Consider the following 57671-nt stretch of genomic DNA (forward strand, 5'->3'; position numbering starts at 1 on the left):
AGGATGATATAGAATAATTTCATTCGTTTTACGTTTATGCAAAAATACGTCAAATTTATCTTTTTTAAACGTTTGGCAGAGAACGCCAATAGTTTTATATTTGTACCATGTCAGAAATCATTATTCTCTTCCTCGGAGCTATTTCAGCCGGACTGTTGGGTTCGCTTACGGGTTTAGGAGGAGGGGTTATCATCATTCCTTTATTAACACTTGGTTTTGGCGTTCCCATGCATTATGCGATCGGAGCGTCTCTAATTTCTGTAATCGGTACTTCTTCCGGGGCCGCGGTAGCTTTCGTAAAGGAAGGTTTTACCAATATGAGGATCGGGATGTTTCTGGAAATCGGAACTACTGCCGGTGCTATCATAGGAGCTTTAGTTTCAGGAATGCTTAATCCCAATACCATCGGGATTATCTTCGCAAGCATCTTACTTCTTACCGTTGTTTTAAATCTTAAAGGAAAACCTGATCATCAGGAACCTCTGATAAAAGGCAGTCTGGAAGAAAAACTAAAACTGTACGGAACTTTTCCTGATAAAGGAGTGCTGAAGAGCTATTCTGCAAGAAATACAGTTCCGGGATTTATGATGATGATGTTTGCAGGGGCCATGTCCGGATTGCTAGGAATCGGTTCTGGTGCCCTGAAAGTATTGGCCATGGATAATATGATGAAACTGCCATTCAAAGTTTCCACTACTACCAGTAACTTTATGATCGGTGTAACCGCAGTGGCAAGTGCCCTGATCTATTTCCAGAGAGGTGAGATTATTCCTGTGATTGTGGCTCCGGTATTGATTGGAGTTGTCGTAGGAAGCTTCATTGGATCAAAAACGTTAATGGTATCTAAAACAAAAAAACTGAAAGTATTTTTTGCCATTGTGATCACTATTCTGTCTATCTACATGATGTATAACGGTATAAATAAAAGTTTCCGATGAGAAAGAACTTCACCGATTTGGACCTGAACCGCTCTGTAGGAAATCTTCTGAGACTGGGAGTTATTTTATCTGTTATTACTTCACTGATAGGGTTTGTAAAGCTTTTTTTAGAAGGTTTTAAAATGCCTAAAAAATACACCAGCCTTGATATTGGGACCTCTTCCGAAAAAATATGGGCACATTTCTGGACCTCTTTATGCAAGGGTGAAGGAATGGCTATTATTCAGCTGGGGATTTTATTATTGATCTTCACACCTTTAATGAGGATTGTCTTTGCTCTGATAGGCTATTTAAAAGAAAAAGACTACGTATATGTAGTCATTTCTTCCATTGTTTTGGTGATTATGGCGATCAGCTTTTTCACTGGGTACGCCCATTAATATTATATTTCGTAGAACTCTAACGGCAACTGATCCGGATCCTGGGTAAAGAAAAATTCTTTTCCGGTGAATTCGTCTATTCGTATGTCTTCACATGCTAATCCTTTTTCCACTAATTCCTGTCTTTTTTCACTGACATTTTCTACAGAAAAAGCAAGATGCCTTAATCCACAGGATTCAGGTCGTGAAGGTCTTTGGGGTGGATCCGGGAATGAGAATAATTCAATCACATAATGATCTCCTATCGCTAAATCCAGTTTATAAGACTGTCTTTCTTCACGATATACTTCACGAATGATGTTCAGTCCCATCACTTCGGTATAGAACTTTTTAGAAACGGCATAATCTGAACAGATAATGGCAATATGATGGATCTTCATTTTTTAATAACTTTTAATTTTTTCTGATTTTTTTTGTCCCTTGACAAGGATAACAAGTATCCTATTGTTCATGGCAGTTTTCCTTTCTTCTTGTATCAATTATATATTGAATTTTCCAAATTTTATTCTGTTGTACCAATTGAAAACTGTTTGCTCCACAATGAGAAAATTTTCCTTTGTAATAAAACTGATAAGGGGTAAAAACACTCGCCAGATTACCATCTACTTTGATGGATTCTATGGTTATCCTCTCGTCCAGGTCACCTTTCCCAGCCTTGGAAATGGAAGAAATAAAATCTTTTATATCTTCATTTTTAACGGTTCCTTCCTTGGTGATGGTCTGCAACACAGCGGTTTCAGTCAATGAGGATTTCAACAATTCGGAATCTGCATTCTTCATCGCAAGAAAAAGATCCCGGATTGGTTTTTCAATGTCTTCGTGTGCTGACTGTCCAAAAGAAAGGACACTGAGCAGCAGAGTTACTATAACAATTTTATTCATATTCAATTACACTTCATCTGATGGAATAAAAATAGTAAAAAATAAATTTTAAACCCTCAAATTAATTAACAGCTTTTAAATTGCAATTCATTTGAATTTAATAAAAAAATAAATTACTTTTATTCGCTTATTCTAAAAAATATGTGGAGTACTTATTTGTTTTTGACTATGTTGCTGGTACTGTTGACGGTGCTTCCTAAAATTCAAAATCCTCACTGGATATTTCGGGTTCCGGAGTTTGGTAAAATCCAGATCACGTATACTATTGTCATCACTTTTCTGATTGGCTTTGTGGTCGACAGTCATCAAAATTTCTGGTATTCACAAGCTCTTTTAGGCGTATTATTTATACACCACGGAGTTACGCTGGTAAAATACACACCGCTTTATCCGGTCAAGAAATTCCATCGGCGGAACCGTTCTTCAAAAAAACTGCACTTTATTTCAGCGAATGTATATCAGTTTAATAAAGAATATGACCGGTTTATCAAGTTGGTTGAAACCTGCAAGCCAGATGTTTTTCTGACTATGGAAAGCAACGGAGACTGGGAACAAGCAATGCGTCCTCTTGAAAAAAATTATATGTATCAACATAAGGTTACTTTAGAGAATACGTATGGAATGCACTTTTATTCCAAGATTAAAATCAAAGAAGCACAAACCCATTATTTTGTAGCAGATGATATTCCGAGCATTGAAATCCATCTGCAAACCGAGGACGGTTTTAGCTTTGTATTCTTTGGTGTTCATCCACCGCCGCCAAGTCCTACGGAAGAGGAAACTTCCAAAGAAAGAGATGGCGATCTTTTAAGTACTGCCAAACGGGTGAAAGACATCAAACAGCCTGTTATCGTGGTGGGAGATTTTAATAATGTCGCATGGTCAAAATCATCGATATTATTCAGAAAAACCAGTCATCTAATCGATCCCAGGATCGGACGTTCTTTTGTTTCTACTTTTCACGCCAAATACCGTCTGTTGAGATTTCCTATCGACCTCATGTTCCATAGTGAAGATATCTTTATTGAAGAACTTAAAACACTGGAAAACTTCGGTTCAGATCATCTTCCCGTGTATTGTGAATTTTTTATAGATCATCACAATGAGGAGCAGGAAGAGCTTGTGGAAGAAGCCAGCCAGGAAGAGATACAGGAAGCAGAAGAAATGATCCGTGAGGGAAAAGAAGAAGACGGCGAACGTGATACTGTGGTTACCGAGTGATACTGTGGTTACCGAGGATTGATCCAACATATGATTTCATAAAAAAGGAACGGGCAAAAAACCTGTTCCTTTTTTATTATTAATTTTGAACGGGTTGAAACCCATTCCTATTGAATATTGCAATCAATTGTTATTAAAATTTCATGATGTCTTTTACTACGCCATTTTTCTGAGTGTGCTGCAGCAATTCCGTTTCAATAAATGTTTTTATGTCTTGTTCAGAACCATTATTCGGAAATAAGACATGAACGTTGGCCCCGGCATCCAAAGTAAAGAATAACGGTAGACCTGTTTCTTTTCTAAAATCCCAGATTTTGTTAATCACTTCCAGCGTTCCGGTTTTCATCAGGATAAAGGCTGGGTCGCTCATCATCATCATGGCGTGCAGTGTAAGAGCTTCATGTTCAACCAGCGTGATGAAACGTTCCATATCACCACTTTTAAGAATCTCTTTCATCGGAACAAAATTCTCACGGGCTTCCTGAAATCTTCTTTCCGCATACACATTCGTTTTCATCAGTCCATGTCCTACCGTTGAAGAAACGCTTTTCTGCCCTTCATGAATCAATAGCACCCAATCGTTAAAATCTTTAAAGATCTCATGAATTTCATTATTTGGATACTGCACAGCAAATAAGTCTGAGCTTCCGGAAACCTCATCAGTCTCACCCCAAACCACCAATCCGTTGTACAGACTGCGACATGCACTTCCGCTTCCCAATCGAGCCAGAAAAGAGGCTTTTCTTAAAGATTCTTCTTTTGAAATATTTTTTGAAAAGGCTTCATCTAATTTCATAAGACACTTGGCAATAGCTCCAAATCCTGAAGCGGAGCTTGCAATTCCTGAGCTATGAGGAAACGTATTTTCTGTTTGGATGATATATTTCCCTTTCAATATCCAGGGAAGATATTGTTCTATACTTTTAAAATATTTTTCAATTTTTTCTGCAAATTTCACTTCTTCATTTCCTGATAAGTATGTCTGTACGGAAAATGGTTCTTCTGCAAGAAATTCCATCGTGGTATTGGTCTTACAGTGATTTAAAGTATAGCTGATACTTGGATTGGCCGGCATCTGCTGATCATATTTTCCCCAATATTTAATTAAGGCAATATTGGATGGACAGCTTTCTGAAACGGCCTGTGAGTGTATTGTAAAATTTTGATTTCCTAAAAATTCCTGTGTTGTCATAATTTAATTTAAACTGATAAAACTTCCCTTTTTAAACTTCAAAAGTTCCATAAAATCTTTTTGAAATGCATCTCTTCTTATGGTCTGTTTAATACATTTTATCAATGAGATCTGCATATTTTTTGAGCACTACATTACGCTTTACTTTCAGCGTTGGAGTGATTTCACCGGTATTGATTTCAAATTCAGCTGGCATGAGGGTAAACTTTTTCACCTTTTCATAGTCTGAAAGATCATGCTGCAACTCGTTGATTTTATCTTTGTATAAGTGGATAATTTCTTCTTTTTTCACAAACTCTTCCCAATTGGTAAAAGGAACGTTGTTTTTCTTACGGTAATCTTCCAGAAACTCAAAGTTAGGGACGATCAACGCAGAAACAAACTGCCTTCCTTCTGCAATTAATACAATCTGCTGAATATAATTATTATTGGTTAATAGATTTTCTATCTGCTGCGGAGCGATGTATTTTCCGTTGGATGTTTTCATAAGGTCTTTGATCCTGTCTGTAATGATCAGGTTTCCTTTCTCATCGATTTTCCCTGCATCCCCGGTTTTGAACCAGCCGTCTTCTGTAAATACTTTCTGTGTTTCTTCCGGTTTGTTGTAATACCCTTTCATGATGCCATTTCCTCTGGCCTGAATTTCATCACTTTCTCCAATCCGCAATTCTACTCCCGGCAGCGGTTTTCCACTGGTTCCGTGTTCGAAATGGGTTAAAGGGAAAAGCGTTAAAGTGGCAGTCGTTTCTGTAAGTCCGTATCCTACAGTCACATGGATTCCGACAGATTCAAAAAAACGGGTTACTTCGGGAGATAAAGAAGCTCCGCCACAAGGAAGGAACCATAGTCTGCCACCCATTCTTTCTTTTATTTTACTGAAAACCAACCGGTCTGCAATGGATTCTTTGAATTTCAATCCAAAAGGAATCGGTTTCTCGTTTCTTCTCAGTTCTGCGGTTTCCCATCCTGTTCGTAAGGCCCAGTCAAATATTTTTTTCTTTACTGATGAACCTTCCTGGGCTTTATCCAATACTCCGGCATAGACTTTCTGGAAAAACCGCGGTACAGCACACATCGTGGTTGGTTTTACTTCTTCCAATGCTTTTGCGATGTTCTTGGGATCTTCCAGAAAATAGACTCTGGCACCGCCGTAGAGGCAGAGCAGGCTCCAGCTTCTTTCGAAAACGTGGCTTAACGGCAAAAACGCCAGTGACAGCTCTTCTTCAAAGTTTTTAAATGTAAAAAATTCAAAATGGGCATCGAACGCTTTGATGAAATTCCCGTGGGTAAGCATGACTCCTTTCGGTGTTCCTGTAGTTCCGGAAGTGTAGATTAATGTTGCTGTATCTTCGTATTCTTTTTTACAGATCTCTAATTCCGAAGAAGCTTTTGCGATAAAATCTTCAAGATAAAAACTGCTGAATTCTTTTTTGATCCAAACTGCTTTTTTTGAAATGATGATCGTCTGAAGGCTGTTTTCTTCTTTATTTAAAAGCTCAAAGCAGGCATCATACTGAGCCTGATTTCCTACCAGTACAGCTTTGGCTTTAGAATCATTGATAATGTATTCTGCCTGTTCTGCGTTATTGGTGGAATAAATAGGAACAGTAACTGCCCCGATTGCCATCGCTGCCAAATCAAAAATCATCCATTCTGAAGAGTTATCGGAATAGATGGCAACATTATCATGCTCCTGAATTCCTGAATCTCTCAGCGCATTGGCTGTTTTGAAAATCATATCACCGAATTTTTTCCAGCTCAGTTCTTTCCAGCCTTCTTTCTTTTTAAATCCGATTGCTGATTTTAAAGGATGTTTTTCTATATTTTTATGGATGATTGCCTCTGCAAGATTCATTTCTTCAGCTTTTTGTCGTTAATATAATTTTCGAGATGAAAATCAATACTATCCTTTACGGGAATAAATTGATAATTAAGTCTTTCTTTTACCTTTTGATTGGAAATGGTGTTGAATGAGGTGATGGATTCGATATTGTTTTTGGTAACGATCCTCAGTTTCGGAATAAGCCATCCTAAAAACATATTGGCTATTCTGCCGGCGTTAAGTTCCGTGTTAGATAAAATTCTGGCATTTTTTAACCCTAATCTTTTTCTGACCTGCTCTCCTACGGCTGCATATCTTTTGTTATCGGCCACCAGAATAAAACGTTCTCCGAAGGTATTTTTTTCCATCAGCTCTATGGCAATTGCTGCTACATCTCTTACATCTACATAACTCGAACCACCGGAAAATGTAAAATTATTGTCTTCAAACGTACTGAAAAGCTCTCCACTGCTCTGGTTCCAGTTTCCGCTTCCAATGATGATTCCAGGATTGATAATTACTGTATTTAATCCCTCAGCAGAAGCCCTCCAAACTTCCATTTCTGATAAATGCTTGGAAATAGCATAGGCAGGATGTTCTATTTTAGGATTAAAATCAGACTCTTCATCTAATTCTCCTTTTTCATTAAAACCGTCTAAAACCGCTACAGAACTTACGTGCAGAAATTTTTTGACTCCGGATCCTTCACAAGCAAATAAAAGATTTTCGGTCCCTTTGATGTTCGTATGGTACATTTCTTTTTCATCTTTCGGATGAAAGCTTACTTTTGCCGCACAGTGATACACTTCTTCTACTCCATTCAAAGCGTGTTGTAAAGAATCGATATCTTCAAAATCGATGTCTACCCATTCAATTTTATTAAAAAAATCGTCTGGATTTCCCGTATAAAACCGGAATGAATCTTTTACCTCGTTTAAATTGCTTGCAGGTCTCTTGGAAGCGCGGACGTTTTTGCCTTTTTTAAGAAGCTCTAAAACGATTACTCTGCCCAAAATTCCGGTTGCACCCGTTACAAAAACCATCAATATATATTTCTACCTGATTGTTGACTAAATTATGACAATATTTTTTATTCGGCAATTCTACATTTTCAGTACAATATACCTGCAAAAACCCTCTGCAAATTTGCGATTTTTAAAGGAGAATCTGGTTCAATTTTCTACAAAAGTTTTCAACCATCACTTTTACATTTCTCCTTTACACGAATATTTTTCGGTGAAAGTTATTTACAGTTATCAAACAAAAAACGGGCTAAAGCCCGTTCGTGATTGAATGATGTACAGTTATGCTTTTTAAGCTAAAACCATATTATTTCTTCTCGGTGCTTTATCACATAAAACATCGGCAATACTTTTAGAGATCAGGTTGTCTTCGGTAAGATTATCCAGCCAGAAAAACTCTCCGGCAGCATTAATTTCAATGAAATAATAATCATCTTCTGGAGAAACAATCATGTCTATAGCTCCGTAATCCACATTATAAACGTTCAGCAGCTCTAATATTTTTGTTTCAACGTCTGCAGGAAGCTCAGTTCTCACCCATTTATCGATAAGGTTTACTCCATCTTTTCTCCAATCTACTTTTGCATCTTCAAACTGTTGGGAATCGATTTCGAATGCATATACATCCTGTCCAACGACTGTAATCCGAAGCTCTTTTTTCTTTTCAATTTTTTTCTGAAACTGCATCGGGCAATAGAGTAAAGAATCTAATTCTTCCAGTTTATCTTCCCCGATTACATTCGTGAACACCACACTTTCTACCCCGTCTTCGTAAATGGCAAAACCGGTCTGCATTTTGGCCACGACATTTTTATGCTTAATGATAAACTGTCTGGCATCTTCAGGATTATTGGTAAGACAGGTTTCAGGAATTTTAAGTCCTATTTTATCTGCAATTTTAAGCTGTTCCTCTTTACTGTCCAGTCTTCTGTAAACGCCAGGTTTTCCAAGGGAATAAGCATCAATAGATTCTAAAAACCCAAAAAGTGTATTACGGATTTCTCCCATGGCAGCTCCATAGAATTTAGCATCCAGTTCTTCTTTCAGCCCCCGGCCGATATTGTATGCTCTTCTGTACCATACTGCAGCGATATCATCAAGACGGTATTTGGTTTCAGGGGTTTCCAGAATGCTTACCCAGCTTCCGTTTTCAAAAATAGTGGACAGCTTGTTTTGCAGCGGATAGAGATCTACGTCAAAACGGATGACTTCAAAGCCATTTTTTTCAATATATTCCGTTACTTTTTCAATGGAAAAATTATCTTCAGTATGGGTAATTATTAAAATTTTATTGTTCATGGATAGGTATTCTTTTTATAAGGTTGTCGGCAATTCTTTGTGCAATCGGAAAGTTCAGTTCTTTCTGCAGCATTCCCCATTCTCCCTGTGGGTTTACTTCAAGAAAATAATAAGTTCCGTCGCGCCCTTTTATCATGTCTATGGCTCCGATATAGAGTCCCATTTCTTTCATCATCGAAGTTAAACCTGTTTTGATATCTTCCGGCAGTTCATACGCTGACCAGAAATATCCACCCTGGGCTACCCGCCAATCTGTATTTTCGCTGTTATTGATTTTTCCTGTAAAAAATTCTCCATCTATGTAGACAATTCTCAGTTCATATTCTTTATCAATATACGGCTGAAAAATCATGGGACAGTAAGCAATATCCGAAAGATGTTCAAGGCTGCTTTCTTCAATAAGCGTAGTGGAAAGCATATTTTCTCCATCCATTGATTTGGCAATCACTCCGTGAAGCTTGGCCACAGCTCTTCCGTTGCAGTGCTCATGAAAAAATGCGGTAATGGCTTCCTGATCATTGGAAAAAATTGTTTTGGGAATAGCCAGGTTATGCTTCCGTGCTATTTTTAACTGGTATAATTTATTTCCGTCGGTTTTCATTTCGTTCTCGAATGGATTGATCCATGGAACGTTTTCCAACACGGTAAAAAGGTTATACCGGAGGCTGCCATATTCTTTCAAGAAAATCTTTTCATAGTCTTCGTCCAGTTCTTCGGGAATGTCTATTTTCCAGGCTTTCCTGTGCCATACACCTTTTACATCTTTTGAATGCAGGGTATTGCCCAATTCATCGGTTAGCTGAAATGAGTCTTCATTCACACTGATCTTCTGAAGGTGGTTGAGACGATCCGAATTCAGCCGGAAATAAGGAATATTCTTGGCGGTAAGATATTCAAAAAAGATATCGATGTTGTAAAAATCCTTGGAATGGGTAATACAAAGAATCATTTGCCTGTTTTTATTAAAAAAGGAAACTTAGAGATTAAGTTTCCTTTCGATATGATTTTGTTAATATGTTTCTAAATGATAAAAACAACTCATTTCTACACTGTTGGAGAATCATCATCTCCGTCAGATGGATATTTCATGGTATGAGCCAGATCATCTTTTGGAGATGTTACTGAATCGATCTGAGGTTTTGTAACAGCGTCTCGTTCAGGAATTGTAATAATATCTGTTCCTCCTTTTACCTTTTGAGGATCTTTAAGTTGTTTTTCCAGAAATGAAGCAAAAAACGGTTTCTTTTGTGAATTCTTGTCTTTCATAATAATTTTATTTTGGTTGAATTAGTATGGTGTTGCGTGTTAGCTTAGTTCTCCAGCTTCATCACTATCAGAAGGATATTTCATCGTTACCTGATCGTTGCTTTGAGTGGTAGCACTATCTCTAAGAATGGATGTGGTAGGCGAATCAACAAGAACTGAAGTGATAGCTCCTCCTGTTACTGCCTGACCATCTTTAACTTGCTTTTCAAGAAATGATGCGAAGAAAGGTTTTTTTTGAGATTTTTTGTTTTTCATAACGTTTATAGTTTGTTTGGTTTTACTTAATGATTACTTATACTTCGTATCCAGCTTCATCGCTGTCAGACGGGTATTTCATCGTTACCTGATCTCCACCCGGGCCGGTAACATCATCCTTAAGTACAGATGTTGTAGGAGCATCTAACGTAACTGCAGTCATTACTCCTCCTTTTACACTCTGTCCATCTTTAAGTTGCTTTTCTAGAAACGATGCGAAAAATGGTTTTTTTTGAGATTTTTTGTTGTTCATTTTGTCTTATTAGTTTGAATTGATTTTATATCTGATTTGTTGATTAGTCTAAATCTAATGCCTCATCATTATCAGAAGGGTATTTTAAAGTCACCAAATTATCTTTTGTAGGCAAAGTTGCATTATCAAATGTGGGAGAAGTCGTTACAGTATCTTTTGTAAGTGATGTAACGATATCTGTCGTAGGTGTTGTAATTCCACCTCCCTGAATTTTCTCTGGATCCTGAATTTGTTTCTCTAAAAATGATGCAAAGAAAGGTTTTTTTGAATTTTTCTTTTCCATATGTTACTATTTTTAATTTTTTGGCAAAACTAAAATACAAAATTTTCAACATGTGGAGAAATAAATATCCTTTTTAATAAAATTTTAACAAAAACATGAAAATCAAAGAATCAATTTAATTCAAACCTAAGAATTCTTTAACAACAGCCGCAAAATCCACCGGATTATCCGCCTGAACCCAATGCGCTGCATTTTTTACCGTTACAATCTTTGCCTTTGGAAATTGCTGCTTAATGGCATATTCATCCTGTGGCAGAATATAGTTGGATTTCTCTCCTGAGATGAACAAGGTATCACCTTCAAAAACACCAAATTTTATAGCATTAGAAACGAATTCATTGTATTTTCCAGATAAGGTTGCAAGGTTGAACCTCCAATTCAGTTTTTTCTGATCGTCCCAGTATAAGTTTTTAGTTAAAAACTGGATCGTCGATTTTTCAGGAATATATTGACCCAAAACGGCCTCTACTTCATTTCTTGAACTTACCGTATTAAAATCTACGCTTTCCAGTGCTTTAATAATCCCCTGATGATGCGGAGGATACGCTTTCGGAGAGATATCTACGACAATCAGTTTTTCTACTTTTTCAGGATATTGTATTGCGAACTGCATTACAGCCTTTCCGCCTAAAGAATGCCCTAAAACATAGGCTTTCTGCATTCCGTAATACTCCATGTAATTTGCGATATCATTGGCGAGGTCATCATGTGACATACTTTCGGAATGAAAGCTTCTTCCATGGTTTCTAAGGTCAATAAGGTGAACGGGAAGATATTCTCCCATGTCTTTTCCAAAACTTCCCCAGTTATCCAGCATTCCAAATAATCCGTGAAATACCAAAAGCGGTGTTGACGATACATTTTCGCCAAATATTTTTGAATTTAAAATTTCCATAATTTTCTTTTTTAGTTGATGAGATTTCAGATGCTAGATGTTAGAATTCAGATAACCCATGTAACGAGTACTAGTCAAATATCAATATTTCAATCTGATGTCTGATGTCTGATGTCTGATGTCTGATGTCTGAAATCTAACAGTCTATCTTACCATTTCGCCAATCTCTTCAAATACGCCTGAACGGTATTTTCCAGTCCCATATATAATGCTTCAGAAACCAAAGCGTGACCAATAGAAACTTCCAACAGATTTGGAATATGTTGCGCAAAATATTGTAAGTTTTCAAGGCTTAAATCATGTCCTGCATTGATGCCCAATCCAAATTCTGATGCCACTACTGCTGTATCGTAATAGGGCTGTATGGCCTGTTCTTTATTGATAAGATAATCTTTCGCATAGGCTTCTGTGTACAACTCAATTCTGTCGGCACCAGTCTTGGCAGCATATTCCACTAATTCCGGGTTTGGATCAAGGAAAATTGAGGTACGGATGCCTGCATTTTTAAATTCAGCAATCACATCTACAAGAAAATCATACTGTTTTTTAGTATCCCAGCCTGCATTGGAGGTAATGGCATCATCCGCATCCGGAACCAGTGTTACCTGCTCAGGTTTTACTTCCAATACCATATCGATAAACTGACGGTGCGGATTCCCTTCAATATTAAATTCTGTTGTCACCAACGGCTTCAGATCATAAACATCTTTTCTTGTGATATGCCTTTCATCGGGTCTTGGGTGGATGGTAATTCCCTGCCCTCCAAATTCCTGAATTTTTACGGCTGCCTCTGTTACGCTTGGCGTTTCGCCTCCTCTCGCATTACGTATTGTCGCAATTTTATTGATGTTTACGCTTAGTTTTGTCATTGTTATTTAAGATGATATTAATTAAGATGGAAGATTGAAGCAGGCAGTTTCATTACAGACTTCAAATTTCAATCTACTCTTTTATTTTAACTATTTTATTATTGAAAACGCTCATCAGTATGCAGGAATCTTCCTACTACTAATATCCAGTTTCCTACATTTTATACTTTTACACTGATCTGCATTACCTGCAGATCAAATTCTTTAGAAGCTACCAGTAAATGGTCGAAAATATCTGCCTGAATCTGTTCAAAACGTTCCCATTTGGAATCATTGGCAAAACAATAAATTTCCAACGGCAATCCTTGAGGTGTAATATCCAGCTGACGTACCATGATAACTCCTTTTTTTTCTACATCAGGATCATTTTCTATATATTTCTGGGCATAATATCTGAAAACTCCAATATTGGTAAGCTGTCTTCCATTCACAATCTTATCTTTATGGGCCAGTTTTTCTTTTTCTTTTTTGATCTCCATACTCTTTCCTTCCAGGTATTCGGAGATCAGGTTAATATCCTTCAACCTTTCAATTTCTTCATCATTTAAAAATTTAAAGGAATTGATATTAAAATAAATGGATTTTTTAATTCTCCGGGTATTGGATTCAGACATGATCTGAAGGTTTTTTATTTCAGTAGTCAGCAAATCATAAGTAGGAATCGTGGAAACCGTTTTATCGAAATTGGTGATTTTTGTGGTTAAAAGACTTATATCAGAAATATTTCCTTCTATATTATATTTAGGAATACCAATCCAATCCCCTACTTTCATGCTTTTGGAAGTGGCAACATGGAGACCGGTAACAAACCCCAGGATAGTATCTCTGAAAACAAGGACTAAAACAGCCGTTATAGCTCCCAAACTTCCTAAAATTGTTCCGCCTTTGATACCGAAAATGACACAAATCCCTACTACGGTAAGAATGAAAATCCCAAAAATCTTAACGGATTCTGAAATGGCATTCAACGCCATTATTTTATAGTAGTCCTGCTTAATGACAAAATAGTTCCTCAACGCGGTTAATGCTCTGAATAACATGCCTGCGATTACAAAAATAATAGCTACGCTTACGATTACCCCTAAAAATTCAAAACTTTTAGGATGCCTCCAGAAAACAGATCTTAATGCAGTTTCTGCGAAGCTTAATGCTCCCAGATGAACAATGGAATTCGTTATTCTTGATTGATAGATTGATTTTAAAACCGGAAATTTTTCTTTATCAAAAAAGTATTTAAATACGGTATTAACCAGAATTTTGAACAGAAAGTCCAACAGATAAACAAGCCCTGCCAAAAATACGAACTTAAGGATAATCTGACAGGTCAACGCCAAATCACTTGGTACATTATCTCTGACGAAATAATGGATCTTGTCACTTATATCCTGCAAAAAATCTTTGGTATCTTGTAGTTCGTCTTTCATGTACAGCAAATTTAGGAATTAAGGTTGGTTTTAATTAAAACTTTTCCATCAATTTTCAGCCCAAAATGATTTCTTTTTTTACTATTTAATAAAAATTATTAAATCCTCTCAAACTTTGATTAATAAATGAAAAATCAATCAAAATATACTATAAAAATTAAATAATATTAAAAATTTACCCCATTTTATGATTTTATATTTGATTATTTATTAAATTTGGTTAAAACTAACCAAACCAAAATCAATTAGATATGAGAAAACACTACTTCTTTATTTTGTTGTGTGTATTCACACTTTTAACGAATTGTACAGGAGGAGAAGATCCTGCAATAGTTTCCGAAAACATTGGTCCTGCGGTTGTAAAAACCGGAAAACTTACCGGAACAGTAATGTCACAAAACGGAACTAAACCTATTGGAGGTGCTTCAGTTTTTACTTTTGATGACAAGTATAAAATCTACTACACCACTTCAGACGCAGATGGTAACTTTACTTTGGAAGCCCCGGTTGGAAATCGCACCATTCATATTCAAACAGGGAATGGCAGTAACTTCCGCTCGGAAATTTCCGCAACGGTAAAAGATAAGGAAACAGTAGGTCTAACAACTACTCAAACCAAACTGAATCAGGTTGCAAAAATTGCTTATGTAAAAGGATCGTATGATAAAATCGAAGATATCATTCAGACTTTGGGGTATACTGCTACAGCAATTACCAATAACGATCTTGCGAATTTAACGACGATCTCACAGTATGATATTATTTTTCTTAATTGCGGCTCAAGAAATTATTATGTAAATCAATCACTTTATCCTGCAATTGATGCCAATTTAGCCACTTTTGTTGCTAACGGCGGAAGTATTTATGCTTCAGACTGGGATGTTGCTTATTTAGTAGGTGGTACAGACAATACTTCCAACTGTTCACCTGCAGGTGGATTTGTTCCGGACACAAAACTCTGCTCTATGAATCAGGGAAGCCAGGGGATTGTTCCGGCAGTAGTAACCAATACAGCGCTTTCTTCAGCATTAGGATTTACTTCATTTAACATCGATTTTGATCTGGGAGCGTGGCAGAGAATTACAAACTATGATCCCAATTATTGGGAAGTATTAGTTAAAGATACTTCAAACAGTGCTTTGATGATCAGAACCAATCATTTTACAACAACTGGTGCTACGACTACTCCGATAGGAAATGCTCCAACCTCAACATTTGTAACGGTTTGTATTACGCTCCCGGGAAATATCCAGGTCAGTATTTCAGTTCCTCAGGTATTGGTTCCTTATCTGGTTGCACTGGGAGCAACAGTAGGGCCTTGCTCGGGATCTTCAAACAGCGGATATATTTATTATACTTCTTTCCATAATCATGCTTCAGGAAACATTGGAAACGCCGGCGTAATTTTACAATATGTAATCTTAAACTTATAATAAAGTTTTTAACTTAAACTGAAAGGTGGCTTTTTTAAGGTCACTTTTTTTTATCTTGCATGTATATATTTTAAGAATGGATACTGCACTTATCAATCTTCTCTGCCTTATTTTACTGTTTTTGGGAATGCTTGGAACATTTCTGCCCGTTTTACCGGGCTTATTATTAAGTATCTGTGGATTGTTGATTTATAAATTCGGGACGGATGCCGATCTGCCGATGATCTATATCTGGGCATTTGGGATTCTTACGGCAACTTCCATTGTTTTAAGTTATGTAATCCCTGCCAAAACCAATCAAAAATATGGCGGAACGCGTTGGGGAAGTATCGGTTCTATTATCGGAACCATTGTTGGGATGTTTCTTCCTATTCCGCTAGGGTTTTTAATCGGAATGTTTGCCGGAGTTTTCATAGGGGAACTTCTTCACGACAGCAAGGATATGAATAAAGCCCTGAAATCCACCAAAGGAGCTTTCATTGGTTTTATTTATGGGACAGGATTCAGCCTTGTGGTTGGAGTGGCAATGTTTTTGGTAGTAGTACTCAATATGATTGATCTCATTTAAAAAAGAAAATTATGTTACATAAAACCTTATTATTCAGCCTCGGATTATTAACTTTAGCCAACTGTAATGCTCAAAAGGAAACTAAAAAGACTTCCGGAACACCCATTACCCATAATAATTCCCATCCAACAAAAACTGCTCAGAACAAAATAAATGTGATTTACTTTAACGAAGGGGAAAACAAATTCCTCAAAGAATATGACATGAATGTCACCTTTAAAGGGATATCTGAGGACAGCCGCTGCCCTCAAGGAGTCAACTGTATATGGATAGGTGCTGCGGTAGCCCAGGTAGAGGTAATGGGCACTACAACAAGGCCTATGACATTATCCCTCTCCACTATAGAAAAAGCTGACCGAAATTATCATCAATCAGAATACTTTAACGGATACACCATTTCATTGGCAGAAGTAACTCCCTATCCTACTTCCGAAAAAGATTCAAAAGCTCTTCAGGGAAAGTACAGGATCGGAATCATCATCAGCAAGGAAGATCTGAAAAACGGATCTACCACGAAATAGGTTTCTTTCCTTTCGAAATCAGATATTCATTAATTTTTGAAAACGGTTTGCTTCCGAAAAATCCTCTGTATACAGAAAATGGTGAAGGGTGCGCCGATTTAATAATAAAATGCTTAGCCGGATCAATGAATTCGGCTTTTTTCTGTGCAAAAGCTCCCCACAACACGAAAACCACATTTTCTTTTTTATCGGAAATTTCTTTAATGATAAAATTGGTGAATGTTTCCCAACCGAGATCTTTATGGGAATTGGGAGTATGGGCACGTACCGTTAACGTAGCATTCAATAACAAAACACCCTGTTTTCCCCAATCATCCAGTTCTTTGGAGGTTCTTACCACTCCGACGTCATCTTTCAGCTCAATAAAAATATTTTTAAGGGAAGGCGGTGCAGTTACCTGCTCGGAAACAGAAAAACACAACCCATTGGCCTGAAAATCATTATGATAAGGGTCCTGACCAATGATCACAACTTCAATATCATCAAAAGGAGTAATCTCCAGTGCTCTGAAAATCTGATTTTTAGGCGGGAAAACTTTTGTGGCTGTATATTCATGTTTTACTTTTTCCCACAGGGAGGTAAAATATTCGGTGCTTTTTATGGGGGCTAAAATTTCTGTCCAGGTCATGTGTATTGATTTGATAATTTGAAAAATTGTTTAATTAATGGGTATCAATTCTAAATATTGATCTTTTCCAAATGTGATATAAAATAATGCCAAAAATGGATTTCTACCACTTAAATTAAACCTTAAAGTTTCATCAGAATTTATTTTTAAATGAATCGGATTTGAACGACACCAATCAATTTTAGCTCTCAATCTATATTCTCCTTCATCAATTTCAAATTCTTTGGATTCACCATCTGCAATATCTCCTATTTTTTTATCATCCAAATAAATGCCTATTGATCTCAATTTGTTTGAATATTCTGATGAGCGATTGATAATTATTTTTGCCATTTTACAGTAATAGATTTAATAAACTCACTTTACGAATGACAAAATTATACGTTTTTCTTCAAACTAAAAACCAAATTATCAGGAAAACCTTCATCTTTCCTTCCCTCTTCCAACACAAATTGATGTTTTAAAAGAAGTCCTTTCGAGTTTTCATTGAACTTATTCGTCATTGCTACTATTTCCTGCAACTGTAAATCATTAAAGCCAAAATCTATAACTCCGGCCAATGCTTCCGACATAATTCCTTTTCTATGATACTCGGGTAATAATTCATATCCTACTTCTGCTTGTTTTCTGTCTTCGGTAAATTTCCAAAGACAAATAGTTCCGATAAGATTCGGCTGGTCTTTTAAAGAAATTCCCCAATAAAAAGTCTCCTTATTTTTGGTTCTTTCTTTAATGGTCAAAATAAATTGCAGGGCATCGTAATTATTTTTCGGAGAATTTCTCTGAACGAATTGATTGATCACCTCATTGCTTCGAATCCGTAAAATATCTTCAACATAGCTTTCGTTAATTTCTTTTAAAACCAAACGGTCTGTTTCTAATTTCATATTTCAAATGTACTAAAACCACCGCATTCAAAGATTATCTCAATTTCAAATTATTGCATTCATAATTTTCTCACTAAATTTGCACTGTGTATATAAATAAAGAAGATTTAAACGAATTAGAGTTTCCGCAATTGCTCGCGGAAATTTCTCCTTTGGCCTATTCTCCGAAAACGAGAGAAAAAATTCTTCAACTTCGTCCCATGGAAATTGACGAGGCAGAACTTTCATTGAAAAAAACGTCCGAATATCTGTCGAGTTTTGAAAGTTCAAATGCGATTCCGTTTGATGAATATGAAGATATTGAAAGTGAGCTGAAGCTAATGCTGATCGAGAATTACCGTCTTGAAAATAATGCTTTCATCAGAATAAAAACCATCACGGAACAAATAGGAAAACTGAAGAAGTTTTTCCCAACCATGCCGGACACCTTCCCTAATTTAATGGAAGATGCAGCGGTACTGGAATTCAGAAAAGAAATCATTGATAAAGTTGATAAGGTCTTTAACCGTTTTGGTGAGGTAAAAAGTGAAGCTTCCCCCATATTAAAAACATTGAGAGCGGAAATCCAGCAGGCTAAAAAAGCCATTCAGGAAAATTTCAACCGTGTTCTGTTTAATTATGGACAAAGTGATTTTCTGGATGATATCCGGGAAAGTATTATTGAAGACCAAAGAGTTTTAGCAGTAAAATCTGCCTACAAAAAAAGAGTTCCTGGAAGAGTGCTCGGACTTTCTAAAACAGGTTCTATCACGTATATCCAACCGGACAGCGTGGTAAAACACTATTTCAAACTTCGTGAAGATCAAGAGGAGGAAAAGAAAGAAATTGATAAAATCCTAAGAAATCTTACAGCAGAATTAGCGGAATTCCAACCTCAGCTATGGAAATATCAGAAATATATTTTTGATCTTGACCTTACGAGAGCCAAAGCCAAATTTGCCGAAATGATTAATGGGATCCTACCAAAGATCAACCATCATAAAACGCTACGGTTAAAAGATGCCTATCATCCTTTGTTATGGCTGAGAAATAAAGTGGAAAACAAAACAATTTTCCCTCAGAGCCTTACATTGACCGATCATAACAGGATTATCTGTATTTCCGGGCCGAATGCCGGTGGAAAATCGATCACGCTAAAAACTGTCGGATTGCTGCAGCTGATGATCCAGAGTGGTCTTTTAGTTCCTGTCCATCCAAAATCTGAAATGTTTTTCTTTAAGAAGATCATGACGGATATCGGGGACAACCAATCGATCGAAAACCATCTTTCCACTTATTCTTCAAGATTGAAGAAAATGGCAGGAATCATCCGTGAATCGGATGCTGATACGCTGTTGCTGATTGATGAATTCGGAACAGGTTCTGATCCTGAATTGGGTGGTGCCCTGGCGGAAAGTTTCCTTGAATTTTTCTACGACAAGAAAAGTTTCTCCATCATTACCACGCATTATACCAATATCAAACTCGTAATAGAACAACTTCCCAATGCTGAAAATGCAGCAATGCTGTTTAATGAGGAAACATTGGAACCGTTGTATAAACTTGAAGTGGGACAGGCCGGAAGTTCATTTACGTTTGAGGTTGCTGAGAAGAATAAAATCCCAAGGTTTATTATCCATTCTGCAAAGAAAAAAGTAGAACACGACATTGTGAATCTGGATAAAACGATTGTAAAGCTTCAGCAGGAAAAATATGAGGTTGAAAAACTGAAAACTGATCTTGCGGAACGAAAAGAATCTGTGGAAGACAAACGTGATAATCTACAAAAGCTTAATGAGCAGCTTCAGCAAAAATTGTTCAGCTTTCAAAAGCTGTATGAGGATGAACACCGCAAACTTCAGTTCGGAAATAAGATCGAAACTTTTATTGACAGCTATGTAAAAGGGAAATCACGAAAAGACGTGGTGAAGGATTTTGTAAAACTGCTGGAACAGGAAAAGTTCCGTAAAGTAGGCGCCGATAAAGATGAAACGAAACGTATGCAGGTGGTAAAAAGAAAAATTACCCAGCAGCTGAAGAAAGAAGACGTCATTGAAAAGATTGCTGAAACGAACGAAAAAATTGAAGAAAAACGCAAAAGCGACCGTGAAGTCTGGATGAAAATCGGCCAGCGGGTACGTATTACCGGAAGCACCAGTGTGGGAACCATAGAAAAGATCTCAAAGAATAAAGTTATTGTGAACTATGGAACATTCAAAACCACGATTAATGCTGATGAACTGGAAAGAATTTAATGGTTTACAACCTATTATATAAACAAAAAGCGCTGATGAATCAGCGCTTTTTTTATTGTTATTTTTTGATCCACTTTAATCGGGTAGAGTTGATAGACTAATACGATTAATAATAAAATATCCTATTTACAAGTTAAGAATATCAATTATTATCAGAAATTTTATTATTCTTCTAGATTTCAGATCAGCTTTTCAGATATGGCATTATAATTATGATTTAGATACTTACCGAAAAGCATTTAATTTATATATTTGAAGAGTCAAAAATTTTTCATGATGATTTCTGTAAACAAAGTATTCTGCCTATCTATTTTCAGTGTTTTTTCTTTGGCTTCTGTCAAAGGTCAGCAAAAAGTTCCTTTTGGAGTAGTAAAAGCTGAAGAAGGATATGCCAACGTACGTGTTCATAAAGATAACTACAGAAAGATTGTAGACAAGATCCGTATGCGTAAAGGGGATGTTTTTGTATATGTAAAACCGGCCCCGGGAGAAACGGAATGGATATGGATCAAATATCCTGAAAAACAGGATGCCGACAAACCTTTTGTACGGTATGAAGATCTTGACAAAGAAGGTATGGTGAATAAAGAACGTATTGCTTTTATAGACCAGCTGCCTCAATACACTCCTTCCAAATCCAAAAACGGAAGATCACTCATTTTTGTAGATAACAGCAATCCGAAAATACCGGCCGCCCAAAGAAGTAAAGTGGTTATCGATGTCTATCCTTCGAATGCCGGCTACCGTAAACAGGAGAAAGATGCCAACGGAAATATTCTTACGATCGATAAAATAAAGCCATGGGGAATCAGTAATGAACTGCCTGAAGGAATGACTGAGATCAAATCAATCAGAGTTCAGCAGCCGGGCAGAGGTTCTGTTTTTGTAAGGGAAGCGATCAAAAATATGTTTATGCCAACCATGGATTTCAATAATGTCGGAGTAACTGCACTGGACAACGACCATATCTTCCTATACATGATTAATGGAACCGGAGAAAACAGGTATACTTCACTTTGGACCATCAAAGAAGGAAGGGTCATCAGCCAGATTATTTATAAAAGTCCGGAATAATACTTCGTTATATTCTTATTATTCTTATTTTTGCCACTGAAAAGCATCATGCTTATTCATCATAGAAATGGGTTCTGCTTAACCGCTGATTAAAAGGGAACTGTGTGAAAATCACGGACTGTCGCGCAACTGTAAGTAACTAAAGTCTTGATCAAAAAATCCACTGTGCAAGCCATGGGAAGGAGATCAGGATGTTACAAGTCAGGAGACCTGCCTCTTTCGTTATACAAGAAACTTTCGCGGTTTGAAGTTTATTGGTCTGATGGATGGTTCAGGGATTTTATTATTCCTGTCTATATTCTGTTTGTCCCAATACTGCTCATTCCGCATTAATTAATAATGAATATGACTACAGAAGAAAGAATTGAAGCATCCGAAACCAGAATTTTTAAAGCGGTTTTCCCTAACACTACGAATCATTACGATACCCTTTTTGGAGGTACTGCCATGCAGCTGATGGATGAAGTAGCTTTCATCACCGCAACCCGTTTCGCAAGAAAAAGAGTGGTAACGGTAAGCAGCGATAAAATAGATTTTAAAAAACCTATTCCTGCAGGAACTATTGTGGAACTGATCGGAAAGGTTTCCCACGTAGGAAAAACGAGTATGAAAGTAAATGTTGAAATCTACACCGAACAGATGTACTCTTATGAAAGAGAAAAGGCCATTGTAGGAGATTTTACTTTTGTGGCAATTGATGAATTTAAAAAACCTATTCAAATCTTGTAAGGATTTATTTAACAATACTTTACAATCCTTTAGTCACTGTAAAATACTATATAAACCTGTATGAAAGTGCACTCTAAAAAAATTCTAAGTATTGAATCAGTTTCGGCGGCCTTTGGCCGCCGAAACTGATTCATAGAATAAAAAATTCGTATAATTATTTCAATACCTTTTCAGTATCCAAGCTTTTGATCAACAATAACTGAAAAGCCTCTCCCATTTCATCAGAAGCTCTGGTAATGGCATTTTCAAGCATATTTCGGATCTGATTTTCGGTTACTTTAGCTTCGGTCCAGCTTTTCCCGGAAGTATGGGAATTCAGGATAAAAGGCATAATTCGGTCTATGGCACAGGCAAAAATAGCATCCGGAGTTTCCTCTTCTTCAAATTCAAGCCATAAATTAAAAAACTCTGAACGTAAAGGTTCATCCAGAATCCCGAAAATATTTTGTGCTGATTGTTTCTCTCTTTCAAACTTACCAATCATCGCTTTTTCATCAAAAAGGAAGGTATCTCCTGCTTCGATCTCCACAAGATCATGAATGGAAAGCATACGTATCACTCTCAACAAATCAATATCCGCCCTGTTTTTCGCATAAGGAAAAAGGATCTGCGCCAGGATAATAATCTGCCATGAATGTTCAGCCGTATTTTCCCTTCTTGAATCATCGGCATTGTAATTTCTTCTTTGTACATTTTTTAAAGCATCGACTGCTAAAATAAAATCAATCTCTTTCTGTATCTTCATTGTTACTCTTTATAATATTCTTTTATTGGATATTTTGTGGATTTGGCAACCCATTTATTATTTTTCAATTCCCTTTTTGTCACTTTTACGGTTTCATCGCCTCCCATTGCATCTTCTTCTAATTCATACACTTTTACCAATCCTTTTTTAGGAACAACAGCATATTCTGTGGTGAGATGCCAGCAGCAGCCGGATTTTGCATAAGTAACAATGCGTTTTCGTTCAGAATCCGTTTGAAACATTCCAAGATTTTCATAGGCAAGGCTTGTAAGCTCTTCACTCATTACAAATCGTTTCTTAGTAGAATTAAATACATATACATCATAGGAAGGACCGCCATAGCTGCTTTCATTTCCATTTCTGATCGCAATATCTTCCGTTCCATCAAAATTAAAGTCATTAAAAATCAATGGACTTTGTTCATCATACAGCTGAATAATATTAACCGTGGGCTTTTGATCTTCTTTCAGATAAAAATTCAGATCTTCAGAAGTCAAAGTCTGAAATATATTGGAAGTTTTTTTATCCCGTAAATCAATAACTGCCTTACCGCTGCATTCATCCTTTTCACAGTTTTGAACATCTATGGAAACATCATAATTTCTTGAAGCATCTTTCAGTTCAAAATGATTCTGACCCCAAACAATGGTTCCCAAAAGCATAAATGGTAATAAAAATCTGTAATTCATCATAGGTGTATTTTTAATCGATATTCGTTTAATCGGGTTCTCTAACTCAATATTATTACAAAAATAAGGGTTTTGATTTCAAAATAATTTATATAAAAGATTAATTGTATTTTTAATAGAAATATACAAGATGAATTCAAAATTTAATTATCCCCCAGAAATTAGAGGGAAAAGGAAGTTATACTCCTTATTTAAAGGACTCAATCACCCGCTAGAAGTAATCAGTGGAAACCATCAATCTTTGGGTGATAACTATCACATCAAAGCAAGTTTTACCAACAAAAATTTTATTTTTTCCCAGGATAAAGAATTTGTTGAATATATCTTAAAACAGAATCACAAAAATTATTATAAATCTGAAATACAGTCCATCACTTTAAGAAAATACTTAGGAAATGGCTTATTAACGAACAATGGAAAAGACTGGCTGCAACAAAGAAGACTGATTCAGCCTGGATTCAGTAAGGTAAAAATCGCCAATCTTGTTTCTATTATGGAAGAAGAGATTGATACTTCTCTAGAATTATTCAAAACTGAATCGGATATAGATCTGTACCATTTTTTTCATGCTCTTGCCTTTAACATTGTTGCTAAAACCCTTTTCAGTTCCGATGTTGACGAAAATACCGTGGTCCAATTAAGTAAAATCATCACAGAAATTCAGGAAGTTTTCACCAAAGAAGTTCGTTTACCTTTTTACACGAGTATATTAAACACTTTTGGTGTAATTGATAAAAACATTGAAAAAAGTAAAACAGCAAAAGCAATTATTCAACGTATTTTAGATAAAAGAAGGACTTCGAAGGAGGAAAAAAATGATTTGCTGGATATGCTTATTCAAACGAGATACGAAGACACGCAGCTTCCCATGTCTGATGAACAGCTCGTTGATGAAATGCTCATTCTTTTTATTGCCGGTCATGAAACAACGGCTAATGCTTTGAGCTTTATTTTCTTTGAAATCAGTCAAAATCCAAAAGCTGAGGAAAAATTAAAAAAGGAAATAGAAAATGAAGGAGAAATGGTTTTTACTTCAGAAAGTTTAATGAAGAAATCATTTACCGTCAATGTAATCAAAGAAGGCATGCGCCTCCACTCTCCGGCCTGGGCAATCGATCGGGAAGCGTTAGAAGATGATCGTTTTAAAGAATATTCGTGGCCAAAGGGTACGTTGGTCATCCTTTATATCAGCGGTCTTCATAGAAATCCAAAATATTGGGAACATCCGGACTCATTCATTCCTGAACGTTTTGATGATGAGAATGCTAAAAACTTTGCCTATTATCCTTTTGGAGCCGGCCCCCGGCTTTGCATCGGTGAGCATTTTGCAATAATGGAAATGGCACTTATCATTCGCAAATTCTATCAAAAATTTACATTTATATCGGATCAGAAAGAAGTAAAAGAAAAAGCTCTTGTTACATTAAGACCTATCAGTTTAAAAGGTAAAATTATTAGCATTTTGCCTTAATTCTTTAAAATATTCCCTTGTAAAAAATTAACATTAAAAAAAATATAACTGGTTTTCAATGAGTTATATTTTTTATTTATAAATTTACACTACTTTGTATTGCATAATACCATTTTAATTACATATCTTTGTAATGTAAAATAAGAAAAGGCTCAACTAGCTAGGGGCATAATTCTTAAAAATACACTAATCAACAAAACTTATAAAAGATGAATACTGAAAATACCAAAGCGCAAATGCGAAAAGGAATTCTGGAATTCTGTATTTTAAGTCTCATAAATAACCGTGAAATGTATGTTTCCGATTTAATAGATGAACTGAAAAAAGGAAAACTGGATGTAGTGGAAGGAACCCTCTACCCTCTTTTAACCAGATTAAAAAACGGGGAGTTTCTTTCTTACAGATGGGAAGAATCTACAGGAGGACCACCCAGAAAATATTACCAAATAACAGAAAAAGGCAAGTTGTTTTTGGACGAACTTCAAAATACCTGGAAAGAATTAACAGATTCTGTCAACCAAATCACTCAAAAAATTTAAAAACAAAGCTATGAACAAGACACTCTCAATAGGACTCGCAGGTTTTTCTTTTACCATAGAAGAACACGCATATATAAAGCTCAGCGATTATCTGAATGCACTGAGAAGCTCTCTAGATGCTTCTGAAGCAGATGAGGTAATGCATGACATAGAAATAAGAATGGTTGAAATCTTCAGAGATTCTTTAGGAAAACGTGAGGTAGTGAATGATTCAGACGTAGAAAGAGTTATTGCACAAATCGGAACTCCTGAAAAAATTGAAGAACAGGAAGAAGCATATTACTCTGAAAAGAATACCAAAAGCAATACTAACAGCCAGGGAACGGCATACAGCGATAAAAAGCAGTTATTCCGTGATCCTGAAAGACAGAAAATTGCAGGGGTTTGTGCAGGTTTAGCCCATTATGTAGGAATGGATATTACCGCTATGAGAGCCATCTGGCTAGGGGTTTTCGTATTAGGAATCTTTACAGCGGCTATCTCCTCTTCATTAATTGCTTTACTTTACGTTATTCTCTGGATCGTATTGCCAAAAGCAGAAACGGCTGCAGATTACCTGAAAATGAAGGGAAAGCCTATGAACTTCGATAATTTGAAAGATGAGTCTAATAAACTGGTTCAGTTTGCCAACGAATCTACTCAGAGAGTCGGAGAAATTTATAACGAAAATAAGCCTTACATCAACAATGCAGGAAGCGGCATCTGGAATATCATTAAATATGTCGTAGGAGGATTATTTGCCTTAATGGCTTTAGGAAGTATTGTAGGAACGTTTTTCATCGTTGGACTTTTCGGAATGGACAATGATTTTCCGGGAGCTAATCAGATTCGTTTTTATTTCGACGACAATGGAATGGATAAAGTGTTAACAGCTATGATGATTATTGGAAGTTTAATTCCTGTTATTCTATTCAGTTTGTTGAGCATCAAAATATTCTCACCAAAAACTAAACTTAGAAATATTGGCTGGGTATTGGGAGCATTATTACTTGCTTTAATTGCCTTAGGTTCTTTCTTCGGATTAAATATGGCAAAAAAGGAAATGTTCCTGAAAGGCCACAAGGAAGATACCGAAGAGATTGCAATCAACACTACTTCCGACAGTTTATATGTTGATGTAAAACAGATCGCTATACCACAAAACTTTGTAGGCTATGAAGACGATTTGTATTCAGATAAACAATCTGTTTTTGAAAGAGATTACATCTATATGGAAGTTACCAGAAAGGCTAATATTAAAACACCTTACCTGGTTATTAAAAAGGATGCAAAAGGATATAACATGCCTCTTCAAATTAATGTACCGGTAGAAATCTCAGGGAATAAAATCATACTGCCTAATTATGTAAAATATCCTTACGCTCACAGATTCAGAGATTACAGTGTAAATTATGAGCTTGTAGTTCCTCAAAACACAGTAGTAGTTCCAATGAAAAGAGATGCTATCAGTTTTGACGGAGACCTGAACGGAGACGGTCTGGATGATGATGATCAGGAAAAAGATGATCAGGGGAACATCAGAATCGAAAAGAATAAAATTTCTGTTAACGGTTCTACTATTGAATACAATAATGATGATAAAGACAGCATCATCATCAATGGAAAAAAAGTTCCTAGCTCACAAGCTGATCAGGTAATTGATTCTATGAAATCCAATATCAAGAAATTGAAAAAGGACGTAGACATCAAAATCAAAGAAGGAAAAAACGAAATTTCCATAAAAACTAAATAACGAACTGCAGAGAGTGGCAGAAGGTGTGGATGGAGGACAACCGTTTGAAATTCACACTCTTCTTCTCTCAGAACAGAACAAAAACATGAATATTTTGTTTAGTATGTTAAAAAATTATCATACCTTCGTATAATTATTATTTTAATAACCAAATCAATAAAAAAACACCTCAACCATGGTACAAGTTGCACTAGAAATTGTAATGAAGATCGCAGATTTAATCAGCGGTTTGTTTTAAGAGCGATAATATTTCAATATATTTGTAAAGTATAACCAGATTGGTTATGCTTTTTTTTATTTTAAATTCAAAAGAGATCTATGAAAAAACTAATAGGCAAGCTGGTGCTGAAAATGATAGGTTGGAAGGTCGTTTTACAAGGCGATGTCAACAGTCTGAACCGATGTATTCTTGTGGTAGCACCGCATACGCATAATATGGAATACATATTAGGAAATTTAGCCTACTGGTCTTTGGAGAAACCCTTAAAAATCATCATTAAAGATGCACATACTAAAGCCTGGTACGGCAGCGTAGTAAGAGGTTTAGGAGGAATAGGAATCGACAGAAGCCAGAAAAATGATCTCGTTAACTTCGTTGCTCAGCAATTTGCTAAGGAAGATTTCAGTTTGGTAATCACACCCGAAGGTACCAGAAGCTGGGTTCCGAAGTGGAGAAAAGGATTTTATCATATGGCTTTAGCCGCAAAAGTACCTATTGTACTGGCTGCCGGAGATTTTAAAAGAAATATAGTGTATTTAGGATATACGATTCCTTACGAAAGAATTGCCTCTGTTCCTTTTGTTGAAATTATGAAAGAAATCGAAGACTACTATATCAAAAATGATATTGGTCCAAAAATTCCTGCCAACTGGAATCCAAACATTATGGGAACAGGAAATGACAACGAGCAATTAGAAACTAGAAGCTAGATTAATCATTACTTATAATTAATTATCACTGATACAGATGAAAGACCAGACTAAAGAAGAACTCCTTATATTTTTGAACAACTGGGGAGAAGACATAACACTAGCGAAAACACTCGAAATAGAATTTATCGACATCGATACCGAAAATGAAACCCTTACAGCGACCATGCCTGTACAGCCAAAGGTTCATCAGCCTTTCGGAATTCTGCATGGAGGTGCAAGCTGTGTCCTCGCAGAAACTCTGGGTTCAAGCCTGTCTAATATCTTCATTGACGGAACTAAATATTACGGCGTTGGAACCAACATCAATTCCAATCACCTGAGAAGTAAAAAAGACGGAATCGTAACGGCTACAGCACGTTTCATCAGAAAAGGAAAAACCATGCACGTTTCTGAAATTGAAATCCGTGACGAAAAAGGAATCCTGATCAATCATACTACAATGACCAACAATATCATCAATAGATAGGTCAGTGATCATAAAAATAATAAAAAGACTCAATTTTTTTGAGTCTTTTTTTATGGGACTTATTCGCTCTAAAATAAGTTTACACAAAAAGAGAATATTTCATTAAAAAACAGCTCATTTGATTTTGACATTTTTAAGACTAGTAATACCTTTGCTAAAAGGAAAATCGATAGGGAAATTTCCTCTATTATTTCCAGCTAAAGATTTCCACAAAGTATCTACTCATGATTTATTTCAAACTTCCTTTCAACGAAAAACTATATTCAACCGATCAGAAACCAGGAACAGATCATGTGAATTTTCATTCATTTGACGGACTGAGGCAGCTTAGTTTTGAAGGAGATATTATTGAAGCAGATCCCGCCCAGTTTGAACAGGTCATCATTACGAATGAATCGGTTCAGAAGGACGACAGTCGTTTTAATCCGGAATCAAAAGATGAATATCTTCAGACTTTGTACGAAGTCATTGAAGTGATCAAAGAAAATGAGCTTCCCAAAATAGTTCTCTCCAGAAGAAAAATTTTCAAAGATTTTGATCATATCGATTATAAGGAAAGTTTCAACAATATGTGCCAGACTTACCCTAATGCATTCAGATATCTGTTTAATGATGGGGAAAACGCCTGGATGGGTGCCTTTTCTGAGGTGTTGGGGAAATTCAATAAGATTACCCATGAGTTCGAAACCATGAGTCTTGCGGGTACGCTGCCGGTCTCAGAAGATTGGTCAGCAAAAGAAATTGAGGAACAGAAACCCGTTTCCTCTTACATCCGGAACATTCTGGAAGAATATGCAGAAAACATAGAAGTATCAGAAACCTACGACCACATTTCAGGAAATATCAAACACCTTCGAACCGATTTCAAAGCAACTATTGAACCGGAAGATCTGGATATCATTATTCATGAACTGCATCCTACTCCGGCTGTATGCGGTATTCCTAAAGACTTCTGCAAAAAAAACATACAGCAGTTTGAAAAATTTCCGCGTGAATTCTATGCCGGATATATCAAAATTGAAACTGATGACACCGTACAGTATTTTGTGAATCTCCGTTGCGCTAAATTACATCAGGATTCCGTTCATGTATTTGTTGGAGGTGGTATCACAGCACAAAGCAATCCGGAAAAGGAATGGACAGAAACTGAGCTTAAATCTGAAGCAGTATTAAAGAATCTGGTTATTTCCTAAACTCTGTCTAAGTTGAATCTTTTTTGCAAAAAAGATGATATGTATAAAACAAAACCTCTTTCAAATAATTTGAAAGAGGTTTTTATATAGGAGTATTCTATTAAAATTATTTTTTCACCTTCACTCCGATCTGGCTCCATGTATGCAGTACATACAGTAAAATAAGACCGATAACCGCTGAAGCAATTGAAAAAACAAATTTCAGATTGTCTTCAGATAAAAGATCTGTGCTCCAGTCTAGTGCATACACATTAATTGCGATAAAAACGACAAAAACTACTAAAAATACTTTATAAAACTTCTGCATGATTCTTAAAAATTAATATAATTCTGCACCAATTGTGCAAAGTTTGCGGTAAATAATTTAATGGAAATCGCCAAAAGAATAATTCCGAAAACTTTCTGAAGGATTGACAAAGTTGCCTCTCCCATTTTATTCTCCAGCCATTTCGCTGATTTCAGCACCAAATATACGAAAATTGTATTGAGAATAATCCCAAAAATAATATTAATGTCATGGAATTCAGCTCTAAGGGATAAAGTTGTGGTTAAAGTTCCTGCTCCTGCAACCAACGGAAATGCAATAGGAACAATGGAAGCCGCCTTTGCTTCAGTGGTTTTGTTGATTTCTATTCCCAGGATCATTTCCAGTGCTATGATAAAAATCACAAAAGCCCCGGCAATAGCAAAGGAATTTACATCCACACCGATCAGCTTAAGGATCTTATTTCCTACAAATAAGAAAACAATCATGATGGCTCCTGCTGTTATTGATGCTCTACCCGCTTCGATCTGCCCGAATTTTTGCTGTAAACTTACTACAATGGGAACAGAGCCGATAATATCGATAACGGCGAAAAGAACCATAAAAGAGGTCATCACTTCTTTAATAGAAAAATCATTGAAAACTTCCATCTCTTCGTTTTTAAATATTTCGCAAAAATATGAAAAAAAATTGATTATTTGCTAATTTGAGAATAGAAATTAACAACTGCTTTTAAAAGCTCATCCATTGATTCTGAAGATTGTACCGGAGAATACTTTATAAGCTGAATTCTTTGTAATAAGCTTTTGTATTCATCAGCAATAGAAGCACTTTTATGACTTTCCAAATAGGCTGTAAAATCTTCTGAAGAAGTCTGAAAATACTGTTTTCTCATATCAAGATCCAGCTCATCCAGGGTTTCAAAAAACTTTTGATAATCTCGGTTATCTTTAAGATTTTCTAAATAACTGAAATAATCGTTAACATCCGTTGTAAGCTTTTCTCTAATTTCTTTTTCTGTTTCAGCAACAGAACCAAGAGATTTAGGCTCTACACTTTCTTTAACTAAGGTACGCTTTTTTTGCCATGTCTTAAATAAAAGATAGGCAATGAACAATCCTAAAAGAATAAAGATATTGGTTAACAGGATATTCCAGTGGAATCTGCTTTTTTCTTTTACTTTCAGTGATGTAGTCTTCAAAACAGGAGTATCCACCGTTTCTAAAAAGCTATTTGTGTATTCATTTACTTTTTCAACCGTTGAACGTGATTCCAAAATCTGCTCATGAGAAAATGCATTTAGTGCCAGGGTTTCCTGACCAAGGTCTACATATTCTTTACTGGCAGGATTAAAAAAGGCAAACTGTTCTGTTTTAATGGAAATCGCTCCTGCCTTTTTAGGAATCACTACATAATTTGCTGAAATTTCTCCTTTGATTCCTGTTGTTCCCGGACTCACTGTGGAAGTGATTTTAGGGGCAAAAACATCATAATCCGGAGATGCCGCAATTTTCGGAAGTTCCATGTCTGACAGGTTTCCTTCGCCGGAAACTTTAATCACCACATTCAGAGGTTTCTTGATCTCAACTTTTTCTTTGGAAGCATTATACACACTCACATTAAAATTCCCGACCGCATTTTTAAAGCCTTCGGGAGATCCTTCCGGAAGTTTTCTAACATTAAGCTTTACTTTATTGGAAACAATTTTATTTTTATTGGCAAATGAACTTACTGAAGCTGATACAGAGGGAACCTCAACATATCCTGCTTCATTAGGAAATACCATGAATACAGCTAACACCTGGGAAGGCATATTTCCGTACCCGGACGGATCGATTTCAGACTTAACAAAGCTCACCGGATGTACATTGATATTGTCCTGTTCCGGAAGACGGATATTTTTCACCTTCCTTAAATTGTCCATATTTTTAGAATAGACTCTCAGAACGGCAATGGTAGGCTGATCCTGGTAGACATCCCTATCCTCGATCTCCATATTCAGATAGACATCATTCAATGTATTACTGGCGATGGGTTTCTTTTCTACATCCTTGATAAGTACATCAAAAGGTTCTGTTTTATAGATCTTATTATTGATGGTAACCAATACGGATCCTATTTTTATTTTCCCTTTTTTCTTGGGTTCAAGGGCAATTCTGGAAATCTTCTGGGTAATAAGGGTATTGGTCGCCGGATCAATGAATGTATTGGTTACAGATCCGCTTCCAATGATATTGAATTTTGACAAATCCGGAAGCTGTAAACCAGTCTGCTGTACAAGGTCACTTCCGTTAAGTTCTAAGATAATGGTAAGATTCACCGGTTCTTTTCCGCTGTAATCATTTTTATCAGCTTCAAGAGACAGATTTACCTGTCCGTAAGAAATTACGGATGCGAGGATAAATAATATGTAAATAAATCTGTTCTGCATTACCAATCCTTCTCGTTGCTTTCAGGCATCGAATAAGAATTTTTGTTTAAAATTCTTCTGGCAGTCTCTTTTTCTTTTTCGTTTACTTTATCTAGAATTGCATTTTCAAGATTTTTCGGCATTTTACCTTCTTCATTCTGGTTTGGCTTAGGAGTATTCCCCTGATCGCTTTTCCCTTCATTCTGCTGGCCATTTCCCTGATCCTGCTTTTGATCTTTTTTATCACCTTTCTGGTCATCTTTATTCTGATCATTACCGCCGCCACCTTTTCCTGAATTGTTTTGCTTATCGCTTTTTTGCTGCTGCTTTTCTTTTTCTTTCAGCTTGGCAATCTCATAATTCTTTCTTGTAGCCTCATTGTAAGGATTCTGCTTGAGGGCCTGTTTATAATAATCTGCCGCTTTTTCGGGCTGATTCATCTGCATGTATGTATTGCCTAAATTATGAAGTGCTGCCGTTTTATCCGGAAGGGTCTGAGAAAGTTTCTGTGCTTTATCAAACTCTGCCTTTGCTTCTTCATACTTTTTATTTTTATATAGTGCATTCCCTAAATTATAGTGTGCTGTAAAATCTTTTTCATTAGTTTTTATAGCTTCCATATACTTTGAAGAGGCACCATCATAATTTTTACCATCAAATTTTTGATTGCCTTCATGTACCAAAGTCCGATAATTTTCCTGCCCAAACAAAATGCCTGAGAATGAGAAAGCAATAATAAACGATAAAAATAAAATTTTAGTATTCATCAAGTGCAAAATTATTCCTTTATATGTTAATAAACAGACTTGTATTTGTTAAAGTTCGGTTAAAGTATCGATTCAAATTTTTGAAAAATAAGACCGGAAGTTACACATTAAAGTCTCTTTTGGGATTTAAGATAAAAATCAAAAAGAAAAAGAAGATAGATACTCCCAGAAAGTACTGATAATAGTGATTGGCGTTTTGTGACTCTACCAATGTTTCAGAGGAAGACGATTTTCTGTTAACCGCATCAATAATCTTATTGGGCGCTTCATTCACATTGTTGCCATCGATATATTCTCCTCCGGTGGATCCTGCCATTTTCTTAAGCGCTTCCGTCTGTCTTTTAGAGATCACTGTTTCTCCGTTCCTATCGGTTTTATAACCCATGAGCTGTCCGTAGACATATTCGGGAACGGGAGCCCCTTCATCAGAGCCTATTCCAACTGAATTAATGGTTATTCCTTCTTTATTGGCCAATCGGATTGCTGCATTGTCATTTCCTTCGTTATCTTCTCCGTCACTTAACAGCACCACTTTTCTTGATCCTTTATCTACATTTTTAAATTTCTCTACAGCCGCCTGCATTCCTTTGAGGAAATCCGTTCCCTGAATCTGCATAGAATTGGTTTCCACTGCGCTTACATAAGTTTCTGCAGAACTGTAATCTGTAGTTAAGGGCATAATAGAAGTAGCCTGTCCCGCAAAAATTACAATTCCGATTTTGTCATTCTTCATTTTCTGCATCGTATTGATCATGACATTTTTTGCTTCCAAAAGACGGCTTGGATCAATATCTTCCGCATTCATAGAATTGGAGACATCGAGCATGAAAATAACATTATTCAATCTTTGCTTGGTTTTCACTTCTTCTGAACCGCTTAACAGATCAATAATTGAAAATATTAAGAATAGCGTTGCAAGAAGATATAAAGCCGGAAAAAACTTCGTAAATCCTGATTTTTTTTCAAATAAGCTTTCATGAAACTGGCTGTCTGCAAAAATCTCCCTTTTCCTGTTTTTCCATTTCAGGAAACGGACCAAAAGAAATCCTAACAGCGGCAGAAGCAACAGTAACAATACATACCAGTAATTTCCTAGAGACCAATTCATCAGCTTAAAAATTTATAAAACACCCATCTTAATATTGCGTCGAAAAGCAGCATTCCTAATGCTATCCAAAGGAAAATTTTAAAATATTCATCATAGTTATAAAGCTTAGAAACCTTTACATCTGATTTTTCCAATTGATTGATCTCGTCATATACTTCTTCCAAGCTGCTGTTAGAAGTCGCTCTGAAATACTTTCCACCGGTAGTCTGTGCAATTTCACGCAGTGTATTTTCATCAATCGTTACTTCACTTTCCGTAAAGATAAGGTCTCCAAAAATATCCTGTTGCGTAGGCATCAGCGCATATCCATTGGTTCCGATTCCTATCGCATAGACTTTAATATCATTATTTTTTGCAAGTTCTGCAGCAATCTGAGGAGGGATCGCATTCTGAATATTGCTTACTCCATCCGTCATTAAGATCACCACCTTGCTTTTTGCTTTACTTTTAATCAAGTGGTTCACAGCTACAGAAAGTCCTTCTCCAATTGCTGTACCGGGCTCAAGACCTGCTGAATTGAGGTTTTTAATTTCATCAATAACTACCTGGTGATCTGAGGTAACGGGTACTTTGGTAAATGCTTCTGCGGCATAAGCAACAACTCCTATCCTGTCATTGGGACGTTTCTGTACAAATTTCACCGCAATATCCTTCAATGCGGTAATACGGTCCGGCGTAAGATCCTTGGCAAGCATACTGAGGGAAACGTCTATCGACAGCATAATGTCAACACCTTTGGTATCGTCTCTGTTCTGGGAAATGGTAAAAGTTCTTGGTCTCGCCATAGCGATAATAAGAGCCGAAAGAATAATATACTTGGATACCTTCAACAGGATAAGCACCGCCTGAATACCTCCACTTCCCTCCATATTCTGTACGGTGGGAACTTTTATGCCTTTCTTCTTCTGTTTTCCTGCATCTTTAATGAAGAGCGGAATAAACAGCAGGAAAAGCAGTAAAAACCAGGGGCTGTAAAATTCAAAATCAAAATCAAGCATCCTTTCTTAAGTTTTCGAATTCCAAATCTTTTGATGAACGCTTTACAAACTCACGGATATCTGTAAAGTCTTTCTCCATAGCGGATTGATCCGGGAAACTTTTGGCAAATTTCACCAAATCTCCTCTTAAAAATACATCCTCTACTATTTTTTCGTTTTCCTGAGAAATCGTATTATTTTTTTTCATTAAGTGAATCAGATCATCGGTAAGGAGAACATCGGCAGGCAGCTGATATTGCTTACTGATGAATTTTCTGGAAATATCGATCAATTCAACATAGAACGAACGGTAATCTCCTCCTTCGATGTATTTTTTCTTTTTTAAAGAATCCAATTCTTTTAAAGTCTGGTTGGTGGCAATAACAGGGTCGCTTTTTGATTTTCTTCCCCATTTTACAAACATGATAATCGCAATAATTAACGCAATCAGTGATAATGCTGCTAAAACATACCATTTGTACAGTTCCCAGTAATCTTTTGCTTCAAGCTTTACCTGTTTATTATTCATGATATCATTAATCTGATCTGCCTTTTGAGCGGTATTAATGACCTCAATTTCATAGGGAATTGTCTTTAAAATCTTGCCTCCAACATTGAATTCCAGCTCCGGAATGGTGAATTTCCCTTCATCATACACGGAAAACTCAATCTTCCTTTCGTACGTGATGTAATTTTCCCCGATGCTGTCTTTTACTTCTTCAAAATGAAAAGGCAGCAACTCATTTTTGGGTGCTGAAGTAACCGGTCGCCTGTCGAGATTATCAATCCTTATAATGAGATGATTCATCTCTCCCAAAGCAATCGTATTCTTCTCCAGTTGTGAAGAAAGTATCTGTGAAAATGCATTAGCACAGATAAAAAAAGACAGTATTAAAAGTATTTTTTTCAATTTCAAACAATAATAATTTTTGGCTGACGCCTGTTTGTATACGGATGACCGCTGTTATCAATTATTTCTTCTGAAAATAATTATAGAGCAGTTTGGAATAATCCTCACCGGTATTCACATTCATAAAACTTGCCGAACTGTTGGCAAAATCTTCTTCCAACGTTCTTACTTTCTGCTTCTGGGCCTCTGCAAAAGTATACCTCCATCTTGCATTGGATGTATTGGCCCAAACCTGTTTTCCAGTTTCCGCATCATAAAGAAGAGCATATCCCACATCAGGAATCTCATTATCTTTTTCATCATAAATCCTCATTCCCAGCATCTGGTGCTTTTTTGAAGCAACACGGAGTATTTTGGAATCATAGGCATCTTCAAAATCTGAAAGAAGAAAAACCAGTGATTTCCTTTTGAAAACTCCCATCATATATTCCAGTGCTTTGTCAATTTGAGAAACGGCCGGAACATAATCCGCCGTTAAAATATTGCTGATGATCGAAAGAATATGTTTTCTTCCTTTTTGCGGTGGAATCACTTTATATACTTTATCAGCAAATAAAATCAATCCCACTTTATCATTATTCCCCGCTGCTGAAAAACCTAAACTCGCTGCAATTTCTGCAACATATTCTCTTTTCAGCTGGTTTTTTGTGCCATAATCCATCGAAGCTGAAATATCCACCAGGATCATCATCGTCAGCTCCCTCTCCTCCTCCATTACTTTTACAAACGGTTCCCTAAAGCGGGCTGTTTTGTTCCAGTCGATCCTTCTGATCTCGTCGCCAAACTGGTAAGGCCGCACTTCCGAAAAAGTCATTCCCTGTCCTTTAAAAGCACTGTGATATTGTCCCATCAGAGAAGCTTCCGTCTTCTTACGAGTCCGGATTTCTATCTGCTTTACTTTTTTTACAATATCTTTAATCTGCATTGTTGGTTGACAGTTGTTGGTTGTTAGTTTTTGGCTCTTGCCTTTTAGTTATTTTACTCTTTAAATTCAATCGATACATTAAACCATTCATCATCGAATTTTGGACTGTATTTTCTGTAAAAATTAATCGCGGGCTCATTCCAGTTCAATACCTGAAAAACCATTCCGCTGTATTGGTTTGATTTGCCATATTCCAGGGTCGCATCAAATAAATTCTTACCGATCTGCTTTCCTCTCAGTCTTTCTGTTACAACCAGATCCTCCAGATACAATCGTCTTCCTTTCCATGTTGAATACCGGTCATAATACAATGAAATCCCTACAATTTCTCCATCAAATTCTGCTACAAATGCTCCCCAAACGGGTGATGTACCAAAGCCGTCTTCAATAAATTCACCTAGTGTTAAAGTAACTTCATGCAACGCTTTTTCATATTCAGCCAATTCTTTGATTAGCGCCAACATTGGGGCACAATCATTTTCAACTGCTTTTCTGATGGTAACTTCACTCATTATGGTGCCTGAATTTTTGCTAAAATCCTGTTGACGATTTCCTCTGTTGTAATTTCTTCTGCTTCTGCCTCGAATGTTAAACCTATTCTGTGTCTTAACACATCTTTAGCCAACTCTTTTACATCTTCAGGCACAACAAATGCTCTTCCTCTTAAAAAGGCGTACGCTCTTGAAGCAATCGCTAAGTTGATGGATGCTCTCGGAGAAGCTCCGAAACTGATATAGTTTTTAAGCTCAGAAAGTCCGTAGTTTTCAGGGTAACGGGTGGCAAAAACCATATCCAGAATATATTTTTCAATCTTTTCATCCAGATAAATCTGGTTGATCAGCTCTTTTGCTTCTACAATATCCTTAAGGGTAATCACAGGATTGATCACCGGTTGATGGGACGTGGAAACCATTCTCATGACGGTTCTCTCATCTTCAAATTTCGGGTAATCGATCGTACATTTCAGCATGAAACGGTCACTCTGAGCTTCAGGCAGAAGATAAGTTCCTTCCTGATCGATCGGGTTCTGTGTTGCCAGCACCAAAAAGGGTTTAGGAAGCTTCATCGTCTCGTCCCCAATGGTCACCTGCTTTTCCTGCATCACCTCTAGCAATGCTGACTGTACTTTTGCTGGAGCACGGTTAATCTCATCTGCAAGAACAAAGTTCGCAAATACGGGTCCTTTTTTTATGGAAAAATCATTGTCTTTGATATTGAAGATCATGGTTCCCACTACATCAGCAGGAAGAAGATCCGGTGTAAACTGAATCCTCGAAAAATCACCATGAACAGCTTCTGCCAATGTTTTTATGGCCAATGTTTTAGCCAATCCGGGAACTCCTTCCAGGAGAACGTGGCCGTTACCCAAAAGACCTACCAAAAGGCGGTCGATCATGTACTCCTGACCTATAATAACCTTGTTGATTTCCTGTCTAAGAAGAGAAAACAAGTAATTCTTTTCCTTTACTTTCTCCGTTAGTTGACGAATGTCTTCTGCTTGATATGTATCTGGCATAGCTTAATTTAAAATAATTGGTAAATTTCTAATAAATACTTGCATTAGTCAACACAATTAATGCCATTTTTGAGTTAAAGTTTGTTAAATATTCCGGTATTGGCGACATATACAGCCTTACTTCCTAATTGGTAAAATCAATTGGGGCTGCAAAAGGGATAGTGCAGATTTTTTATTAATAGTACATTGCATCAGTATTATGTACACTGAGAAATTATATATCAAAATTTGAAACCGAGGTATTACAGTTTAGTGATGGTAATGGTAAATGTATCTTCCGGCATATCTTGCGTTTCTTCATAGGAGCCTACATTCACAAAATAATCAATTCCTGCGGTAGTTGTAATGGTCATTGTTTCTGCAGTAGCAGCACCTCCGCTATCTGCTGTACCCACACATACCAGATTATTACACGCTCCGCTATATATGTCTAACTGGGGGTCAAAAGCACTTCCTGCAAGCATCGTTATTTTAACGGTATACTGACCGCCATCTCCAGCGAATTTAAACCAGGTTCCATCATTCATTGCATCAGGACATGCATTAATAAATCCATTGTTGTTGGTCGCTGATATTGCATCACTCTGGGTATAGGTATAAGGAAAAACCGATGCTACTAATGCACCGGAACATGCATCATTTACTGGCACAGGAGGAATCGTCTTAAAAACGACCTCTGCACAGCCTGAAGATTGAGCATTTCCTGAAACGGCAGCTACTCTTAAATAGTAATTGGTATTGGGAGCAAGAACTGCTGATGGAGAAAAATCAGTAGCCGTTACTGTTTGCTGATTGATAATATCAGAACTTCCTGGACTCGTTCCCAATGAAATTTTGTAAGAATCTGCCCCGGAAACAGGAACCCATTTAATATTCGGAGATAAAGAAACGAATTGGGTACTGTTTAATGGATAAAGGAGTAAAGGACATGAAGGAGTAGCACTGGCTGTTAATCCTGAAAATGTAATTGCCGATTTGTAGTCAGCTCTTATTCCTCCGGGAGGAGTGGCTGGATCAACGACCGCACGGTCTCCTTTATAATACAGCGTTGAATTCGGAGTATACGAATATACGTGAAATGCTTCATCAAAGTTATTAATATCAATACTTGAAGAATTTTCTTTTGCAGCAACAACTAAGTTATCCGTATTATTATAAACAAACGGTGTGGTAAAAGTAAGTTCCACCCGATTGTTATTTTTAGTCACACTTCCTGCATATACCTGAGTCAGCTGAGAAACAGGAATCCAATCCGCACCGGATGTAAAAGCCGTCTTTGAAGTATGCCCCAGATAAACGGTCCAGTCTGAAGAATCTCCAATAGTAGATGACGGATCTGTATAAAATACAAGACCTGTGATATTTCCTGCTGCATTGGCATTTATTTCCTGCTTAGGATATAGCTGCTGCACATAGGAATACGAAAAAAAACTACTTACGGGTGCTGTACCGACATTTGTGCTTCCAATGTTTAAATTGATTTGGGCATTAAACATTGATGCCGCCGATAACAAAGATAAAAGTAAAATTTTTTTCATCTACTGATAAATTAATGTTGAACAATGGGCTAATTTAATGATAAATTTTTAATATTTCAATTAAATGTGATTTTTTAAAGAGATACGCTAATACTTTAGACTTATATTTAATATATTTGTGAGAAATACCGATCATATGTATAGAAAGCTATTTTTTCTGAGTCTTTTTTTTGCCGGCCTTTCCCATTCACAAACCACATCAAGGATGGATGTGATTTCACAGGCTACTTATTATGACGGCTATGCAGCCACGGTATCCAATCCTGTCCCTACGGGCCTTATCAGGCTATCTAATGCCAGATATGCCAGGAAACTTACCGACGCCGAACTTGATTCTTTTAAAGCAAAAATCGCCATGAGGGTAACAATAGGTGCCCTTTGTGATAACTATGATCGTCTGGGAAGTATCTATCTGGCCATGGTTCCTAAAAACCAGCCCACCTATACCATCGATGACACTGCCGTAAAAAGAATTGAAATAGGCCGGTACATTACTCCGTTTATGAATAAAAACCGTTCTCCACTGGAGGTTCCGTATACCTATAATTTAAGTAATCTGTATAATGTATTTCATGATATAGCGTTACGCAATACGTATGATCTTTATATGGAACTGGATGTTTTCGGTGTTCCATATGCTGCCCAAACTGAAGTGGCAGGATGCTCTGGCAGGAACGATGTTTTTTCCGGAACACTGACTTTTTTTTCAACAGATACGGGAGCCACGTCTACCGATTATAATCAACTTCTTCCTTTATTAAGCAACAACAGACTTAATAACTACAACAGCACTGATGTTGCCGGAGAAACTGTGAGAATTGTCAATTTCAACTTATCAAACCCTGTTACCAATGCACGCTTTTTCGTGATTTCTACTCCGCATGGTGCCAATAGCGGTGGTGAAGAATATGTAAGAAGACAGAATTACACCTATATGGATAACGTACAGGTTCTTACCTACACTCCAGGTGGAACTTCATGTGAGCCTTACAGAATATACAATACGCAGGGTAACGGAATCTATGGTGCAGTTCCAAAAACATTTGATGACTGGACTTCATGGAATAACTGGTGCCCGGGGAATGCTGTTCCGATCAGAGGATTTACCTTACCTACTATGACCGCCGGAAATCATACCCTGAAACATACTATTCCAACCGCTGTTTTTAACCAACAGCAGGGAGATGTCTATTTATCCGTTTATATGCAGGGTAAAGGCAGCACCGCTCTGGATGTGAAGGATATTAAGACGATAGACGTCAGCATTTACCCTAACCCAACCTCTGATTTCGTTACGATAAAATCAAAAGTAGATGTCATGTCACTGGCAGTTTTCAGCGTTGACGGGAAAAAATTATCGGAAAATTATAAAGAAAACAGGATTGACCTTTCCGCATATCCAACAGGAGTTTATTTTGTAACGATTGCCTTGAAGGACGGAACCACTTTTAACCATAAGATTATTAAAAAATAAAGAAAATACATGAGTTAAACTTTAGTAGCAGTTTGACAATATTGAAACTATGCTCTCCCAGCATTTACATTTAAAAATATAAATAAACCTCCTCTTGAATTTTCATAGGAGGTTTTTTATATGATCAACTCTGTATTTGAAAATCTTAACGTACTACCAGCAAAAATCTGTAAATACTGTGAATAAGCATGATTGCTAAAAGCTTACAGGGGGATAGGAAAAAGAAATTCCATTTCTGAAAAATTGGTTGCCTGCACAACATATTCCCTTTGCAGAAAACCGGAAATAATTTTTCACCTTAATTTTTCAATCAAAAATTGTCATTTCCAGTTTATTAAACTATTTTTGGTGATTAAAATTTTGTAAAATGAATTATCATTTTCAAGCCCACAGACAGGTAAGAAGAAACCTGCTGGATATCCTTCAGAACACTTCTCATGAAGATCTGCTGCTGATTCCAGACGGCTTCAACAATAATATGTATTGGAATATTGCCCATACAGTTGCTACTCAGCAATTGCTGCACTATTACCTAAGCGGCAATCCCTTCAGAATTGATAAATACTGGATTGAAACCTATAAAAAAGGTACCATGCCTAACTTAAATGTTCAAAAATCTGAAGTGGAAGATCTTGAATTTCTTTTAACGGAAACTTCAAAGACCTTAATGAAAGATTATGACAGCGACTTCTTTTCAGATTACACCCCGTACACCACCAGTTTTGGGATGGATCTTAAAAGCATTCAGGATGCTATTATCTTTAACAACATGCATGAAAGCCTGCATTATGGATATGCTATGGCACAAAAAAGAGCAATTTTAGGAGAAAAATATTAAAAAGTTAATGATGAAAAGTTCTTTTTTACAGTTCTTTCTTTTAGGCTTACTCCTATTGAACTCTGCAAGTTGTAACTCTAAAAATGACACTGCCAAACCATCTACTACAGACAGCCCTTCACAGAAACCAGTAAGTGAAAAACCAAAAATTCTTCAAGCAGAAACCAAAAAAACTGATAATTTTGCAGAAATTTTCCAGTCTCTCCCAAAGGAATGGATAATGCTTACACAAGAAAATGAAAAATATATTATATATATTCCATGCGATTATCAAAACCAAAGCATAGTTTTGAACAAGAATGGAAAATATACATTAGAACATGCAATTGGACAGGACGCCTACTATTTTGAGATTAAAGACATTAAAAAACAAGGAAATAGATACACGTTTGAGTTGTATGAGGAAAACGCAGAAAAGCAAAATATACAATATACTTTAGATATAAAAGACAATAACCAGGCAATCTGGGGCGTTTATGACGGAGAAAGAAAAATAACCAATATTCTGACCACCGATGCTCGTTTTGAAAGCAGATACAAAACAGTAGAAGAACCACCTTGCCTTGAATAAGTTTAACAATAGAAAAAATAAATTTTGACAAACGACAACAAAAAAGACGATTTTATTTTCGGACTTCGTCCCGTGATAGAAGCTATTGAAGCAGGAAAAACAATTGACAAAATCTTTGTACAAAACGCGTTACAGGGTGAGATTTATGCAGAACTGAAAACGAGTTTATCAAAACATAAAATACGTCCTAACTACGTCCCAGTTGAAAAACTAAACCGTTTTACAAGAAAAAACCACCAAGGGGTGGTGGCTTTTATTTCAGAGGTTCCGTTTCATAAAGTGGAGGATATTGTTCCTCAACTGTTTGAGCAGGGGAAAACGCCATTTCTATTAATTTTGGACAGACTTACCGATGTAAGAAATTTCGGAGCAATATGCAGAACGGCAGAATGTGTTGGAGTAGATGCCATCATTATTCCTGAAAAAGGAGGTTCTCCTATTAATTCTGATGCTATAAAAACTTCTGCAGGAGCTATTTACAATATCAAAATCTGTAAAGAAGCTAATCTTGCCCACACGGTAGATTTTCTTCAGCAAAGCGGCATTTCCGTATTTGCAGCCACTGAAAAGGCACAAAAATTGATTTATGACGTGAGTTTCACAGAACCTTGCGCTATTGTAATGGGTAATGAGGAAACCGGTATTTCTAAAGAAGTACTTCATCATGCAGACGAAAAAATAAAATTACCTATTGAAGGAAAAACGCAGTCATTAAACGTTTCTGTAGCATGTGGTGCCATTTTATATGAGGCAATGAGACAGAAAATCACAGCAGTTCCTTCTTAAAATATAATATAACTGTTTTATTTTCTGCCTTATGCTATTCCTAACAAGGATAATAATGAAGAAGACTACAAAGGAAACCGTAAGATATCGCAGAAAGTATAGTAAAAATAGTCGTAAAAATTAAAAAAAAATCAAATGAAAAACATAGCAGCATTAATGCTTATATCATCTATTGCACTGGTGTCTTGTAAAAAAGAAACAAAGACCATCACTAAAGTAGATCCTAAAACAGGAAAAACCGTAACAGTAGAAGTTCCGGCTGATTCTGTAGCTAAAGTAGCAGAAAACCCGGCTATCAAAGACTCGTTGGGAATTTATACACAAACATTCAAACTTGAAAAAGGAAAAACATATCCGTTAACCACCTACCAGAGAGATACGAAGACGATGACGGATCCTCAGGGAAAAACAATCAACGGAACCAGCGAGGCTACCGATGAGATGAATTTCACGGTGGATGACATCAAAGGAAACGTATACGACCTTACCCTTAATCTTGTTGGAAAAAGAAATTCTCAGACCGCTCAGGGAAAAACGGTTATCGTAGATACCAAACTTCCTATCCCGAAAGAAGATGATCTTAAAATGATCTGGAACATCAACAAAGCTCTTACCGGGAACAAACTTAATATGAAAATGGATACGAAAGGAAATGTAATTTCTATTACAGGTTTCGACGCCATTTATGCTAAGGTTTCCAAAGCGGTAGGAACTCTTGTGAAGGAAGCTAACCAAAAAGAAAGTGTGGTAGCAAGCCTTAAAGAAAGTTTCAATGAAAAAGTGTTGAAAGACCAATTTTCTAAAAACCTTACGATTATCCCTAAAAAAGGAGCTAAAATAGGCGAAAAATGGACAAATACTGAAAATGCAGACCCAACAGGAAGCATTAAAGTAACGTCAAACTATGTGTTGAAAAGCGTAGGAAACGGTGTAGCGGAAATCTCTGTAACCGGAGGGATCCCTAAGAAAACCGAAAAGAAAGCACAAGGCCCGATTACCCACAGCATGAGCAGCGAGCTTGTTCAGAACGGGACTGTGAAGTTTGATCAAAATACAGGATGGATCACCAATCAGAATATCACCGTAAAAACCACACAAATTGAAAGCATTTCGGACGGAAAACAAACTCAGTCTATGAAAAGCGTTTCAAACTCTTCTGTTATGGTAAACCCTTCTGCAAAATAATGTTGAAGTTTTAAAGTAAAAAATTATGAAGTACATTCTTGAACTGGTACTCTCTGCTATTATTATTTTCTTTGTCTGGAATATTCTTAAAAGAATTTTCTTCAAGACATTTTACAGTTATCGATTCAACAATAACAGTAATAACAAGCAGCAGGATCTCCACAACTCGAATAAGACTACCAAGCCGAACCTGAAATGGGACGCAGAAACGGTAGACTATGAGGAAGTAAAAGAAAGTAAAGACAAAAGGTAAAACACCCAGAAATAAAAGATAATAACCAGCATGGCGAAAAATAAAAACTTAATTTATATTGCAATTTCATTCGTTGTATTTATAGTTTTAGCCTTTTTATATTCCACTCCTGTTTTTACAGGGAAACAGCTTTTCCAGCATGATATCGTTCAGTACAGAGGAGGCGCAAAAGAACTTCTCGACTACAGAGCAGATACCGGAAACGAAACCTATTGGAGTGATTCCATGTTCGGAGGAATGCCGACCTATCAGATGGGAAGCCAGTTTAAAGGGGATATCATCAAAAAGATTGACAGCAATCTTAATTTCCTGCCAAGGCCGGTTAATTACCTATTCCTGCTTTTTGCAGGTTTTTTCCTGTTGGGAATGGTCGTGGTAAGAAATTGGAAGTACGCCCTTCTGGGAGCAACTTTCTTTGGATTGTCCACCTATTTTTATATTATCATTGCCGCGGGACACAATGGTAAAGTAAACACTATTGAATATTTCGCCCCGTTGCTGGCCGGAATTTTACTGGTCTATATCCGGAAGAAATACATTCTTGGATTTATCGTTACAACCCTGTTTATGGGGCTGCAAATTGCTGCCAACCACCCGCAGATGACGTATTATCTGTTTCTGGCATTAGGATTCTTATTCATTTCTGAATTAATAAGAGCCATCCTTAAGAAAACGCCAATGAAGCACTTTCTGATCTCATCAGTAATTATTGCAGGTGCCTGTATCATCGGGGTAGGAATGAACGCTCAAAGGATCATGGCCAACTCCGAATACATCAAAGAAACCGTTCGTGGAAAACAGATTCTAGACACAGAAAGCCATACGTCAGGCAAATCAGGACTGGATAAAGGAAGCATCTTAATGTGGAGTTATGGAAGGCTTGAAACCCTGAACCTTTTTATCCCAAGATTAATGGGTGGCGGAAGCCAGGAAGCAGAAGGAAAAGAAATGATGAACAAAGTTCAGGAAATGGTTCAGGAAAATGTGAGCTCACAGGCTGAAATGGACAGAATTTCAAAAGGAGTCGGCGGAATGACCTACTGGGGAGACCAGCCCGGAACTTCAGGACCTGCTTATCAGGGTGCCGTGGTATGTTTCCTTGCGCTGTTAGGCTTCTTTTTTGCCTCCAAAAAATACCGTTACTGGATCCTGGGAGCTTCTATTCTAACCATATTATTGGCCTGGGGAAGCAACTTTATGCCTTTATCGGATTTTTTCATTGATTATGTTCCTTTCTACAGTAAGTTTAGAGCACCATCTTCTATTTTGGTAGTCGTGGAATTGTTATTCCCGCTGATTGCCATTATCGGATTGTACAAATTCTTTACCGATGAAAAACTTACGGAAGAATATAAAAAGAAAATCCTTCTGTATGCAGGTGGCGGAACTTTAGCATTTGTATTGATCCTTTTAATTTTCGGAAAATCGCTGCTTGGTTTTTATACCGACAACGAAAAACTATACTTCCCTCCTTTCCTCTTGGATTATTTGACCGATGAAAGGTTTAAATTGTTTAAAATCGATGCAATCAAAGCATTCATTTATGTTGCCATAACTGCTGCGGTTTTATTCCTGGCTATGAAGCAAAAGCTGAGTCAGAATATTGCTTTGATTATCATTGGAGCGGTAAGTTTATTTGATCTGTGGACAGTAAACAAACGTTATTTAAACGATGAAAATTATGTAGATAAAGTATTTGCCGAAAATCCTTTCCAGACGGAAAGTTCAGATCTTATGACTGAAAAAGTGGCAGGAAATCCAAATCTGGCGTCTATTTTATCAAGTGTCAACGTTAATAAAACCCTTGAGACCATTGCTGAAAAAGATAAAACCCATTATAGAATTTTTAATAATATTTTAGGGACATTCAGTGAGACCAATACCTCTTATTTCAAATCATCGATCGGTGGATACCACGCCGTGAAACTGAGAAGATATGATGATGTTATCAATGAATATTTCCAGGTTATGGATTCTGTAAAGGTTCCTAACATTCTTAATTTGCTGAATGCAAAATATTGGGTAGTAGGCGGACCGGAACAGCCTCAGGCAATGCCAAATCCTAAAGCTAACGGAAATGCATGGTTTGTAAGCGATCTGAAATTTGTAAATACACCCAACGAAGAAATTAAATCTATTGGAGTGATCGACAGCAAGAGAACTGCAGTGATTGCTTCTTCAGATAAAACCTACTTTACGAACAAAACGGTTCAGGCAGATTCTACGGCATCTATTAATCTGACCAAATATCAGCCGAATGAATTGGAATTCAAATCAGAATCAAAAACACCACAACTGGCTGTGTTTTCTGAGATTTACTATCCTCATGGCTGGAAAATGTTTGTTGACGAAAAAGAAGTTCCTTATATCAAAGCAGATTACCTGCTCCGTGCTGTACATGTTCCGGCAGGAAGCCATCACATCAGAATGATTTTTGAACCTGAAGTGATTGAAAAAGGAAAGTGGATCTCTCTGTTATGCTTCGGACTTTTCATCGCATTAAGTGCCTTTGGGATTTACTGGATGAATAAAAATAAGAAGAAAGAAACTCTAGCAAAAGCCTAACGAAATTATATCCATACGGTTCTTAATTTCTTATCAATGGAACAAAAGAAAATACTGATTATCACCTATTACTGGCCTCCTGCGGGAGGTCCTGGTGTTCAAAGATGGTTGAAGTTTGCCAAATATCTTCCTGATTTCGGATGGAAACCGGTTATTTACACCCCTGAAAATCCAAGTTATCCATTGTTAGATGAAAGTTTATTAAAGGACATTCCTGACGATCTGGAAATTGTTAAAACCAACATCTGGGAACCCTATCAGCTAGCAGAAAAGCTTAATAAAAGTAATAAAAAATTTAAAGCCGGACAGTTTGATGTAGGCAGCAATCAAAGCTGGAAATCGAAGCTTTCGATTTGGGTTAGGGGTAATTTTTTCATTCCAGATGCCAGAGTGTTCTGGGTAAAACCTTCCGTAAAATTTCTGGAACAATATTTAAAAGAACATAAGATTGACACGGTTGTGACTTCCGGTCCGCCGCATTCAATGCACTTAATAGGTTTAAACCTTAAAAAGAAACTTCCTCACCTAAAATGGATTGCCGACTTTCGCGATCCCTGGACAGAAATATCATATTATAAACATTTAAAGCTCACTAAAAGTTCGGACCGTAAACACAGGCTGTTGGAAAATGCAGTCTTCAACAATGCAGATATCACCCTGGCTACCAGCTATACTGACGCTGAAAATTTCCGAAGCCATGGGGCCAATGCTTTTTGTATAACGAACGGTTTTGACGAAACAGATGCTTCTGCTCCACTCCATATGACTGATGGAACAACAGATCAATCCGGAAAGTTCACTTTAAGTTATATCGGTGTTCTGGAACAGCTCCGAAATCCTGAAAATCTTTGGAAAATACTGGATGATCTGGTACAAGCTGATGTTGATTTTGCCGAACATTTCACCCTGAAATTCGCAGGTAGAATTGATGATAAAATCTTGCAATCTATAGAAAATTCAGCCATAAAAAATCACATCCTGAATCTGGGGTATCTTTCTCATGACGAAGCCATTGAGGAGATGCAGCAATCAGATATTCTCCTCATTACCAATTTCCCTAACGAATCTTCAAAAGGGATTATTCCAGGGAAAATATTTGAATATCTTGCCACAGGAAAACAGATTATTTCCTTTGGTCCTGCTGAAGCAGATGTTTCCAGAATTCTGGATGAAACGGGTGCAGGAAAGCATTTTAGCTATACAGATTCTGAATCAGTAAGGAATTTTATCATGGAAATGTTCGGATTGTGGAAAAAAGGACTTCTTCTTGAAAACGCTCAGAATATTGAACAGTTCTCAAGAAAAAATCTGACTAAAAAACTGGCTGAGATTTTACGTTAAATAGTCCATTGATCATTAATAACGGCGATCAGGTAATATTTCCCCTGAAACTCATCAAACACAAACCGGATCGTTTTCCAATCCATTTCGCCATTCTTTTCCGTGCCTTTTATATAATTTTCGGTGAAGTCTTTTTTAGGATAAATCTCTTTTAGATTATTCAATGAATTGCCTTTTCCCTGAAAGGTATTGACTAAATATTGGCCTGATGCAAAGTCTTCAGAACCCTATTGATTTTACCGAAAGTATCCATTATTTATATCTCTTAGGTATAAACCACTGTATTTATTAAGTTCGGTAACTAGGATGTTTGCATCAATTTTTAAATTAAAAATAAAACACGTCAAATTCTGTCGCATTCACAATATACATTTGTATAACAAAATTAAAATATTATGATTTACACAGAAGATTTTTTCGCACAGAACAGTCCTTATCAAAATGATGATTTGGTGCAATTAGTTGATAATCTTACAAAAGAAAATGTCAATTACAAAAAAGTTACTACTTGGTTAGATGGTACTCTAATACATATCTCGAACGAAGCAAATTTAATTGATGGTATAATTTATAGAAAAAAGGAGTCTGATTATTATGTTAATACCCTCATTTTATCAGGTTCCGAATTGAATGCTGGCATTTTTGGAGTATATGCTGATGGAGTTACAGATGATTCTGACGCATTACAAAAAGCATTTGATTTTTGTGGCAAGAACGGATGGAAATTGAAGCTACCTATTGGAGAAATTGTTATATCAAAAACTATAGAGTGTGTTATGACAACTAATAACAATAATATTAATAAATTTCAATTAATTGGTTCGGGAGTTAACTTAACATTTATACGTTCTATTGGCAATACAGGAGGATTACGGTTTATTTCAAATAACGCTGTAGGATCTGGTTATTTAAAAATTTCTGGATTTACAATTACAAGACCCAATGTAACTCTATCTTCTGGTAGCGTTGGTATATACGTGAGTAATGTTATGGAAGTTACAATAAAAGATATTGAAACATTTAAATTTAATATAGGAATGCAGATAATAGATACTTGTTCTTCTCTTTTTGAAAATATAAAAACGCATTGGGGTGATATCGGTTTTTATGGCAATCAGAACAATGTTACACCTCCGAATTTGCTGACATTTATTAATTGTCATTTTAATTCAAATTCTATTAAAGGTGTAGAATTATATAACATACATAATGTTAAATTTGATGGATGTGGATTTGAGGGTAATGAAGGAAATGCTTTGGAAGCTTTATTTAGAGCTGATAACGGAAAGGTTGGTTTGAATTTAATAAATAATTATTTTGAATCGACTTCTAATGGAGTAGATATTTATTATACATTAGAAGGCGGCGGAGCTGCTAATTTCATTGGTAATACATTTAATAGATTGAATAACTCTATTTATACTTCAATTTTTGTTCGTTCAAACACTTCACAAAAAAATTATCTGAATTTTATAGGAAATGGTTTTTTGAATGGCGGTTCCTTTACACCAGGTGGTGATAAACCTGCAGTTTTAATAACTGGAAATACAGCTAATATTCATTATACAGATAGTAATTACTACGAAGCGCCTTCAGATGTGCTAATTTGTCTTCCATAGTATTATTTTTCTTCAAGAATCTGAGTGAATCTTAAACCATTATTATTAACTAACCTGAGTGGATTAAGAAAATTAATATTATTCGCTTGAAAGCTGGAGGTTATAAGTTATTGATTGTCAATAATTATAGCAGTTATGGTAAAATTTAATGAAATTATTATACAAAATTAACATTGTCCTAAAGTTATATTTTTGCACTCCATTACTTCGCTTTTCAGTTCTAGGCTTCCTGGCATTGTTAAAAAAGAAAGTTTTATCCCGAACTCAGTTTAGTTCGGGATAAAAAACTTACAGCATTTTACTCTTAATGAATTGAAAATCTTTTTCAGGAATTTCTAAAAAACCAAACCGGAAAGAAAAGCCCCATTTCTTTTTATCAGCAATGAAATCCAATTGCTCAATAAGAGGAATAATCGATGTTTCTGTACATTCACGAAAATGTACATTCCTACGAAACGGCTGGAAATCCGAAGACATCATGACCCCTTGGTATATTTCTTCATCTATAATCTCCCCTATTGCCATAAAACACTGGCATTTTTCATCTTTCTCAAAATAGCGTTTGGGTGAGTAAAAAATAACCCAATCTCCGGTTCTCAGTCTTTTTAAGGAAGCTGCTTTCCCATGATTCGCCTGCATAAATCCACCTTCTACTCCTTTTTCAACATGATCTTTGGAGGCGACAGCAATATAATATTTCATTTCCTGATATTCATAATTTCAATGAAATATAAGCAAGTTTTTCAATATCTTAGCATCATGGAAGTGTTAGATATTCTAATTGTCGGAGCCGGCCCCATCGGCCTCAACTGCGCTCTTGAAGCTAAAAAAAACAATCTTACCTATGTAATTGTAGAAAAAGGAACCATCGTCAATTCATTATACAATTACCCTTTGTACATGCGGTTTTTTTCTACGGCTGAGAAACTGGAAATTGATGACACCCCTTTTATATCGACTGCTCCCAAGCCAGGAAGACAGGATGCACTGGAATATTATCAGGGAATTGCAAGGCAGAAAGATCTCAACATTCATCTGTATGAAAAAGTCCTGAAAATTTCAAAAAACAATGATCTCTTTGAAATTGAAACGACAAAATCAACTTATCAGGCCAGGAATGTAATTATTTCGACGGGATTTTATGACATTCCCAATACGATGAATATTCCCGGAGAAGATCTTCCGAAAGTAAAACATTATTATACGGAACCTTATCCTTACACCAGACAAAAAATAGTGGTGGTGGGTTCCAGCAATTCAGCGGTAGATGCAGCACTAGAAACGTACCGGAAGGGAGCTCAGGTAACGATGATCATCCGGCATTCTGAGATTTCAAAGAATGTAAAATATTGGGTGAAGCCAGACATTGAAAATAGAATTGCAGAAGGAAGCATTACGGCTTATTTTAATTCAGAGCTTATAGAAATCAAAGAACATACTGCTGTTTTTAGGGATGAACATCATCAGATCCATGAAATTGAAAATGATTTTGTATTGGCTATGACCGGATACCTTCCTGATTTTGATTTTCTAAGAAATTCAGGAATTGATCTTCAGGGAGACTGCCTGAACCCAGTTTACGATTCAGAAACCATGGAAACCAATGTTAAAAATCTATACCTGGCAGGAGTAGTTTGCGGGGGTAAGGATACCCATCTCTGGTTTATCGAAAACTCAAGGATGCACGCCGAATTGATCGTTAAAAACATTCTTTTGCATTAATAATTTTCTTTTTTATCAGATAAAATTTCATTTCAGATATACCTGAAAACAGAGAAGAATTATATCATTAAAATTTCTCACAACTTCAACTGCGTGTGTTTTCCTATTCGGTAATTTTTCAATAATTTAGTCGAATTGAAAAACAGTCGAAAAATGAAATTGATTATAAAAACTTTATTCATCATTGTATGCTCTTTAATTGTATTGAATTGTAATTCTCAAAAAAAAGAATCTTTTCAACCTAAAGTTGTGTACCAATCGAATGATTTAACCATAACTCAAATTTCTGAAAATTCATATGAACATACTTCTTATCTTAAAACTCAGGATTTTGGTAACGTTTCCTGCAATGGTTTGATTGTAAGAAACAATAATGAAACAATTATTTTTGATACGACGACTAAGGATAAAAGTTCTGAAGAGCTGATCCAATGGATCAACGAAACTCTTAACTGTAAGATAAAGGCTATTATTCCAACTCATTTTCATGATGATTGCCTGGGAGGCCTTAAAGCGTTTGATGACCATCATATTCCCTCTTATGCCTATTTCAAGACAGTTGAACAGGCTAAAGAACATCATGTTACCGTTCCCAAAAACAGTTTTAATGATGCTCTGGTTCTAAAACTTGGTAATAAAGATGTTGTTGCAAAATTTTTCGGGGAAGGACATACCAAAGATAATGTTATAGGGTATTTCCCCAGCGAAAATATCATGTTCGGAGGCTGCCTGATCAAAGAAATAAATGCGACCAAAGGATATTTAGGAGATGCGAATGTCACAGCCTGGTCCGGCACGGTAGAAAAAATTAAAAAGCAATATCCCAACGTGAAAGTCATTATTCCGGGGCATGGAGATTATGGAAACAGCAAACTGCTTGATTACACGATTAATTTGTTTAAAACCAGGTAAACATACTTATAAAGATGTAATTAAAACCATCTTATCGATCTAAATAAATCCGTTTCATTGTTTGTGAGACGGATTTATTTTTATTTAAAACACCTCAACACATGAAACATTTCAATAACATCACCCTAAAAAGCTTTAATAAATTCGTAAATTGCAGTAACAGCTATACTATAAGTTTATATTCCAGATCAATTCGATAAAAATCAAATCAATTCTTAAAATGGTAACCTACGAAAATTTACATGATACACTATCATTTTACAGCATTGATTGCCGTCAATCCTACTATATTTCATCCGGAAACCCCATTTTTAATTTCCCAGACGCTCCTTTCAGAATGGATTATTATGCGTTATGTGTTTGTACTGCAGGAAAAATAACTATTGAAATAGATAATGAAAAATACCATATCGGGATCAACACTTTTCTTATCGCAGCTCCTTCCACAATTGTCCGTTTTGTGGAAACCAGTAAGGATTTTAAGATGAAATTACTATTTTTTGATAAAAATTTCCTGCTTAAAAACATATCAAATCCTTTCATCATTGAAAAATTGAATATTTTCTGCAAAGGATCTTACAGCATTGCAGACACGAGTAATAAAAATGCTTCGCAACTGATTACCCTGCTTGAATATCTTGAAAAAAAATCAAAGCAGAACGGTAAATTCATAGACGAAATCATCCGCACCATTATTTTTAATCTGCTTTTGGAAGTTGCGGAAATCATTAACCGGGAACAACATATCGATCCTGACCAAGAGGACGCAAAAAAAGATCTTTACCTTAGATTTAATAGGCTCGTACAGGAAAATATCCGGCAGTACAGGACGGTGCAGCTGTATGCTGATGAACTCTTTGTTTCCAGTAAATATCTGATAGAAGTCGTGAAAAAAGCCAGCGGAAAAACACCTCATCAGGTGATTGATGAAATATTACTGAAAGAAGCTTATATCATGCTTGGAAATTCAACCATTACGATATCTGAAATTGCTTTTGAATTACAGTTTAATTCGGCATCTGCGTTCGGCCGCTTCTTTAAAAAACATACTTCATGCTCTCCTTCTGAATACCGGAATAAAGAAAATATTGTGTCCTAAAGAATTTGGGGATAATAATTCTGACATTAGGGACATAAGATCACTGCTGAATAGAGGTACCTTTATATTGTTAATTAAAACAATACAAAATGAGTATAATCAATTCAAAATTCGAAAAAGTTTTAAACGCTTCTACTGAGTTCGGAAAAGTAAATCACGAACCGGATTCAAGTAAAGAAGTTCAGATTAACACTCCTGAAAAAACAATGCCTTTTTCAGACCAAATCGGAAACTACCAGCGTAATAAGGGAATTCCTACAAAATCCTATGAAAACAGTACAATTTATATTGTTGGAAGTGGTATTGCGGGGATGTCCGCAGCATATTATTTTATCCGGGATGGTCATGTGCCCGGTAAAAACATCATCTTTCTGGATCAATTAAATGTAGAAGGCGGATCTTTGGATGGCGCCGGAAATCCAGAAGATGGCTACATCATCCGTGGAGGCCGTGAAATGGACATGACGTATGAAAACCTTTGGGATCTGTTCCAGGATATTCCTGCACTGGAACTTCCTGCTCCTTACAGTGTTTTGGACGAGTACCGATTGATTAATGATAATGACCCCAATTATTCTAAAGCAAGACTGATTCATAATCAGGGAGAGATAAAGGATTTCACTAAATTCGGGTTGGAGAAAAAAGACCAGCTGGCGATTGTAAAACTTTTATTGAAGAAAAAAGAGGATCTTGACGATCTTACGATTGAAGATTATTTCAATGAATCATTTCTTAACAGTAATTTCTGGTTTTTCTGGCGTTCTATGTTTGCTTTCGAAAACTGGCACAGTTTACTGGAATTAAAACTGTATATGCATAAGTTCCTGCATGCAATAGACGGAATGAAAGACTTCTCTTGTTTGGTGTTCCCTAAATACAATCAGTATGATACTTTTGTTACTCCACTGAAGAATTTCCTTATTGAAAAAGGAGTACAGATCCAGCTGAATACATTGGTAAAAGATCTGGATATCCACATCAATACAGAAGGAAAAACAGTAGAAGGCATCATTACAGAACAGGACGGAAAAGAAGTAAAAATTCCTGTAGGTAAAGAAGATTACGTGATCGTAACAACAGGATCTATGACGGAAAATACCTTTTATGGAGATAACAAAACGGTTCCTATTATTGAGATTGATAACTCCACAAGCGGACAAAGTGCAGGCTGGAAATTATGGAAAAACCTGGCTGCCAAATCTGAAGTATTCGGGCATCCTGAAAAATTCTGCAGCAATATTGAAAAATCTTCATGGGAATCTGCTACGTTAACGTGCCGTCCTTCTGCCTTTACAGAGAAATTAAAAGAATTATGCGTTAACGATCCTTATTCCGGAAAAACCGCTACCGGAGGAATTATTACGGTAACAGACTCTAACTGGGTCATGAGTTTTACCTGTAACAGGCAGCCGCACTACCCTACACAGCCTGATGATATTTTAGTGGTTTGGGTATATGCCCTGCTGATGGATAAAGAAGGAAATTACATCAAAAAAACAATGCCGGAATGTACCGGAGACGAAATTTTAGCTGAACTTTGCCATCATCTTGGTCTTATTGATCAGCTTGATAATGTGGTAGAAAATACGATTGTACGTACTGCATTTATGCCGTATATCACTTCTATGTTTATGCCGAGAGCGAAGGGAGACCGTCCAAGAGTCGTTCCTGAAGGCTGTACCAATTTAGGATTAGTCGGACAGTTTGTGGAAACCAATAATGATGTGGTATTTACCATGGAAAGTTCTGTGAGAACGGGAAGGATTGCAGTGTATACTCTTCTTAACCTCAACAAACAGGTACCGGATATTAATCCGCTTCAATATGACATCCGCCATTTACTGAAAGCAACTCAGGCGTTGAATGACTATCAGCCATTCCTTGGAGAGGGCATTTTAAGAAAAATTCTGAAAGGAAGTTATTATGAACATATTCTGGTAGACCGTCCTGAAGAAAAAGAGGAACATGAATCTTTCTTTATGGAACAGATCAATAAGTTCCAGGACTGGATTAAGGGAGTAAAAAGCTAACTTATATTCATGTTTAAACAAAAAACAGGACCTGCAACGGGTCCTGTTTTTTTATTGATTATAGATAAGCATCCATATTAGCTGATAATATTGGCTTCGTTTTCCGCATCAGCAGCTTTATCTTTCAGCATCCAGGGAATGATAAAGTAAAATGCAATGGCAATAAGTAATGCCAGAGCTCCGGTGCCTATCCATAAAGTATTAAAACCGTACTTTTCTGCAATCAAAGTTCCTATATAAGGGGTGATTACAAATGCGATGGAAAAAGATATCCCGTTAAGTCCCATATAGGCTCCTTTGTTATTTTTACCTGAACGCAATGCGGTAATGGTTGCCATAAAAGGCAGCGTCCAGATCTCCCCGATACAGAGGATGGTCATTGATACCATAAGTGTAATCATGCTGTAATCAAATGCCAGCATTGCATAAGAAATCCCGCAAAGAAAAGTTCCCAGAAACAGGGCGAATCCAAGCTTGAAATACTTTTCTGCAATCTGTACAAATGACATTTCAAGCAGAACAATCAGGAATCCGCTGTATCCTAAAATATATCCGATATTCTGCTGGCTTATATGAGCAATATCTTTGTAAAACATCGTCAGGGTACTGAATAACTGGAAAAAACAGATTGAAAACAGCATACAACACACACAGTAAATCATGAATTTACCATCTTTGTAAGGTGAATTTTCTTTTTTCACTACAATTGCCTCTTTTACTTTCTTCGCTTTTCGTACCGCTAATTTATTGCGCTTTCTGAAGAACCAGATATACATCAAACCTGCCAGCAGAGCCCCTAAAGCATTACTGTAAAACAAAAACTCATATGAAATAGCAGACAGGATTCCACCCAGCGCAGGACCAATAGAAAAACCTAAATTCACCGCCATACGGTTTAATGAAAATGCTCTGGTGATATTTTCAGGTTTTGCATATTTAGTAATGGCAACCGAGTTGGCAGGACGGAAAGTCTCACTTACAATACTCTGCGCCAGAATAATACCAGCCAGCCCTACT

Annotated in this window: 62 protein-coding genes and 1 riboswitch (2 of these 63 cut by a window edge); of the genes, 28 read left to right on the forward strand and 34 right to left on the reverse strand. The window is 36.5% G+C overall.

From position 1 onward, the window contains the following. A protein-coding gene (locus SB679_RS11480) for a DUF1543 domain-containing protein (protein WP_410702437.1) crosses the window boundary here: on the reverse strand, positions 1-23 show its 5' end (the start). It extends 526 nt beyond the left edge of the window; 23 of the gene's 549 nt are visible here — the first part of the coding sequence; its start codon is at positions 21-23; its stop codon lies off the left edge, out of view. Positions 24-107: 84 nt separating this feature from the next. On the opposite strand from SB679_RS11480, the gene SB679_RS11485 reads away from it, so the two are divergent. Both SB679_RS11485 and SB679_RS11490 read left to right on the forward strand, forming a co-directional pair. Beyond that, positions 108-938 carry a sulfite exporter TauE/SafE family protein gene (locus SB679_RS11485; protein ID WP_034710252.1) on the forward strand — a complete coding sequence of 277 codons (831 nt, stop codon included), beginning with the start codon at positions 108-110 and terminating at the stop codon, positions 936-938. Beyond that, on the forward strand, positions 935-1318 hold the full coding sequence (locus tag SB679_RS11490; protein WP_034710251.1) for a DUF1634 domain-containing protein: 384 nt from the start codon (positions 935-937) through the stop codon (positions 1316-1318). The genes SB679_RS11485 and SB679_RS11490 overlap by 4 nt, the downstream gene beginning before the upstream one ends. A 2-nt stretch (positions 1319-1320) precedes the next feature. Here SB679_RS11490 and SB679_RS11495 read toward each other — a convergent pair whose 3' ends face one another. Next, the gene (locus SB679_RS11495; protein ID WP_410702438.1) at positions 1321-1698 is read right to left on the reverse strand and encodes a VOC family protein; all 378 of its coding nucleotides are present in this window, start codon (positions 1696-1698) and stop codon (positions 1321-1323) included. Between the two features lie 61 nt (positions 1699-1759). Beyond that, positions 1760-2200, reverse strand: coding sequence for a nuclear transport factor 2 family protein (locus tag SB679_RS11500; RefSeq protein WP_410702440.1), 441 nt, complete (start codon positions 2198-2200; stop codon positions 1760-1762). 141 nt (positions 2201-2341) lie between these two features. Between SB679_RS11500 and SB679_RS11505 the strand changes: the two genes are divergently transcribed. Further along, complete coding sequence (locus SB679_RS11505; RefSeq protein ID WP_410702441.1) at positions 2342-3421, forward strand: endonuclease/exonuclease/phosphatase family protein; 1080 nt, start codon at positions 2342-2344, stop codon at positions 3419-3421. 133 nt (positions 3422-3554) lie between these two features. On the opposite strand, the gene SB679_RS11510 is transcribed toward SB679_RS11505, so the two are convergent. The 12 genes from SB679_RS11510 to SB679_RS11565 form a co-directional block, all read right to left on the reverse strand. Then, positions 3555-4613, reverse strand: coding sequence for a diphosphomevalonate/mevalonate 3,5-bisphosphate decarboxylase family protein (locus SB679_RS11510; protein ID WP_410702442.1), 1059 nt, complete (start codon positions 4611-4613; stop codon positions 3555-3557). Between the two features lie 88 nt (positions 4614-4701). Next, positions 4702-6468, reverse strand: coding sequence for an AMP-dependent synthetase/ligase (locus SB679_RS11515; RefSeq protein ID WP_410702443.1), 1767 nt, complete (start codon positions 6466-6468; stop codon positions 4702-4704). Beyond that, positions 6465-7478: an NAD-dependent epimerase/dehydratase family protein gene (locus tag SB679_RS11520; protein ID WP_410702444.1), complete on the reverse strand. Its 1014-nt coding sequence runs from the start codon at positions 7476-7478 to the stop codon at positions 6465-6467. Before SB679_RS11520 ends, SB679_RS11515 begins: the two co-directional genes overlap by 4 nt. A gap of 270 nt (positions 7479-7748) precedes the next feature. After that, entirely contained in the window at positions 7749-8756 is a 1008-nt protein-coding gene (locus SB679_RS11525; RefSeq protein WP_317741533.1) for an MvdD family ATP-grasp ribosomal peptide maturase, read from the reverse strand. Next, a complete protein-coding gene (locus SB679_RS11530) occupies positions 8746-9705 on the reverse strand; it encodes an MvdC/MvdD family ATP grasp protein (protein ID WP_410702445.1) in 960 nt (319 codons plus the stop codon). Before SB679_RS11530 ends, SB679_RS11525 begins: the two co-directional genes overlap by 11 nt. A 95-nt stretch (positions 9706-9800) precedes the next feature. After that, complete coding sequence (locus SB679_RS11535) at positions 9801-10022, reverse strand: microviridin/marinostatin family tricyclic proteinase inhibitor (RefSeq protein WP_410702446.1); 222 nt, start codon at positions 10020-10022, stop codon at positions 9801-9803. A gap of 39 nt (positions 10023-10061) precedes the next feature. Continuing rightward, a complete protein-coding gene (locus tag SB679_RS11540; protein WP_034710236.1) occupies positions 10062-10277 on the reverse strand; it encodes a microviridin/marinostatin family tricyclic proteinase inhibitor in 216 nt (71 codons plus the stop codon). Between the two features lie 37 nt (positions 10278-10314). Next, the gene (locus SB679_RS11545) at positions 10315-10530 is read right to left on the reverse strand and encodes a microviridin/marinostatin family tricyclic proteinase inhibitor (protein ID WP_034710235.1); all 216 of its coding nucleotides are present in this window, start codon (positions 10528-10530) and stop codon (positions 10315-10317) included. Between the two features lie 43 nt (positions 10531-10573). Then, entirely contained in the window at positions 10574-10813 is a 240-nt protein-coding gene (locus tag SB679_RS11550) for a microviridin/marinostatin family tricyclic proteinase inhibitor (RefSeq protein ID WP_410702448.1), read from the reverse strand. 115 nt (positions 10814-10928) lie between these two features. Beyond that, positions 10929-11708, reverse strand: coding sequence for an alpha/beta fold hydrolase (locus SB679_RS11555; RefSeq protein WP_410702449.1), 780 nt, complete (start codon positions 11706-11708; stop codon positions 10929-10931). A 149-nt stretch (positions 11709-11857) separates the two neighbouring features. Continuing rightward, positions 11858-12577 (reverse strand): pyridoxine 5'-phosphate synthase, encoded by a 720-nt coding sequence (locus SB679_RS11560; protein ID WP_410702451.1) that lies wholly within the window; start codon positions 12575-12577, stop codon positions 11858-11860. Between the two features lie 161 nt (positions 12578-12738). Further along, positions 12739-14001 carry a mechanosensitive ion channel family protein gene (locus SB679_RS11565; protein ID WP_410702452.1) on the reverse strand — a complete coding sequence of 421 codons (1263 nt, stop codon included), beginning with the start codon at positions 13999-14001 and terminating at the stop codon, positions 12739-12741. Between the two features lie 251 nt (positions 14002-14252). Between SB679_RS11565 and SB679_RS11570 the strand changes: the two genes are divergently transcribed. From SB679_RS11570 to SB679_RS11580, 3 genes are all read left to right on the forward strand, one after another. Beyond that, a complete protein-coding gene (locus SB679_RS11570; RefSeq protein ID WP_410702453.1) occupies positions 14253-15434 on the forward strand; it encodes a carboxypeptidase-like regulatory domain-containing protein in 1182 nt (393 codons plus the stop codon). A 76-nt stretch (positions 15435-15510) separates the two neighbouring features. Further along, positions 15511-16002 carry a DUF456 domain-containing protein gene (locus tag SB679_RS11575; RefSeq protein WP_410702455.1) on the forward strand — a complete coding sequence of 164 codons (492 nt, stop codon included), beginning with the start codon at positions 15511-15513 and terminating at the stop codon, positions 16000-16002. 11 nt (positions 16003-16013) lie between these two features. After that, a complete protein-coding gene (locus SB679_RS11580) occupies positions 16014-16523 on the forward strand; it encodes a hypothetical protein (protein WP_410702456.1) in 510 nt (169 codons plus the stop codon). On the opposite strand, the gene SB679_RS11585 is transcribed toward SB679_RS11580, so the two are convergent. Genes SB679_RS11585 through SB679_RS11595 form a run of 3 tightly spaced genes read right to left on the reverse strand, consistent with a single transcriptional unit; the run spans position 16510 to position 18038 of the window. Continuing rightward, positions 16510-17151: a uracil-DNA glycosylase gene (locus SB679_RS11585; protein ID WP_410702457.1), complete on the reverse strand. Its 642-nt coding sequence runs from the start codon at positions 17149-17151 to the stop codon at positions 16510-16512. The genes SB679_RS11580 and SB679_RS11585 overlap by 14 nt on opposite strands. A 30-nt stretch (positions 17152-17181) precedes the next feature. After that, a complete protein-coding gene (locus SB679_RS11590; RefSeq protein WP_410702458.1) occupies positions 17182-17484 on the reverse strand; it encodes a hypothetical protein in 303 nt (100 codons plus the stop codon). Positions 17485-17528: 44 nt separating this feature from the next. Further along, complete coding sequence (locus SB679_RS11595) at positions 17529-18038, reverse strand: GNAT family N-acetyltransferase (RefSeq protein ID WP_410702459.1); 510 nt, start codon at positions 18036-18038, stop codon at positions 17529-17531. A gap of 86 nt (positions 18039-18124) precedes the next feature. Between SB679_RS11595 and SB679_RS11600 the strand changes: the two genes are divergently transcribed. From SB679_RS11600 to SB679_RS11610, 3 genes are all read left to right on the forward strand, one after another. Beyond that, positions 18125-20272 carry an endonuclease MutS2 gene (locus SB679_RS11600; RefSeq protein WP_410702461.1) on the forward strand — a complete coding sequence of 716 codons (2148 nt, stop codon included), beginning with the start codon at positions 18125-18127 and terminating at the stop codon, positions 20270-20272. A gap of 273 nt (positions 20273-20545) precedes the next feature. Beyond that, on the forward strand, positions 20546-21346 hold the full coding sequence (locus tag SB679_RS11605; protein WP_410702462.1) for a hypothetical protein: 801 nt from the start codon (positions 20546-20548) through the stop codon (positions 21344-21346). A gap of 52 nt (positions 21347-21398) precedes the next feature. Beyond that, positions 21399-21579, forward strand: a riboswitch (cobalamin riboswitch). A gap of 112 nt (positions 21580-21691) precedes the next feature. Beyond that, positions 21692-22075: an acyl-CoA thioesterase gene (locus SB679_RS11610; protein WP_027385876.1), complete on the forward strand. Its 384-nt coding sequence runs from the start codon at positions 21692-21694 to the stop codon at positions 22073-22075. A 154-nt stretch (positions 22076-22229) separates the two neighbouring features. Here the strand turns inward: SB679_RS11610 and SB679_RS11615 are convergent, their stop codons facing one another. Then, positions 22230-22820 carry an HD domain-containing protein gene (locus SB679_RS11615; RefSeq protein WP_410702463.1) on the reverse strand — a complete coding sequence of 197 codons (591 nt, stop codon included), beginning with the start codon at positions 22818-22820 and terminating at the stop codon, positions 22230-22232. 2 nt (positions 22821-22822) lie between these two features. After that, the gene (locus SB679_RS11620) at positions 22823-23512 is read right to left on the reverse strand and encodes an XAC2610-related protein (protein WP_410702464.1); all 690 of its coding nucleotides are present in this window, start codon (positions 23510-23512) and stop codon (positions 22823-22825) included. Positions 23513-23639: 127 nt separating this feature from the next. Between SB679_RS11620 and SB679_RS11625 the strand changes: the two genes are divergently transcribed. The 6 genes from SB679_RS11625 (at position 23640) to SB679_RS11650 (ending at position 29843) form a co-directional block, all read left to right on the forward strand. Continuing rightward, the gene (locus SB679_RS11625; protein WP_410702465.1) at positions 23640-24980 is read left to right on the forward strand and encodes a cytochrome P450; all 1341 of its coding nucleotides are present in this window, start codon (positions 23640-23642) and stop codon (positions 24978-24980) included. Between the two features lie 209 nt (positions 24981-25189). Further along, positions 25190-25519, forward strand: coding sequence for a PadR family transcriptional regulator (locus tag SB679_RS11630; RefSeq protein WP_034710217.1), 330 nt, complete (start codon positions 25190-25192; stop codon positions 25517-25519). Between the two features lie 10 nt (positions 25520-25529). Continuing rightward, entirely contained in the window at positions 25530-27251 is a 1722-nt protein-coding gene (locus SB679_RS11635) for a PspC domain-containing protein (protein WP_410702466.1), read from the forward strand. A 318-nt stretch (positions 27252-27569) separates the two neighbouring features. Continuing rightward, positions 27570-28181, forward strand: coding sequence for a 1-acyl-sn-glycerol-3-phosphate acyltransferase (locus SB679_RS11640; RefSeq protein ID WP_410702467.1), 612 nt, complete (start codon positions 27570-27572; stop codon positions 28179-28181). Positions 28182-28218: 37 nt separating this feature from the next. Continuing rightward, on the forward strand, positions 28219-28650 hold the full coding sequence (locus SB679_RS11645) for a PaaI family thioesterase (protein WP_410702468.1): 432 nt from the start codon (positions 28219-28221) through the stop codon (positions 28648-28650). A 224-nt stretch (positions 28651-28874) separates the two neighbouring features. Beyond that, entirely contained in the window at positions 28875-29843 is a 969-nt protein-coding gene (locus SB679_RS11650) for a chorismate-binding protein (protein ID WP_410702469.1), read from the forward strand. Between the two features lie 106 nt (positions 29844-29949). Here SB679_RS11650 and SB679_RS11655 read toward each other — a convergent pair whose 3' ends face one another. The 11 genes from SB679_RS11655 to SB679_RS11705 all read right to left on the reverse strand — a co-directional run bounded on the left by SB679_RS11655 (position 29950) and on the right by SB679_RS11705 (position 40259). Beyond that, the gene (locus SB679_RS11655; protein WP_410702470.1) at positions 29950-30150 is read right to left on the reverse strand and encodes a hypothetical protein; all 201 of its coding nucleotides are present in this window, start codon (positions 30148-30150) and stop codon (positions 29950-29952) included. A gap of 5 nt (positions 30151-30155) precedes the next feature. Continuing rightward, entirely contained in the window at positions 30156-30758 is a 603-nt protein-coding gene (locus SB679_RS11660; protein ID WP_034710209.1) for a MarC family protein, read from the reverse strand. A gap of 44 nt (positions 30759-30802) precedes the next feature. Then, positions 30803-32539: a BatD family protein gene (locus SB679_RS11665; RefSeq protein WP_410702471.1), complete on the reverse strand. Its 1737-nt coding sequence runs from the start codon at positions 32537-32539 to the stop codon at positions 30803-30805. Continuing rightward, positions 32539-33285 (reverse strand): tetratricopeptide repeat protein, encoded by a 747-nt coding sequence (locus tag SB679_RS11670; RefSeq protein WP_410702473.1) that lies wholly within the window; start codon positions 33283-33285, stop codon positions 32539-32541. Before SB679_RS11670 ends, SB679_RS11665 begins: the two co-directional genes overlap by 1 nt. Positions 33286-33385: 100 nt before the next feature. Next, the gene (locus SB679_RS11675; RefSeq protein ID WP_410702474.1) at positions 33386-34393 is read right to left on the reverse strand and encodes a vWA domain-containing protein; all 1008 of its coding nucleotides are present in this window, start codon (positions 34391-34393) and stop codon (positions 33386-33388) included. After that, complete coding sequence (locus tag SB679_RS11680; protein ID WP_410702475.1) at positions 34393-35391, reverse strand: VWA domain-containing protein; 999 nt, start codon at positions 35389-35391, stop codon at positions 34393-34395. The genes SB679_RS11675 and SB679_RS11680 overlap by 1 nt, the downstream gene beginning before the upstream one ends. Beyond that, positions 35384-36280 (reverse strand): BatD family protein, encoded by an 897-nt coding sequence (locus tag SB679_RS11685; RefSeq protein ID WP_410702477.1) that lies wholly within the window; start codon positions 36278-36280, stop codon positions 35384-35386. The genes SB679_RS11680 and SB679_RS11685 overlap by 8 nt, the downstream gene beginning before the upstream one ends. Before the next feature lie 61 nt (positions 36281-36341). Further along, on the reverse strand, positions 36342-37205 hold the full coding sequence (locus tag SB679_RS11690) for a DUF58 domain-containing protein (protein ID WP_410702479.1): 864 nt from the start codon (positions 37203-37205) through the stop codon (positions 36342-36344). 53 nt (positions 37206-37258) lie between these two features. Then, positions 37259-37717, reverse strand: coding sequence for a GNAT family N-acetyltransferase (locus SB679_RS11695; RefSeq protein ID WP_410702480.1), 459 nt, complete (start codon positions 37715-37717; stop codon positions 37259-37261). Further along, positions 37717-38721, reverse strand: coding sequence for an AAA family ATPase (locus SB679_RS11700; RefSeq protein WP_034710200.1), 1005 nt, complete (start codon positions 38719-38721; stop codon positions 37717-37719). Before SB679_RS11700 ends, SB679_RS11695 begins: the two co-directional genes overlap by 1 nt. A gap of 242 nt (positions 38722-38963) precedes the next feature. Beyond that, entirely contained in the window at positions 38964-40259 is a 1296-nt protein-coding gene (locus SB679_RS11705) for a hypothetical protein (protein ID WP_410702481.1), read from the reverse strand. Between the two features lie 136 nt (positions 40260-40395). On the opposite strand from SB679_RS11705, the gene SB679_RS11710 reads away from it, so the two are divergent. The 8 genes from SB679_RS11710 (at position 40396) to SB679_RS11745 (ending at position 49272) form a co-directional block, all read left to right on the forward strand. Next, positions 40396-41733: a peptide-N-glycosidase F-related protein gene (locus tag SB679_RS11710; RefSeq protein WP_410702482.1), complete on the forward strand. Its 1338-nt coding sequence runs from the start codon at positions 40396-40398 to the stop codon at positions 41731-41733. A gap of 367 nt (positions 41734-42100) precedes the next feature. Continuing rightward, entirely contained in the window at positions 42101-42571 is a 471-nt protein-coding gene (locus tag SB679_RS11715; RefSeq protein WP_034710198.1) for a DinB family protein, read from the forward strand. Between the two features lie 7 nt (positions 42572-42578). Then, positions 42579-43142, forward strand: a complete 564-nt coding sequence (locus tag SB679_RS11720) for a hypothetical protein (protein WP_410702483.1) — start codon at positions 42579-42581, stop codon at positions 43140-43142. A 24-nt stretch (positions 43143-43166) separates the two neighbouring features. Further along, complete coding sequence (rlmB, locus tag SB679_RS11725; protein ID WP_410702484.1) at positions 43167-43928, forward strand: 23S rRNA (guanosine(2251)-2'-O)-methyltransferase RlmB; 762 nt, start codon at positions 43167-43169, stop codon at positions 43926-43928. Positions 43929-44063: 135 nt separating this feature from the next. Next, positions 44064-45113, forward strand: a complete 1050-nt coding sequence (locus tag SB679_RS11730) for a DUF6263 family protein (protein ID WP_410702485.1) — start codon at positions 44064-44066, stop codon at positions 45111-45113. Between the two features lie 25 nt (positions 45114-45138). Further along, the gene (locus tag SB679_RS11735; RefSeq protein WP_410702486.1) at positions 45139-45366 is read left to right on the forward strand and encodes a hypothetical protein; all 228 of its coding nucleotides are present in this window, start codon (positions 45139-45141) and stop codon (positions 45364-45366) included. 30 nt (positions 45367-45396) lie between these two features. Further along, entirely contained in the window at positions 45397-47931 is a 2535-nt protein-coding gene (locus SB679_RS11740) for a YfhO family protein (RefSeq protein WP_410702487.1), read from the forward strand. 36 nt (positions 47932-47967) lie between these two features. Beyond that, complete coding sequence (locus tag SB679_RS11745) at positions 47968-49272, forward strand: glycosyl transferase family 1 (RefSeq protein WP_410702488.1); 1305 nt, start codon at positions 47968-47970, stop codon at positions 49270-49272. Here SB679_RS11745 and SB679_RS11750 read toward each other — a convergent pair. Continuing rightward, the gene (locus SB679_RS11750) at positions 49269-49436 is read right to left on the reverse strand and encodes a hypothetical protein (RefSeq protein ID WP_410702490.1); all 168 of its coding nucleotides are present in this window, start codon (positions 49434-49436) and stop codon (positions 49269-49271) included. The genes SB679_RS11745 and SB679_RS11750 overlap by 4 nt on opposite strands. A gap of 231 nt (positions 49437-49667) precedes the next feature. Between SB679_RS11750 and SB679_RS11755 the strand changes: the two genes are divergently transcribed. After that, positions 49668-50891 carry a hypothetical protein gene (locus tag SB679_RS11755; RefSeq protein WP_410702491.1) on the forward strand — a complete coding sequence of 408 codons (1224 nt, stop codon included), beginning with the start codon at positions 49668-49670 and terminating at the stop codon, positions 50889-50891. A 288-nt stretch (positions 50892-51179) separates the two neighbouring features. On the opposite strand, the gene SB679_RS11760 is transcribed toward SB679_RS11755, so the two are convergent. Beyond that, entirely contained in the window at positions 51180-51593 is a 414-nt protein-coding gene (locus SB679_RS11760) for an EVE domain-containing protein (protein WP_410702493.1), read from the reverse strand. Positions 51594-51650: 57 nt separating this feature from the next. Between SB679_RS11760 and SB679_RS11765 the strand changes: the two genes are divergently transcribed. The 4 genes from SB679_RS11765 (at position 51651) to SB679_RS11780 (ending at position 56654) form a co-directional block, all read left to right on the forward strand. After that, positions 51651-52613, forward strand: coding sequence for a YpdA family putative bacillithiol disulfide reductase (locus SB679_RS11765; protein WP_410702505.1), 963 nt, complete (start codon positions 51651-51653; stop codon positions 52611-52613). Positions 52614-52766: 153 nt separating this feature from the next. Beyond that, positions 52767-53525 (forward strand): subclass B1 metallo-beta-lactamase, encoded by a 759-nt coding sequence (bla, locus tag SB679_RS11770; RefSeq protein ID WP_410702494.1) that lies wholly within the window; start codon positions 52767-52769, stop codon positions 53523-53525. Positions 53526-53745: 220 nt separating this feature from the next. Further along, entirely contained in the window at positions 53746-54624 is an 879-nt protein-coding gene (locus SB679_RS11775) for an AraC family transcriptional regulator (protein WP_410702495.1), read from the forward strand. Between the two features lie 89 nt (positions 54625-54713). Continuing rightward, a complete protein-coding gene (locus SB679_RS11780; RefSeq protein ID WP_410702496.1) occupies positions 54714-56654 on the forward strand; it encodes an oleate hydratase in 1941 nt (646 codons plus the stop codon). Between the two features lie 77 nt (positions 56655-56731). Here SB679_RS11780 and SB679_RS11785 read toward each other — a convergent pair whose 3' ends face one another. Beyond that, positions 56732-57671, reverse strand: partial view of an MFS transporter gene (locus SB679_RS11785; protein WP_410702506.1) — the 3' portion only. 254 nt of this gene lie beyond the right edge of the window; only the last 940 of its 1194 coding nucleotides appear in the window; its start codon lies beyond the right edge, outside the window; its stop codon occupies positions 56732-56734.

This window comes from Chryseobacterium sp. SIMBA_029 (assembly GCF_046535275.1).
Lineage (GTDB): Bacteria > Bacteroidota > Bacteroidia > Flavobacteriales > Weeksellaceae > Chryseobacterium.

What these genes read in the sequence shown, in the direction of transcription:
- SB679_RS11780 (WP_410702496.1), top strand. Translation starts at nt 54,714, where the DNA reads ATGAGTATAATCAATTCAAAATTCGAAAAAGTTTTAAACGCTTCTACT.
- SB679_RS11700 (WP_034710200.1), bottom strand. Translation starts at nt 38,721, where the DNA reads ATGCCAGATACATATCAAGCAGAAGACATTCGTCAACTAACGGAGAAA.
- SB679_RS11665 (WP_410702471.1), bottom strand. Translation starts at nt 32,539, where the DNA reads ATGCAGAACAGATTTATTTACATATTATTTATCCTCGCATCCGTAATT.
- SB679_RS11515 (WP_410702443.1), bottom strand. Translation starts at nt 6,468, where the DNA reads ATGAATCTTGCAGAGGCAATCATCCATAAAAATATAGAAAAACATCCT.
- SB679_RS11545 (WP_034710235.1), bottom strand. Translation starts at nt 10,530, where the DNA reads ATGAACAACAAAAAATCTCAAAAAAAACCATTTTTCGCATCGTTTCTA.
- SB679_RS11655 (WP_410702470.1), bottom strand. Translation starts at nt 30,150, where the DNA reads ATGCAGAAGTTTTATAAAGTATTTTTAGTAGTTTTTGTCGTTTTTATC.
- SB679_RS11500 (WP_410702440.1), bottom strand. Translation starts at nt 2,200, where the DNA reads ATGAATAAAATTGTTATAGTAACTCTGCTGCTCAGTGTCCTTTCTTTT.
- SB679_RS11510 (WP_410702442.1), bottom strand. Translation starts at nt 4,613, where the DNA reads ATGACAACACAGGAATTTTTAGGAAATCAAAATTTTACAATACACTCA.
- SB679_RS11650 (WP_410702469.1), top strand. Translation starts at nt 28,875, where the DNA reads ATGATTTATTTCAAACTTCCTTTCAACGAAAAACTATATTCAACCGAT.
- SB679_RS11585 (WP_410702457.1), bottom strand. Translation starts at nt 17,151, where the DNA reads ATGACCTGGACAGAAATTTTAGCCCCCATAAAAAGCACCGAATATTTT.
- SB679_RS11555 (WP_410702449.1), bottom strand. Translation starts at nt 11,708, where the DNA reads ATGGAAATTTTAAATTCAAAAATATTTGGCGAAAATGTATCGTCAACA.
- SB679_RS11755 (WP_410702491.1), top strand. Translation starts at nt 49,668, where the DNA reads ATGATTTACACAGAAGATTTTTTCGCACAGAACAGTCCTTATCAAAAT.
- SB679_RS11530 (WP_410702445.1), bottom strand. Translation starts at nt 9,705, where the DNA reads ATGATTCTTTGTATTACCCATTCCAAGGATTTTTACAACATCGATATC.
- SB679_RS11670 (WP_410702473.1), bottom strand. Translation starts at nt 33,285, where the DNA reads ATGAATACTAAAATTTTATTTTTATCGTTTATTATTGCTTTCTCATTC.
- SB679_RS11715 (WP_034710198.1), top strand. Translation starts at nt 42,101, where the DNA reads ATGAATTATCATTTTCAAGCCCACAGACAGGTAAGAAGAAACCTGCTG.
- SB679_RS11735 (WP_410702486.1), top strand. Translation starts at nt 45,139, where the DNA reads ATGAAGTACATTCTTGAACTGGTACTCTCTGCTATTATTATTTTCTTT.
- SB679_RS11635 (WP_410702466.1), top strand. Translation starts at nt 25,530, where the DNA reads ATGAACAAGACACTCTCAATAGGACTCGCAGGTTTTTCTTTTACCATA.
- SB679_RS11525 (WP_317741533.1), bottom strand. Translation starts at nt 8,756, where the DNA reads ATGAACAATAAAATTTTAATAATTACCCATACTGAAGATAATTTTTCC.
- SB679_RS11570 (WP_410702453.1), top strand. Translation starts at nt 14,253, where the DNA reads ATGAGAAAACACTACTTCTTTATTTTGTTGTGTGTATTCACACTTTTA.
- SB679_RS11485 (WP_034710252.1), top strand. Translation starts at nt 108, where the DNA reads ATGTCAGAAATCATTATTCTCTTCCTCGGAGCTATTTCAGCCGGACTG.
- SB679_RS11610 (WP_027385876.1), top strand. Translation starts at nt 21,692, where the DNA reads ATGACTACAGAAGAAAGAATTGAAGCATCCGAAACCAGAATTTTTAAA.
- bla (WP_410702494.1), top strand. Translation starts at nt 52,767, where the DNA reads ATGAAATTGATTATAAAAACTTTATTCATCATTGTATGCTCTTTAATT.
- SB679_RS11550 (WP_410702448.1), bottom strand. Translation starts at nt 10,813, where the DNA reads ATGGAAAAGAAAAATTCAAAAAAACCTTTCTTTGCATCATTTTTAGAG.
- SB679_RS11675 (WP_410702474.1), bottom strand. Translation starts at nt 34,393, where the DNA reads ATGAATTGGTCTCTAGGAAATTACTGGTATGTATTGTTACTGTTGCTT.
- SB679_RS11645 (WP_410702468.1), top strand. Translation starts at nt 28,219, where the DNA reads ATGAAAGACCAGACTAAAGAAGAACTCCTTATATTTTTGAACAACTGG.
- SB679_RS11560 (WP_410702451.1), bottom strand. Translation starts at nt 12,577, where the DNA reads ATGACAAAACTAAGCGTAAACATCAATAAAATTGCGACAATACGTAAT.
- SB679_RS11565 (WP_410702452.1), bottom strand. Translation starts at nt 14,001, where the DNA reads ATGAAAGACGAACTACAAGATACCAAAGATTTTTTGCAGGATATAAGT.
- SB679_RS11630 (WP_034710217.1), top strand. Translation starts at nt 25,190, where the DNA reads ATGAATACTGAAAATACCAAAGCGCAAATGCGAAAAGGAATTCTGGAA.
- SB679_RS11680 (WP_410702475.1), bottom strand. Translation starts at nt 35,391, where the DNA reads ATGCTTGATTTTGATTTTGAATTTTACAGCCCCTGGTTTTTACTGCTT.
- SB679_RS11720 (WP_410702483.1), top strand. Translation starts at nt 42,579, where the DNA reads ATGATGAAAAGTTCTTTTTTACAGTTCTTTCTTTTAGGCTTACTCCTA.
- SB679_RS11775 (WP_410702495.1), top strand. Translation starts at nt 53,746, where the DNA reads ATGGTAACCTACGAAAATTTACATGATACACTATCATTTTACAGCATT.
- SB679_RS11625 (WP_410702465.1), top strand. Translation starts at nt 23,640, where the DNA reads ATGAATTCAAAATTTAATTATCCCCCAGAAATTAGAGGGAAAAGGAAG.
- SB679_RS11640 (WP_410702467.1), top strand. Translation starts at nt 27,570, where the DNA reads ATGAAAAAACTAATAGGCAAGCTGGTGCTGAAAATGATAGGTTGGAAG.
- SB679_RS11740 (WP_410702487.1), top strand. Translation starts at nt 45,397, where the DNA reads ATGGCGAAAAATAAAAACTTAATTTATATTGCAATTTCATTCGTTGTA.
- SB679_RS11575 (WP_410702455.1), top strand. Translation starts at nt 15,511, where the DNA reads ATGGATACTGCACTTATCAATCTTCTCTGCCTTATTTTACTGTTTTTG.
- SB679_RS11765 (WP_410702505.1), top strand. Translation starts at nt 51,651, where the DNA reads ATGGAAGTGTTAGATATTCTAATTGTCGGAGCCGGCCCCATCGGCCTC.
- SB679_RS11705 (WP_410702481.1), bottom strand. Translation starts at nt 40,259, where the DNA reads ATGAAAAAAATTTTACTTTTATCTTTGTTATCGGCGGCATCAATGTTT.
- SB679_RS11605 (WP_410702462.1), top strand. Translation starts at nt 20,546, where the DNA reads ATGATGATTTCTGTAAACAAAGTATTCTGCCTATCTATTTTCAGTGTT.
- SB679_RS11710 (WP_410702482.1), top strand. Translation starts at nt 40,396, where the DNA reads ATGTATAGAAAGCTATTTTTTCTGAGTCTTTTTTTTGCCGGCCTTTCC.
- SB679_RS11580 (WP_410702456.1), top strand. Translation starts at nt 16,014, where the DNA reads ATGTTACATAAAACCTTATTATTCAGCCTCGGATTATTAACTTTAGCC.
- SB679_RS11620 (WP_410702464.1), bottom strand. Translation starts at nt 23,512, where the DNA reads ATGATGAATTACAGATTTTTATTACCATTTATGCTTTTGGGAACCATT.
- SB679_RS11535 (WP_410702446.1), bottom strand. Translation starts at nt 10,022, where the DNA reads ATGAAAGACAAGAATTCACAAAAGAAACCGTTTTTTGCTTCATTTCTG.
- SB679_RS11695 (WP_410702480.1), bottom strand. Translation starts at nt 37,717, where the DNA reads ATGAGTGAAGTTACCATCAGAAAAGCAGTTGAAAATGATTGTGCCCCA.
- SB679_RS11490 (WP_034710251.1), top strand. Translation starts at nt 935, where the DNA reads ATGAGAAAGAACTTCACCGATTTGGACCTGAACCGCTCTGTAGGAAAT.
- SB679_RS11505 (WP_410702441.1), top strand. Translation starts at nt 2,342, where the DNA reads ATGTGGAGTACTTATTTGTTTTTGACTATGTTGCTGGTACTGTTGACG.
- SB679_RS11520 (WP_410702444.1), bottom strand. Translation starts at nt 7,478, where the DNA reads ATGGTTTTTGTAACGGGTGCAACCGGAATTTTGGGCAGAGTAATCGTT.
- SB679_RS11660 (WP_034710209.1), bottom strand. Translation starts at nt 30,758, where the DNA reads ATGGAAGTTTTCAATGATTTTTCTATTAAAGAAGTGATGACCTCTTTT.
- SB679_RS11595 (WP_410702459.1), bottom strand. Translation starts at nt 18,038, where the DNA reads ATGAAATTAGAAACAGACCGTTTGGTTTTAAAAGAAATTAACGAAAGC.
- SB679_RS11730 (WP_410702485.1), top strand. Translation starts at nt 44,064, where the DNA reads ATGAAAAACATAGCAGCATTAATGCTTATATCATCTATTGCACTGGTG.
- SB679_RS11690 (WP_410702479.1), bottom strand. Translation starts at nt 37,205, where the DNA reads ATGCAGATTAAAGATATTGTAAAAAAAGTAAAGCAGATAGAAATCCGG.
- SB679_RS11745 (WP_410702488.1), top strand. Translation starts at nt 47,968, where the DNA reads ATGGAACAAAAGAAAATACTGATTATCACCTATTACTGGCCTCCTGCG.
- SB679_RS11615 (WP_410702463.1), bottom strand. Translation starts at nt 22,820, where the DNA reads ATGAAGATACAGAAAGAGATTGATTTTATTTTAGCAGTCGATGCTTTA.
- SB679_RS11540 (WP_034710236.1), bottom strand. Translation starts at nt 10,277, where the DNA reads ATGAAAAACAAAAAATCTCAAAAAAAACCTTTCTTCGCATCATTTCTT.
- SB679_RS11760 (WP_410702493.1), bottom strand. Translation starts at nt 51,593, where the DNA reads ATGAAATATTATATTGCTGTCGCCTCCAAAGATCATGTTGAAAAAGGA.
- SB679_RS11495 (WP_410702438.1), bottom strand. Translation starts at nt 1,698, where the DNA reads ATGAAGATCCATCATATTGCCATTATCTGTTCAGATTATGCCGTTTCT.
- SB679_RS11590 (WP_410702458.1), bottom strand. Translation starts at nt 17,484, where the DNA reads ATGGCAAAAATAATTATCAATCGCTCATCAGAATATTCAAACAAATTG.